59 protein-coding genes (2 of these 59 running past the window's edge) are annotated in these 54,125 nt (G+C 71.9%); 32 read left to right on the plus strand and 27 right to left on the minus strand.

Going from position 1 to position 54,125, the window contains the following annotated elements; all coding sequences use genetic code 11:
* Window positions 1–194, plus strand: partial view of a hypothetical protein gene (locus tag CG740_RS18620; protein ID WP_234376348.1) — the 3' portion only. Its footprint begins 475 nt before the window's first position; only the last 194 of its 669 coding nucleotides appear in the window; the start codon falls outside the window, past its left edge; its stop codon occupies window positions 192–194.
* A 38-nt stretch (window positions 195–232) separates the two neighbouring features.
* On the opposite strand, the gene xylA is transcribed toward CG740_RS18620, so the two are convergent.
* Complete coding sequence (xylA, locus tag CG740_RS18625) at window positions 233–1,402, minus strand: xylose isomerase (RefSeq protein WP_100576283.1); 1,170 nt, start codon at window positions 1,400–1,402, stop codon at window positions 233–235.
* Between the two features lie 227 nt (window positions 1,403–1,629).
* Between xylA and xylB the strand changes: the two genes are divergently transcribed.
* The gene (gene xylB / locus CG740_RS18630; RefSeq protein ID WP_100576284.1) at window positions 1,630–3,096 is read left to right on the plus strand and encodes a xylulokinase; all 1,467 of its coding nucleotides are present in this window, start codon (window positions 1,630–1,632) and stop codon (window positions 3,094–3,096) included.
* A 288-nt stretch (window positions 3,097–3,384) separates the two neighbouring features.
* Window positions 3,385–3,762: an STAS domain-containing protein gene (locus CG740_RS18635; RefSeq protein ID WP_159030328.1), complete on the plus strand. Its 378-nt coding sequence runs from the start codon at window positions 3,385–3,387 to the stop codon at window positions 3,760–3,762.
* Between the two features lie 17 nt (window positions 3,763–3,779).
* On the opposite strand, the gene CG740_RS18640 is transcribed toward CG740_RS18635, so the two are convergent.
* Window positions 3,780–4,880 carry a M20 family metallopeptidase gene (locus CG740_RS18640; RefSeq protein ID WP_100576286.1) on the minus strand — a complete coding sequence of 367 codons (1,101 nt, stop codon included), beginning with the start codon at window positions 4,878–4,880 and terminating at the stop codon, window positions 3,780–3,782.
* A gap of 275 nt (window positions 4,881–5,155) precedes the next feature.
* Here CG740_RS18640 and CG740_RS18645 point away from each other — a divergent pair, with 275 nt between their 5' ends.
* The gene (locus tag CG740_RS18645) at window positions 5,156–5,533 is read left to right on the plus strand and encodes a hypothetical protein (RefSeq protein WP_234376349.1); all 378 of its coding nucleotides are present in this window, start codon (window positions 5,156–5,158) and stop codon (window positions 5,531–5,533) included.
* Window positions 5,534–5,593: 60 nt separating this feature from the next.
* On the opposite strand, the gene CG740_RS18650 is transcribed toward CG740_RS18645, so the two are convergent.
* Window positions 5,594–6,721 (minus strand): AI-2E family transporter, encoded by a 1,128-nt coding sequence (locus tag CG740_RS18650; RefSeq protein ID WP_199846500.1) that lies wholly within the window; start codon window positions 6,719–6,721, stop codon window positions 5,594–5,596.
* A gap of 435 nt (window positions 6,722–7,156) precedes the next feature.
* Between CG740_RS18650 and CG740_RS40385 the strand changes: the two genes are divergently transcribed.
* From CG740_RS40385 to CG740_RS18675, 6 genes are read left to right on the plus strand one after another with little or no spacing between them, the layout of a single operon-like run.
* The gene (locus tag CG740_RS40385; RefSeq protein ID WP_199846501.1) at window positions 7,157–7,333 is read left to right on the plus strand and encodes a hypothetical protein; all 177 of its coding nucleotides are present in this window, start codon (window positions 7,157–7,159) and stop codon (window positions 7,331–7,333) included.
* The gene (locus tag CG740_RS18655) at window positions 7,330–7,791 is read left to right on the plus strand and encodes a monovalent cation/H+ antiporter complex subunit F (RefSeq protein WP_100576287.1); all 462 of its coding nucleotides are present in this window, start codon (window positions 7,330–7,332) and stop codon (window positions 7,789–7,791) included. Before CG740_RS40385 ends, CG740_RS18655 begins: the two co-directional genes overlap by 4 nt.
* Window positions 7,784–8,044 (plus strand): hydrogenase subunit MbhD domain-containing protein, encoded by a 261-nt coding sequence (locus CG740_RS18660; protein ID WP_100576288.1) that lies wholly within the window; start codon window positions 7,784–7,786, stop codon window positions 8,042–8,044. Before CG740_RS18655 ends, CG740_RS18660 begins: the two co-directional genes overlap by 8 nt.
* Window positions 8,041–8,796, plus strand: coding sequence for an MnhB domain-containing protein (locus CG740_RS18665; protein WP_100576289.1), 756 nt, complete (start codon window positions 8,041–8,043; stop codon window positions 8,794–8,796). The genes CG740_RS18660 and CG740_RS18665 overlap by 4 nt, the downstream gene beginning before the upstream one ends.
* A gap of 19 nt (window positions 8,797–8,815) precedes the next feature.
* A complete protein-coding gene (locus CG740_RS18670; RefSeq protein WP_100576290.1) occupies window positions 8,816–9,166 on the plus strand; it encodes a sodium:proton antiporter in 351 nt (116 codons plus the stop codon).
* Window positions 9,163–10,911: a complex I subunit 5 family protein gene (locus tag CG740_RS18675; RefSeq protein ID WP_100576291.1), complete on the plus strand. Its 1,749-nt coding sequence runs from the start codon at window positions 9,163–9,165 to the stop codon at window positions 10,909–10,911. The genes CG740_RS18670 and CG740_RS18675 overlap by 4 nt, the downstream gene beginning before the upstream one ends.
* 117 nt (window positions 10,912–11,028) lie before the next feature.
* Here CG740_RS18675 and CG740_RS18680 read toward each other — a convergent pair whose 3' ends face one another.
* Entirely contained in the window at window positions 11,029–11,211 is a 183-nt protein-coding gene (locus CG740_RS18680) for a DUF6381 family protein (RefSeq protein WP_100576292.1), read from the minus strand.
* Between the two features lie 182 nt (window positions 11,212–11,393).
* Here CG740_RS18680 and CG740_RS18685 point away from each other — a divergent pair, with 182 nt between their 5' ends.
* Entirely contained in the window at window positions 11,394–11,624 is a 231-nt protein-coding gene (locus CG740_RS18685) for a DUF6479 family protein (RefSeq protein WP_234376350.1), read from the plus strand.
* Here CG740_RS18685 and CG740_RS39695 read toward each other — a convergent pair.
* Complete coding sequence (locus CG740_RS39695) at window positions 11,621–11,797, minus strand: hypothetical protein (protein WP_159030329.1); 177 nt, start codon at window positions 11,795–11,797, stop codon at window positions 11,621–11,623. The two genes, CG740_RS18685 and CG740_RS39695, sit on opposite strands and share 4 nt — an antisense overlap.
* Here CG740_RS39695 and CG740_RS18690 point away from each other — a divergent pair.
* The gene (locus CG740_RS18690; RefSeq protein WP_100576293.1) at window positions 11,796–12,122 is read left to right on the plus strand and encodes a plasmid stabilization protein; all 327 of its coding nucleotides are present in this window, start codon (window positions 11,796–11,798) and stop codon (window positions 12,120–12,122) included. The genes CG740_RS39695 and CG740_RS18690 overlap by 2 nt on opposite strands.
* A 7-nt stretch (window positions 12,123–12,129) precedes the next feature.
* On the opposite strand, the gene CG740_RS18695 is transcribed toward CG740_RS18690, so the two are convergent.
* On the minus strand, window positions 12,130–13,002 hold the full coding sequence (locus CG740_RS18695; protein WP_100576294.1) for a class II glutamine amidotransferase: 873 nt from the start codon (window positions 13,000–13,002) through the stop codon (window positions 12,130–12,132).
* A gap of 134 nt (window positions 13,003–13,136) precedes the next feature.
* The gene (locus CG740_RS18700; protein ID WP_100576295.1) at window positions 13,137–13,940 is read right to left on the minus strand and encodes a VOC family protein; all 804 of its coding nucleotides are present in this window, start codon (window positions 13,938–13,940) and stop codon (window positions 13,137–13,139) included.
* Between the two features lie 287 nt (window positions 13,941–14,227).
* Here CG740_RS18700 and CG740_RS18705 point away from each other — a divergent pair, with 287 nt between their 5' ends.
* Both CG740_RS18705 and CG740_RS18710 read left to right on the plus strand, forming a co-directional pair.
* Window positions 14,228–14,773 (plus strand): ATP-binding protein, encoded by a 546-nt coding sequence (locus CG740_RS18705; protein ID WP_234376351.1) that lies wholly within the window; start codon window positions 14,228–14,230, stop codon window positions 14,771–14,773.
* A gap of 118 nt (window positions 14,774–14,891) precedes the next feature.
* Window positions 14,892–15,986, plus strand: coding sequence for a carboxylate-amine ligase (locus CG740_RS18710; RefSeq protein WP_100576296.1), 1,095 nt, complete (start codon window positions 14,892–14,894; stop codon window positions 15,984–15,986).
* A gap of 172 nt (window positions 15,987–16,158) precedes the next feature.
* On the opposite strand, the gene CG740_RS18715 is transcribed toward CG740_RS18710, so the two are convergent.
* From CG740_RS18715 to CG740_RS18725, 3 genes are all read right to left on the minus strand, one after another.
* A complete protein-coding gene (locus CG740_RS18715) occupies window positions 16,159–16,692 on the minus strand; it encodes a type 1 glutamine amidotransferase domain-containing protein (protein ID WP_100576297.1) in 534 nt (177 codons plus the stop codon).
* Window positions 16,693–16,828: 136 nt separating this feature from the next.
* Window positions 16,829–17,503 (minus strand): HAD family hydrolase, encoded by a 675-nt coding sequence (locus CG740_RS18720; RefSeq protein ID WP_100576298.1) that lies wholly within the window; start codon window positions 17,501–17,503, stop codon window positions 16,829–16,831.
* 120 nt (window positions 17,504–17,623) lie between these two features.
* On the minus strand, window positions 17,624–17,845 hold the full coding sequence (locus tag CG740_RS18725) for a hypothetical protein (RefSeq protein WP_100576299.1): 222 nt from the start codon (window positions 17,843–17,845) through the stop codon (window positions 17,624–17,626).
* A 224-nt stretch (window positions 17,846–18,069) separates the two neighbouring features.
* Between CG740_RS18725 and CG740_RS18730 the strand changes: the two genes are divergently transcribed.
* From CG740_RS18730 to CG740_RS40390, 4 genes are all read left to right on the plus strand, one after another.
* Complete coding sequence (locus CG740_RS18730; protein ID WP_100576300.1) at window positions 18,070–19,035, plus strand: LLM class F420-dependent oxidoreductase; 966 nt, start codon at window positions 18,070–18,072, stop codon at window positions 19,033–19,035.
* A 5-nt stretch (window positions 19,036–19,040) separates the two neighbouring features.
* Window positions 19,041–19,199, plus strand: a complete 159-nt coding sequence (locus CG740_RS39700; RefSeq protein ID WP_159030330.1) for a hypothetical protein — start codon at window positions 19,041–19,043, stop codon at window positions 19,197–19,199.
* Window positions 19,200–19,283: 84 nt separating this feature from the next.
* On the plus strand, window positions 19,284–19,679 hold the full coding sequence (locus tag CG740_RS18735; protein WP_234376352.1) for a hypothetical protein: 396 nt from the start codon (window positions 19,284–19,286) through the stop codon (window positions 19,677–19,679).
* Window positions 19,680–19,827: 148 nt separating this feature from the next.
* Window positions 19,828–19,983, plus strand: coding sequence for a DUF6131 family protein (locus tag CG740_RS40390; protein WP_199846502.1), 156 nt, complete (start codon window positions 19,828–19,830; stop codon window positions 19,981–19,983).
* A gap of 147 nt (window positions 19,984–20,130) precedes the next feature.
* Here CG740_RS40390 and CG740_RS18740 read toward each other — a convergent pair whose 3' ends face one another.
* The 3 genes from CG740_RS18740 to CG740_RS18750 form a co-directional block, all read right to left on the minus strand.
* Window positions 20,131–21,372, minus strand: coding sequence for a PP2C family protein-serine/threonine phosphatase (locus CG740_RS18740; RefSeq protein ID WP_234376353.1), 1,242 nt, complete (start codon window positions 21,370–21,372; stop codon window positions 20,131–20,133).
* A 153-nt stretch (window positions 21,373–21,525) separates the two neighbouring features.
* Complete coding sequence (locus CG740_RS18745) at window positions 21,526–22,971, minus strand: glyceraldehyde-3-phosphate dehydrogenase (RefSeq protein WP_100576302.1); 1,446 nt, start codon at window positions 22,969–22,971, stop codon at window positions 21,526–21,528.
* A gap of 99 nt (window positions 22,972–23,070) precedes the next feature.
* Window positions 23,071–25,278, minus strand: coding sequence for an RICIN domain-containing protein (locus CG740_RS18750; protein WP_234376354.1), 2,208 nt, complete (start codon window positions 25,276–25,278; stop codon window positions 23,071–23,073).
* A gap of 403 nt (window positions 25,279–25,681) precedes the next feature.
* Here CG740_RS18750 and CG740_RS18755 point away from each other — a divergent pair, with 403 nt between their 5' ends.
* The 3 genes from CG740_RS18755 (at window position 25,682) to CG740_RS18765 (ending at window position 28,809) form a co-directional block, all read left to right on the plus strand.
* Window positions 25,682–26,692 carry a hypothetical protein gene (locus CG740_RS18755; protein ID WP_384496461.1) on the plus strand — a complete coding sequence of 337 codons (1,011 nt, stop codon included), beginning with the start codon at window positions 25,682–25,684 and terminating at the stop codon, window positions 26,690–26,692.
* 158 nt (window positions 26,693–26,850) lie between these two features.
* Window positions 26,851–28,302 carry an amino acid permease gene (locus tag CG740_RS18760; RefSeq protein ID WP_100576420.1) on the plus strand — a complete coding sequence of 484 codons (1,452 nt, stop codon included), beginning with the start codon at window positions 26,851–26,853 and terminating at the stop codon, window positions 28,300–28,302.
* Window positions 28,303–28,512: 210 nt separating this feature from the next.
* Entirely contained in the window at window positions 28,513–28,809 is a 297-nt protein-coding gene (locus CG740_RS18765) for a DUF779 domain-containing protein (protein WP_234376367.1), read from the plus strand.
* 19 nt (window positions 28,810–28,828) lie between these two features.
* Here CG740_RS18765 and CG740_RS18770 read toward each other — a convergent pair whose 3' ends face one another.
* From CG740_RS18770 to CG740_RS18820, 12 genes are all read right to left on the minus strand, one after another.
* A complete protein-coding gene (locus CG740_RS18770) occupies window positions 28,829–30,400 on the minus strand; it encodes a hypothetical protein (protein WP_100576305.1) in 1,572 nt (523 codons plus the stop codon).
* A 149-nt stretch (window positions 30,401–30,549) separates the two neighbouring features.
* Entirely contained in the window at window positions 30,550–31,725 is a 1,176-nt protein-coding gene (locus CG740_RS18775; RefSeq protein ID WP_100576306.1) for a winged helix DNA-binding domain-containing protein, read from the minus strand.
* Window positions 31,722–31,916, minus strand: a complete 195-nt coding sequence (locus tag CG740_RS18780) for a hypothetical protein (protein WP_100576307.1) — start codon at window positions 31,914–31,916, stop codon at window positions 31,722–31,724. Before CG740_RS18780 ends, CG740_RS18775 begins: the two co-directional genes overlap by 4 nt.
* A gap of 202 nt (window positions 31,917–32,118) precedes the next feature.
* Window positions 32,119–32,778 carry an ABC transporter ATP-binding protein gene (locus tag CG740_RS18785; protein WP_100576308.1) on the minus strand — a complete coding sequence of 220 codons (660 nt, stop codon included), beginning with the start codon at window positions 32,776–32,778 and terminating at the stop codon, window positions 32,119–32,121.
* Window positions 32,771–33,706, minus strand: a complete 936-nt coding sequence (locus tag CG740_RS18790; RefSeq protein ID WP_100576309.1) for an ABC transporter ATP-binding protein — start codon at window positions 33,704–33,706, stop codon at window positions 32,771–32,773. The genes CG740_RS18785 and CG740_RS18790 overlap by 8 nt, the downstream gene beginning before the upstream one ends.
* Before the next feature lie 56 nt (window positions 33,707–33,762).
* On the minus strand, window positions 33,763–34,629 hold the full coding sequence (locus CG740_RS18795) for an ABC transporter permease (protein WP_100576310.1): 867 nt from the start codon (window positions 34,627–34,629) through the stop codon (window positions 33,763–33,765).
* A complete protein-coding gene (locus CG740_RS18800) occupies window positions 34,622–35,587 on the minus strand; it encodes an ABC transporter permease (RefSeq protein WP_199846508.1) in 966 nt (321 codons plus the stop codon). Before CG740_RS18800 ends, CG740_RS18795 begins: the two co-directional genes overlap by 8 nt.
* A 23-nt stretch (window positions 35,588–35,610) precedes the next feature.
* Complete coding sequence (locus CG740_RS18805; protein WP_100576311.1) at window positions 35,611–37,206, minus strand: ABC transporter substrate-binding protein; 1,596 nt, start codon at window positions 37,204–37,206, stop codon at window positions 35,611–35,613.
* A 59-nt stretch (window positions 37,207–37,265) separates the two neighbouring features.
* A complete protein-coding gene (locus CG740_RS39705) occupies window positions 37,266–37,445 on the minus strand; it encodes a hypothetical protein (protein WP_159030331.1) in 180 nt (59 codons plus the stop codon).
* 74 nt (window positions 37,446–37,519) lie between these two features.
* The gene (locus CG740_RS18810) at window positions 37,520–38,620 is read right to left on the minus strand and encodes an acyl-CoA dehydrogenase family protein (protein ID WP_100576312.1); all 1,101 of its coding nucleotides are present in this window, start codon (window positions 38,618–38,620) and stop codon (window positions 37,520–37,522) included.
* Window positions 38,617–39,798, minus strand: coding sequence for an acyl-CoA dehydrogenase family protein (locus CG740_RS18815; RefSeq protein WP_100576313.1), 1,182 nt, complete (start codon window positions 39,796–39,798; stop codon window positions 38,617–38,619). Before CG740_RS18815 ends, CG740_RS18810 begins: the two co-directional genes overlap by 4 nt.
* Window positions 39,795–40,763, minus strand: a complete 969-nt coding sequence (locus CG740_RS18820) for an NADPH:quinone oxidoreductase family protein (protein ID WP_100576314.1) — start codon at window positions 40,761–40,763, stop codon at window positions 39,795–39,797. The genes CG740_RS18815 and CG740_RS18820 overlap by 4 nt, the downstream gene beginning before the upstream one ends.
* 206 nt (window positions 40,764–40,969) lie before the next feature.
* Between CG740_RS18820 and CG740_RS18825 the strand changes: the two genes are divergently transcribed.
* On the plus strand, window positions 40,970–41,884 hold the full coding sequence (locus tag CG740_RS18825; RefSeq protein WP_100576315.1) for an SDR family oxidoreductase: 915 nt from the start codon (window positions 40,970–40,972) through the stop codon (window positions 41,882–41,884).
* A gap of 12 nt (window positions 41,885–41,896) precedes the next feature.
* On the opposite strand, the gene CG740_RS18830 is transcribed toward CG740_RS18825, so the two are convergent.
* Complete coding sequence (locus CG740_RS18830) at window positions 41,897–42,733, minus strand: enoyl-CoA hydratase/isomerase family protein (RefSeq protein WP_100576316.1); 837 nt, start codon at window positions 42,731–42,733, stop codon at window positions 41,897–41,899.
* A gap of 176 nt (window positions 42,734–42,909) precedes the next feature.
* On the opposite strand from CG740_RS18830, the gene CG740_RS18835 reads away from it, so the two are divergent.
* Both CG740_RS18835 and CG740_RS18840 read left to right on the plus strand, forming a co-directional pair.
* On the plus strand, window positions 42,910–43,395 hold the full coding sequence (locus CG740_RS18835; RefSeq protein ID WP_234376355.1) for an SRPBCC family protein: 486 nt from the start codon (window positions 42,910–42,912) through the stop codon (window positions 43,393–43,395).
* Between the two features lie 200 nt (window positions 43,396–43,595).
* Window positions 43,596–45,023: an alkaline phosphatase family protein gene (locus tag CG740_RS18840; RefSeq protein WP_100576317.1), complete on the plus strand. Its 1,428-nt coding sequence runs from the start codon at window positions 43,596–43,598 to the stop codon at window positions 45,021–45,023.
* Between the two features lie 195 nt (window positions 45,024–45,218).
* Here CG740_RS18840 and CG740_RS18845 read toward each other — a convergent pair whose 3' ends face one another.
* A complete protein-coding gene (locus tag CG740_RS18845; RefSeq protein ID WP_100576318.1) occupies window positions 45,219–45,824 on the minus strand; it encodes a hypothetical protein in 606 nt (201 codons plus the stop codon).
* 277 nt (window positions 45,825–46,101) lie between these two features.
* On the opposite strand from CG740_RS18845, the gene CG740_RS18850 reads away from it, so the two are divergent.
* The 8 genes from CG740_RS18850 to CG740_RS18885 all read left to right on the plus strand — a co-directional run.
* On the plus strand, window positions 46,102–47,472 hold the full coding sequence (locus tag CG740_RS18850; protein ID WP_100576319.1) for an efflux RND transporter periplasmic adaptor subunit: 1,371 nt from the start codon (window positions 46,102–46,104) through the stop codon (window positions 47,470–47,472).
* The gene (locus CG740_RS18855) at window positions 47,469–48,320 is read left to right on the plus strand and encodes an ABC transporter ATP-binding protein (RefSeq protein WP_100576320.1); all 852 of its coding nucleotides are present in this window, start codon (window positions 47,469–47,471) and stop codon (window positions 48,318–48,320) included. The genes CG740_RS18850 and CG740_RS18855 overlap by 4 nt, the downstream gene beginning before the upstream one ends.
* Entirely contained in the window at window positions 48,317–49,528 is a 1,212-nt protein-coding gene (locus CG740_RS18860) for an ABC transporter permease (protein WP_100576321.1), read from the plus strand. Before CG740_RS18855 ends, CG740_RS18860 begins: the two co-directional genes overlap by 4 nt.
* Before the next feature lie 26 nt (window positions 49,529–49,554).
* Complete coding sequence (locus tag CG740_RS18865; protein WP_159030332.1) at window positions 49,555–50,175, plus strand: DUF5666 domain-containing protein; 621 nt, start codon at window positions 49,555–49,557, stop codon at window positions 50,173–50,175.
* 40 nt (window positions 50,176–50,215) lie between these two features.
* The gene (locus CG740_RS18870) at window positions 50,216–50,950 is read left to right on the plus strand and encodes a response regulator transcription factor (RefSeq protein ID WP_100576323.1); all 735 of its coding nucleotides are present in this window, start codon (window positions 50,216–50,218) and stop codon (window positions 50,948–50,950) included.
* Between the two features lie 12 nt (window positions 50,951–50,962).
* Complete coding sequence (locus CG740_RS18875) at window positions 50,963–52,459, plus strand: sensor histidine kinase (protein WP_100576324.1); 1,497 nt, start codon at window positions 50,963–50,965, stop codon at window positions 52,457–52,459.
* Between the two features lie 98 nt (window positions 52,460–52,557).
* Window positions 52,558–53,718 carry a betaine/proline/choline family ABC transporter ATP-binding protein gene (locus CG740_RS18880; RefSeq protein ID WP_100576325.1) on the plus strand — a complete coding sequence of 387 codons (1,161 nt, stop codon included), beginning with the start codon at window positions 52,558–52,560 and terminating at the stop codon, window positions 53,716–53,718.
* A gap of 145 nt (window positions 53,719–53,863) precedes the next feature.
* Window positions 53,864–54,125, plus strand: partial view of an esterase/lipase family protein gene (locus tag CG740_RS18885; protein ID WP_100576326.1) — the 5' end (the start) only. The gene runs 431 nt beyond the window's last position; the window shows 262 of its 693 coding nt (coding positions 1–262); it begins with the start codon at window positions 53,864–53,866; the stop codon falls past the right edge of the window.

Here is a 54,125-nt window from a genome sequence, read left to right on the forward strand (position 1 = left end):
TGGTGCATGACAGATCGGACCGGAACGGCAGATTCACCTTCTCCGTCGCCACCGAGGGCAAGCCGTACATCCTCAAGATCTTCTACGAGGGCTCCGACCACGAGACCACCACCTCGTTCAGCGGCTTCGACGAACCCCTGACCATGGAGCCCCCGGCCCCGTCCGATGTGGTGGACGGCTCCACTCCGATCTGAGCGGCCGCCTCACCGGGCCGCCCCTCCCGGCGACTGCCTCACCGGGCCCCGAGCAGGTGGTCCATCGCCAACTGGTCGAGCTGCTCGAAGGCCATGCCCCGCTCCCCCGCCGCCTGGGCGTCGAAGTCCTCGAAGGAGGCCCGGTCCGCGAGCAGTGCGGCCAGGCCGTCCTCGGCCGTGGGGCGGGCGAGCTCGTGCAGACGGGCCGCGCGCAGTGCCTCGCGCACCGCGGGGTCGGCCCGGAAGGCGGCCGAACGCTCCTTCAGGATCAGGTAGTTGCGCATGTTTCCGGCCGCCGACGCCCACACTCCGGCCATGTCCTCGGTACGCGGCGGCTTGAAGTCGAAGTGCCGGGGACCCGTGTAGTCGGAGGTTTCGAGCAGGTCCACGAGCCAGAAGGCGTCGCGCAGATTGCCGGACCCGAAGCGCAGATCCTGGTCGTACTTGATGCCGGACTGGCCGTTCAGGTCGATGTGGAAGAGCTTGCCCGCCCACAGGGCCTGGGCGATGCCGTGGGTGAAGTTGAGTCCGGCCATCTGCTCGTGCCCGGTCTCGGGGTTCACACCGACCAGTTCGGGGCGCTCCAGGCGCTCGATGAAGGCGAGGGCGTGGCCCACGGTGGGCAGCAGGATGTCGCCGCGCGGCTCGTTGGGCTTGGGCTCGACGGCGAAGCGCAGGTCGTAGCCCTGCTCGGTGACGTACTGACCCAACAGGTCGAACGCCTCCTTCATCCGGTCCAGAGCGACCCGGACGTCCTTGGCCGCGCCGGACTCCGCCCCCTCCCGCCCACCCCAGGCGACATAGGTGCGGGCGCCCAGCTCGACGGCCAGGTCGATGTTGCGCAGGGTCTTGCGCAGGGCGTACCGCCGGATGTCGCGGTCGTTGGCCGTGAACGCGCCGTCCTTGAAGACTGGGTGGGTGAAGAGGTTGGTGGTGGCCATGGGAACGACGAGGCCGGTGGCGTCGAGCGCCTGCCTGAACCGCTTGATGCCCGAGTCCCGCTCGGTGTCCGAGGCGCCGAAGGGGATCAGGTCGTCGTCGTGGAAGGTCACGCCGTACGCACCCAGATCGGCGAGCCGCCGGACCGACTCGACGGGGTCGAGCGCGGCCCGGGTCGCGTCCCCGAACGGGTCGCGCCCCTGCCACCCCACGGTCCACAGCCCGAAGGAGAACTTGTCCTCGGGGGTCGGGGTGAAGCGTTCCGTCATTCTCGTCGCCACCTTCTCGCGGACCGCCCGGCGCCTCGCCGGGCCTATTTGTTTTCTTCCTTACCAAATACTGCACGACGGTCGACGCTTCCGTAACCCCGGCTGTTCGTCTAATTTGGCAGCCCAGTACCCATGGAATCGTTGACAGTTTTGTTCCCGCCACCGGCAAATGACCCCACCCCCGGCCGGCCCCACGGGAACCGCCGGCCCGCAAGAAAGGTGCCCGGATGCCGCACAGCCCGGTCGTCATCGGCGTGGACAGTTCCACCCAGTCCACCAAGGCGCTGTTCGCCGACGCCGTCACCGGCCGGACGCTCGCCGTCGGGCGCTCCCCGCACCGCGTCGACGGGACGGACGGAGCCCGCGAGAGCGACCCGGAGCAGTGGTGGGGGGCCCTGCGGGAGGCCGTCGCGGCCGGGCTCAAGGAGTCGGGGGCGCCCGCTTCCGCGGTTCGCGGCATCGCGGTCGCCGGACAGCAGCACGGACTGGTGGTCCTGGGCCGGGACCGGCGCCCCCTGCGGCCCGCCCTGCTGTGGAACGACACCCGCTCGGCCGCGCAGGCCGCCGCGCTCACCGCGGAGCTGGGCGGTCCGGAGGTCTGGACCGCCCGGACCGGGTCCGTTCCGGTCGCCGCGATGACGGCAGCCAAGTGGCGGTGGCTGCGGGAGAACGACCCGTCGGCCGCCGAGCGGTGTGCGGCGGTCCGGCTGCCCCACGACTTCCTCACCGAGCGGCTGACCGGCGCCGCCGTCACCGACCCGGGAGATGCCTCCGGCACCGGCTGGTACTCCACGGCCACCGGCGCGTACGACCCGGAGATCCTTCAACTCATCGGCCTGGATGCCGAGTTGCTGCCCGCCGTGGCTCCGACCGGCGGCGCCCGCGCGGGCACGCTCAGCTCGCAGGCCGCGACGGCGCTCGGACTGCCCGCCACGGTCGCCGTGGCCGCCGGCACCGGTGACAACATGAGCGCGGCCGTGGGTCTGGGGCTCGGCGGCGCCGGACTTGCGGACCACCCCGTACTGAGCCTCGGCACCTCCGGCACGGTGTTCGCGGCGACCCGCACCCGGCCGGAGAACCCGGTGCTCAACGGCTTCGCCTCGGCCGACGGACACTACCTGCCGCTGGCCTGCACGCTGAACTGCACGCTCGCCGTCGACCGGATCGCCGGCCTGCTCGGCCTCGGCCGCGACGACGCGGAACCCGGCGGCGAAGCCGTCCTCCTGCCCTATCTGGACGGCGAGCGCACGCCCGATCTCCCGTCCGCCTCCGGGCTGCTCACCGGCCTGCGCCACGCCACCACGCCGCGGCAACTCCTGGGCGCCGCCTACGAAGGCGCCGTCTTCACCGTGCTACGGGCCCTGGACGAGGTGCTGAGCGCATGCGGTCTCGACCCCGGCTCCCCCACTACCGCCGCCAGACCGCTGCGGCTCATCGGGGGCGGCGCCCAGGGACGCACCTGGGTGGAGACCGTACGGCGCCTCTCCGGACGCCCGCTCGTCCTTCCGACGGGCACCGAACTGGTCGCCGTCGGCGCGGCAGCCCTCGCCGCGTCGGCCGTCACCGGCGACGACCCCGTGACGCTCGCCCGGCGCTGGGGGGCGGGCCTCGGCAGGGAACTGCCGCCGGTCGAGCGCGACTTGGGGGCTTGGGAGCGCATCGGCTCGGTGCTCGACCGGGCCTTCCCGGGCTGACGGTGGCGCGTGAGGACGGTCCCGGGCCGGCCGGTCCCGGGAGCATCGCGGCCCCCCAGGGAACCAAGTCGGCCTGCCCGCACGGAGGTTCGACATGTTGTCCGAAACTCGTTCCATTACAGAACGTCACAGAGGTGAGTTTCCCAGATCGTTGGGGCATGAGGATTACCAGGGGGTTTGCGGTCAGTCCCCGCTTCGCGGCCCATCAAGTGGTCACGGAGAGTGAGAAGTTACGGATGTCGGGGGCGGCATCCAGGCATCGGGAAACAAGAGACAGGCAGGCGCGACGTGAGCGCTGACGAACTGGCCTTCTGGCTGCGGACCCGCACCGTTGGCGGCACCACCGTCATCGAGCTGCACGGCGAGCTGGACATGCTGGCCCACCGCGAACTCGGGCCCCGCGTCCATGCGTTGGTCCGGGTGGCCGACGCCGATGTGGTGCTCGACCTGCGCGCGGTGACCTTCTTGGACGCCGGGGGCATCCGACTGCTGCTCGCGGTACGCGAGCACGTGGCGTACCGGGGCGGCACGCTGAGACTGATCCGGGGGACCCCCCGGATCCTCCACATCCTGCGGATCGTCCGTCTGGACGGTTCGTTCACCATCCTCGACGCACTCCCCCGTGTGCTGACGGACGGCGTCGAGCAGCCGCACCGCACCGCGTGATTCCGGGGCCGGTCGCGCTATCGGCCGCGCAGGGCGGTCACCAGACCGGTGACCAGGTTCGCGCGTTCGGCCATGGTGTCGACCAGCAGGTACTCGTGGTCGGCATGGGCGCCGCCGCCGACGGCTCCGAGACCGTCGAGCGTCGGCACGCCGAGCGCCGCCGTGAAGTTCCCGTCACTGCCGCCACCGACCGCCACGCCCTCGATTCCGGGCGCCAACTGCCGTGCCAGAGCGAAGAGTTCGGCCGAGGCCGCCTCGGGCATGGGCGGGCGGCCGATCGCCCCTTCGACCGTGATCCGCGCTTCGGCGAGATGCGGGCCCAGCGCCGCGAAGGCGGCCTCGACGCGGGCCTTCTCCTCGGCGGACTCGACACGTACGTCCACGACGACGGTCGCGTGCGCGGGCACGACGTTGTCGAGGGTGCCGGCGGTGGCGACGGTCGGGGTGACCGTCGTGCCGATCTCCGGACGGCCGAGTGCCGCGATGTCCAGGACCTGGTGGGCGGCTTCGAGCAGGGCGTTGACCCCGGCCGCGGGTTCGAGCCCGGCGTGCGAGGCGCGGCCGGTGATGGAGACGCGGAACGTGCCGCAGCCCTTGCGGCCGGTCTTCAGGCCGCCCCCGTCGGCCGCCCCCTCGAAGACCAGCACCGCGCCGCAGGCCAGGGCACGTTCCTCGATCAGGGCCCGTGAGGCGTGGGATCCCACCTCTTCGTCGGCGGTCACCAGGATCTCCACACCCGACCGGTCCTCCAGGGCCGCGATGCCGTGCACGGCCTGCACGAGACCGCCGAGCATGTCGAAGACCCCGGGGCCGGTGGCACGCCCGTCCTCGACCTTGAACGGGCGCCGCGCGAGCGTGCCGAGCGGGAACACCGTGTCGTGGTGACCGAGGATCAGCACCTTCGGATCGCCACCACCGGACCACTGGACGTGCGGTCCGGCCGCGCTCTCGACGAGGACGGCCCGGCCGGCAAGCCGGCTCTCGATGACGGCGGCGACGGTTTTGGCCGATGCGGCGAGAGCCTCGCGGTCGCGTGACGGCGACTCGACCTCGACGAGTGTCCTGAGGTCCTCGATCATCGCGTCCACGCCCACCGGGACGGCCTTGTGCGTCGTCATGCGGTCAGATTAATGGGTACCCGCGGGCCGCCTCCGCGGCAGGGCTCCGGGGTCGCCTGTGCCACAGGCGTGCTGCCGGGCCCCGCCAGTGGCCCATCTGGCCGAGCTGTACGCCCCGACGGGAGCCGGCGCGTACAGCATGGTGGTCGGGCGGAGACATCGGCGGCCGGAAAGCCGTGCGGAGCATGCCGACGGAGCCGCTCCCTGGGTACTCGCCCCAGTGGACCCCCACAACGGCGACGCCCCGCAGGCGAACACGAGCGAAGGTGAGTGAAGTGACCGCACCCGAGGACGGAACCACACCCGAGAACCGGGCCGAGCCGGCCGGCGGGACGACGCTGATCGGCGTCCGGTCCCCCAGTGACGTCGATCTGGCCCTCAAGTACCTCACCAACCGGTCGGACGCGCCGGCCCAGTTCGCGCTCGGCGTGGCCGCCGCCTACCGCTGGGCCATGGGCCGCGCGGACCAGGCACCCGTCACGGGGACGTCCGCCCGCCGGCCGCCGCCGGACCTGCGGCTGCTCACCGCCGAGGTGGACGCGGCCGTCGTCCAGCTGGACGACCCGACCACACAGGGGGGCGCCCGGGACTTCACCCGCGGTGTGCACGACGCCCTGACCTGGGTGTGCGGCTACAGCGAGACCAGGGTCTGAGGCCGCGTTCCGCGCCTCGCCGGCGCCGGCCCGGGACTCGGCCGCTCGGGGTCCGGCCGCTCAGGACGTGTCGGTCCGCGCGAAGACGTGCTCGTCCAGGATCAGACCGATCGCGACGGCGACCGGGATGGCGACCAGTGCCCCCACGATGCCGAGCAGTGCGCCGCCGAGCAGCACGCCCACCACGGTGACCAGGGGGTGGACGTCCACGGCGAACTTCATCACGCGCGGCACGATCAGGTAGTCCTCCGCGACCCGGAAGGCGACGTAGAACCCCGCCGTCGCCAGGGCCACCGGGAAGGACACCGACAGGGCAACCAGGCTCACGACCAGGCCGCCGATCGTGGTGCCCACGATGGGGATCAGGTCCATCAGCGCGATGAACACCCCGAGCGCGGCGGGATAGGGCACGCCGGTGACCACGCACCAGATGAAGGTGGCGAGCCCCGCGATCACCGAGGTGAGTACGTTGCCGAGCATGTAGCGGCCCACCCGGATCAGGATCTCGTCGGTGACGTCTCGCGCGTGCGGACGTTTGCGGGCGGCGACGAACCGCAGGAAGAACCGCTTCAGGGACGGCAGGAACGCCATCACGTAGACCGTCACGACGATGACGACCGCGGCCGAGGTCACCGCCCCGACGACCACCCGCCCCGCACCCAGCAGACCCCCCGCGAGGCCCGCGGCCCCGCCGTTGGAGAACTGGTCCTTGGCCTTCTGCAGGACGTGGAAGCGGTCCTCGAACCTGCCGAGCACCGAATCGTGGTTCCGCAGCTGCTTCAGCCAGTCGGGCACCGCCTTGATCAGTGCGTTGACCTCGTCCGCGACCGGCGGCACGACCAGTGCGAGGAAACCCGCGAAGAGCGCGAGCAGCACGAGGAGGACCACGAGGACGGCCCAGCCGCGCCGCAGGCGGTGCCGGGTGAGCCAGGCGACGACCGGTTCGAGTGCGAGCGCGATGAACACGGCGAGGAGCAGCAGGGTCAGGAGGCTGCCGACCTCCAGGACGGTCTGCACGGTCAGCCACGCGAGGGTCGCGCCGAGGCCGAGGCCGAAGCCGCTGGAGATCCATGACCTGCCGAACGCGATCCGTGTTCCGCGAGGCCGCCCGCCGGGGTCCGCGGGTCCCCCCGAGGTCACGTCGGCCGGCTCGTGGTCGCCGTCGCGCTCAGGCGGCGGCGATGTCATCACGGCCTCCGGTCCCGGCCGGGGCGGGTGAGGCGCAGACGTACGACGGGTGCATCTGCCAGTACCTCTCTTCGAGGCCGGGACGGGGTCTTCGTACGCCGCCACCCCGGGTGGTGACCGCCCCGCGCGGCACTGCGCCGACGGGCGCCGGAACCGGGCTTTCCAGCTCCGACCCTAGCCAGGTATCCCGTCCCCGGCCTTGTATGCCGGTCCTGCGGGCCGCCATCCGGATGACGGGCACATGACGGGGCGGGCGATTGGCAGGGGGGATGCCGGGTACAGGTTCGCCGCCGACGGGTCGGTCACCAGGGGTGCTCGCCGGAGACGTCGACAGCGCGCCGTCGAGGGCGGGCCGGTCGGCGGTGCTTACATGAACGGGCCCGTCGGGACGGGCTGAACAGCCGATTGCGGCTCGGGCGTGGAGGGGATGCGGGGATGGGTCGAACCGTGGCCGCCACCGGCGAAATCCTCGCGTGGTGGGTGCTCCTGACGGGCGGATGGCTCGTGCTGATCGGCACGGTCGATCCGCTGGAATGCTTCGTCGGGGCCGGGTCGGCCCTCCTGGCGGCGGTAGCCGCGCGGGCGGCGCGCCGGGCGATGGGCGAGCGGTGACCGGCTGGCTCGTGGCGGCCTCGGTACTCCTTGCCGCCGGGTTCGGACCGACGGTGTGGGGCGTGGCCACCGGTCCCCTCGAACGCCGGGTGGTCGCCCAGAACTTCGGCACCTCGGTGGTCTGTCTGGTGATGCTGCTGCTCGCGCAGGCGTACGCCCGCCCGTCCTACGTGGATCTCGCGCTGGTGCTCGCCGTGCTCGGCCCGGCCGGCACGCTGGTCTACGCACGGCTGCTCGCCGAGGACCTCACGGACGATCCGCCGCACGCCCGGGTGCTCACGGCGGTGGCCGCTTCGGCGGCCGTGGTGGTCGTGGCGGCGATGTGCCTGGCCACCGGCGCGGGCCGGGCTACGGTGAAGCTCCTGCTGATCGGCGGGCTGCTCGTGGCAGGGAACGTGATCGCCTCCCGGGCGCTGGCGGGCGGCTTTCCCAAGGGAGCGGCGGCGAGCCGTGACTGATGTCCTGACCCTGATCTCGCTGCTGCTCGTCGCCGCCTCGGCGACCGCCGCCGTCGCGGCGCGCGACCCGTCCCGCCAGGCCCTGGTGCTCGCGGTGCTCGGCCTTGCCCTCGCGGTGCTCTTCACCGTCCTCCAGGCCCCCGACGTCGGCCTCTCCCAGCTCGCGGTGGGCTCGGCCCTCACGCCGCTGCTCATCCTGCTGTCCGTCCGCAAAGTACGGCGCCGGGGGCGGCGCGAGGACGGTGGGCGATGAGCCGGCGGCTGCGCATGTGGGTCCTGGCCACGGGCGGATTCGGGGTGGCCGTGCTGCTCGTCGCCGCCTATGTGCGGCTGCCGCGCTTCGGCGGGGGCCCGCATCCCTACGGCGAGCGTGCCGTGGCGGCCGCGCTCTCGCGCCACACCGCCAACGTCATCTCGTCCGTCAACTTCGATCTGCGGGCCTTCGACACGCTGGGCGAGGAGAGCATCCTGTTCGGCGCGGTGCTCGGCACGGTGGTCCTGCTGCGCCAGACCCGCGACGAGCGCGAGGTGCCGCCCGCCCCGGCCCGGATCGCCCCCGCGGTACGCCGTTACGCGCGGATCATGCTGCCCCTCGCCCTGCTCTGCGGCCTGTATGTGATCGCGCACGGGCAGCTCAGCCCCGGCGGCGGGTTCCAGGGCGGGGTGGTCGTGGCGACCGCGCTGCACCTGCTGTACATCGGGGCGGACTACCGCGCCCTGGAACACATCCGGCCGGTCGGCCGGTACGAGGTCGGGGACGCGGTGGGCGAGGCGGCCTATGTCGTGGTCGGCGTCGCCGGACTGCTCGGCGGCTCCGCCTTCCTCGCCAACGTCCTGCCGCTCGGCACCTTCAACACGCTCGCCTCGGGCGGGACGGTGCCGCTGCTCAACGCGGCGGTCGGCATGGAGGTCGCCTGCGCGGTGGTCGTGCTGCTCGCCCGCTTCCTCGACCAGGCCGTCGAGATCGAGCAGGGGCCGACACGCAAGGAAGGGAAGCAGTCATGAACGGGGGCGTGGACCGACCATGATGAACGCGGTTCCGTATCTGGTCGCCGGATACATCTTCCTCATCGGCTGCTACGGCCTGGCGACGAGCCGTCATCTGGTGCACGCCGTCGGTTGCCTGACGGTCTGTCAGTCGTCCACCTACGTTCTGCTGCTCGCGGTGGGATACCGGGACGGTGGCACCGCGCCGGTCTTCTCCGATGTGAAGCCGGGCGCACGGCCGTTGGTGGACCCGGTCGTCCAGGCTCTGGCGCTCACCGACGTCGTGGTCGGCGCCACGGTCACCGCGCTGCTGCTCGCCCTGGTGATACAGGTCGCCAAGCGGCACGGCACGGTCAACCCCGACGAGCTCTCCGAGCTGCGCGGATGAACCAACTGCTTCCCCTGATCGTGGCCCTGCCCCTGCTCGGTGCCGCCGCCCTCGTGGCGGCCGGGCGGCGGCTGCCCCGCATCGTGGCCGAATCGGTGGGCTGCGCGATCGCGGCGGCCACGGCCGTGCTCACGATCGCGCTGCTGCTGAATTCCTCTCCGGACGCCGTCGAGTGGGTCGGCGGTTGGCACCCCGTGGGCGGCGAGGGCGTGGGCATCGAACTGGTCGGGGACGGACCCGGCACGGGGCTTGCCGCGCTGGTGTCCGTCCTGGTCGTCGCCGTCCTGGTCTACTCTTGGCGCTACTTCGACGAGCCGCCGCGCCGGCACGCGGGCTCCTTCCCCGCGCTCGTGCTGCTCTTCCAGGCCGGCATGTGCGGCTTCGCGCTCACCGGCGACCTCTTCAACGCCTTCGTGTTCTTCGAGTTGATGAGCGTGGTGGCGTACGCCCTGACCGGCTACCGCGTGGAGGAGAAGAAGGCGGTCCAGGGCGCCCTCACCTTCGGCGTGCTCAACTCCCTCGGCGCGTACGCCACATTGACCGGCATCGTGCTCCTCTACGCGCGCACCGGCGAGCTCAACATGCACCGGATCGGGCAGCGGCTCGACGCGCAGGGCGGGCCCGATGCGCTGGTCCTCGCCGCCTTCGCCCTCGTTCTGACCGGCCTCCTGGTCAAGGCGGCGGCCCTGCCCTTCCACTTCTGGCTGCCGGACGCCCACGCGGTCGCCCCGACCCCGGTGTGCATGCTGCTCTCCGGAGTCATGGTCGAACTCGGCCTGTACGGGGCGTGGCGGGTGTACACCACGGTGTTCGCCGGGCCGGGCGGGGTGCCCGCCCCCGACGCCGGACGCGCCTTCGTGGTGCTCGGCACCCTGGGCGCCCTGGTCGGCGCGCTGATGTGCTGGCAGCAGCGCCACATCAAACGCCTCCTTGCGTACTCGACGGTCGCGCACACCGGTCTCTTCCTGGTCGGCGTCGGCCTGATGAAGCCCGGGGCGACCGGCGGGGTGGCGCTCTACGTCCTCGGCCACGCGGGCGCGAAGGCCGCCCTGTTCGCCTGCACCGGCATTCTGCTCGACCGGTACGGCAGCGTGGACGAACACGAACTGCATGGCCGGGCACGGGAGTTGCGGGTCGTGGGCACGCTGTTCCTGGTGGGTGCCCTGGCTCTGGCGGGGCTGCCGCCCTTCGCGACGGGGCTCGGCAAGTCGGCCACCGAGGAGGCGGGCGGCCCCGGCTTCACCGTCGTGTTCGTGGCCGTCTCGGCGGTCACCGCGGGCGCGGTGCTGCGGGTCGCCGCCCGGGTGTTCCTCGGGCTCGGGCCGCGGCCGGCCGACGGCCCGGGAGCGGAGACGGGTGGCGGGGGCGAGGAGCCCGAGACCCGGGGCCCGCTCGGCCGGGTCCCGGTCACGATGATCGCGGTCCCGGCGGCGCTGCTCGCCGGATCGCTCTGCGCGGGCCTGGTGCCGGGACTGGCGCGTGCGGTGGGCCTGGGCTTCGGCGCGCAAGCACAGCAGGTCCCGCACTGGACGCTCACCGGCCTGCTTCTGGGCGTGGCCTCGGCCGCCCTCGGCGCGGGGCTCGCCGGGGCGGCGATCCGGAGCCCATCGGGCCAGGAGCCGCACGCCTGGATGCAGCCACTGCGCCGACTGCACTCCGGGCACATCGGCGACTACGTCGCCTGGCTCCTGGTGGGCACGGCCCTCCTGGGCGGCCTCGCCCTGCCGGGCATCCTGACCGTGTGACGGGCACTCAACTGGCCTACCCGGTCGGGCGATCGACGGACGGCAGCGGCCCGGCGCACGCAGCGCGGCGGCTCCCTCGGGTCCGAGGAGCCGCCGCGATACCGCCCGGCTTCGCCTTCACATGGGGTCGATGCCGGTGCTGTCGCCCTGCATCCTGCTCTGCTCCTGGAGCCTGCGGGCCTTGTCCTTCAGGCGCTGGCGCTCCGCCGGGTCGGAGGCACGCTCGGCCGCCTGCTCCAGTTGGTCCGCCTTCTCGCGCATCTGCTGGGCACGGGCGCGGAACTCGTCTGCGACGCTCATGATCACTCCTGGACATGGGTGGGTTACGGATACCCCCAGGGAAACAGCGACCCGGGACCCCCGCATCCCGAACGGTCACACACAGTCAGCGAACGTTCGACGTGCTCGATGTACGGGGCCGGATGCCGGAAGTCGTCGGGATCTCGGTGTCAGGCCGGCCACCGAGGGGGTAGGCGCTTCACATGACCAGTTTCGCTGCTTCGCAGACACTCGCCTCGTCCTCCAGTACCTGGCTGTTCACCGGCGTGGGCGTCGTCATCGTCGCCGTGCTGATCGGGGCTTTCTGGTTCGGGAGCCGACGTACGGCCCGTAAGCCGATGCCTCCCCAGGCGCCGCAGCCGGGCGCTGATTCCTGGCAGCCGCCCGAGGCCTCGCAGGGCCAGGAGCCCACGGATCCGGAGCATCGCGCCTAGGGTCTCGGGGTCACCCACCCAGGCGTATTGAGGTCGCGTTCCGTGACGCTGCGCAGTGGACTGGCACCGGTCACGGCCCGCTCCCCAGCGGTGCCGCCCGCGTCCGACCAGTTGCCGTGCATCCCGGGCAGGCCGGGGTCGCGAAGGTCCGAGAAGGTGAGGAGAGACGTCATGCCGGCAGGTTCGAGCCCCAAGCGGGAGCGGCAGTACGAGCACATCAAGGAGAGCGCGCAGGAGCGCGGCGCCTCGGCCGAGCGCGCCAAGGAGATCGCCGCGCGGACCGTGAACAAGGAACGCGCACGCTCGGGCGAGTCCAGGACGGCGAGCAGGACGTCGACGCAGGACAAGAAGTCGGCGTACCAGCGCGGCGGCGAGCGCTCGCACAGCGCTGCTCAGGGGCCGACGAAGGACCAGCTCTACGAAGAGGCGAAGAAGCGCAACATCGAGGGCCGCTCGTCGATGAACAAGCAGCAGTTGCGCAAGGCCCTCGGCCGCTGATCCGCGCTCAGCCGCCCGCCTTCTGCGAGTGGGCGGCCCGGCCGGTCAGGTCGGCGAGCCGGAGCGGGCGGGCCGGCGGGTCGGGCAGCACGAGATGCCGGTCGGCGCGGCCGGCGGGGGTGACGTGGAGCAGCTCGCCGGGTTCCATCAGCCGCCAGTCGGGATGTTCGTCCATGCGCTCGCTGGCGACGACGGTCGCCGGCAGGTCGGCGAGGTCCCCCGAGTGGACGCGCAGCCGGCCGTCCCTGCCGCTGTGGTCCAGGTGCCGCGTCCCGTGCGGTCCACCCGCCTCGCGCTCCAGTACGTACAGCTCATGCGTGTCGGGGTACCGCAGGGCCCACAGTTCGTCCGGGGTGGTGAGGATGAAGTTCAGCGCGTAGAGCGGGAGTTGGGCGGCGATCCAGCGCACGGCGCGCTCGATACCGGCCCCGATGTCTCCGCCGGCGTCCCTGATCTCCCGGGTGATCAGCGCGAAGACCCGCTCGGAGTCCGTCTCCCCCCGCACCAGTGCCATGTCCGGCCCCAAGTGGGCTTCCAGGGAGGCCAGTTCCTCGACGACCCCGTTGTGCGCGAACAGCCGTCCCGCCTGTTCGAAGGGGTGGGTGTTGGAGGCGGTGAGGCCGCCGGTCGAGGCGAGGCGGATATGGGCGAGGAAGGTGGCCGAGCAGATCCGGCGGGCCTGACGGGCGAAGTCCCGGTCCTGGTAGGCGGCGTCCGGTGCCTTGCGCACCTCGGGCGTGCCGTCGGGGTCGAAGTAGCCCAGGCCCGTGCCGTCGGGATCGCGATGGCTCTGCGCCGCGAGGCTGTCGGGTGCTTCGAGCAGCCAGAAGGTGGCGCGGCTGCGGCGCGGGGCGCTGCTCAGCCCGAACAGTCGGCACATCGCACGCCACCTCCAGGATCGGTTCCGGATCTGCCCCGCCCGGGGCATCGTGCCGCGCCGGGGGTGGGAGTGCAACGCGCGGGCGGTGGAAGCGCAACGCGCGGGCGGGGCCGTGCCCCCGCCCCTCCTCTCCCCTAGCCCTTGCCGTTGAGGGTGAAGGCGGCGCCGTCGGGGTCACTGATGCGGGCCCAGGGGCCGGCGGGCGAGGTGCCTTCGGCCAGGACGGTGCCGCCCTGCGCGCGTGCCCTTTCGGCGTGCGCGTGCGGGTCGTCGACGGCGAAGTGCGTGTGCCAGTGCGGCCTGAGGTTGGGATCGGGGGCGGCCTCCATGGCACCGGAGGTGAGCCGGGCGACGACCCGGCCGCCGTGCCGCAGCACGACCTCTTCGTGTTCGTACTGGACGTCGCAGCAGCCCGGCCGGCCGGAGGCCCAGTCGAGGACCTCGCCGTAGAAGATCGCCGCGTCGAACGCGTCCCGGGTGTGCAGCCGGGTCCAGGCCGGAGCGGAGTCGCGCCAGCTCTCCCAGTTGGAGACGAGCGGCCCCTGCCAGATCCCGAAGACCGCCCCGTCCCGGTCGGCGGCCAGCGCTCCCCGGCCCGTATACACCGCGACCGGGCCGACCGCGACCGTGGCACCGCGCTCGCGGATGCGGGCGACGGTGACATCGGCGTCCTCGACCGCGAAGTACGGGGTCCAGGCCACGGCGACCTGGAACGCCGACGCCAGCGCGGAGATGCCGGCGACCGGCGTCCCGTCCGCGAGCGCGACCCGGAATTCGTCGCCGAGTTTGACGGGCCCGAAGGTCCAGCCCATCACCTCGCCGTAGAAGTCGAGCGCCGCGTCCAGGTCGCGGGCCATCAGGCTCACCCAGCACGGGGCGCCGAACACCGGCGCACCGGAGCCGAGTCGGGTGGTGGAATCAGTTGATGGGGGCGTCACGAAAGCCCTCGCTTCCAGAAGTTCCGGTGGGCCGGTCACAGGGCCGAGGCACCGGTCACAGACTCTTCCACTATCGCGCGGCGCGCGCGACGATGCCCGCCGACCGCGGCACCACCGGCGTTTCGGGCCGCTCCCGCCGGGCCGCGGCGCCTCGTGTTGCGGATGCGGCCGTACGGGTCATGCTGGAGGAATCCGCGCTGTGCCCGACCGGCTACTTTTAGTAGCCCTCGCATGGCTGCGGACGTGGGAGTGGCCGGCGAGCCGCTCCCGCCGACAAGGGAGTCGCAGTGTTCACCATCGACAGTCCCCGCCAGTACACCCTCGGCCTCGACGCGACGCCGGCCCGCATACCCCAGGTCCGCCGCATCGTCGCCGCGCATCTTCGGCACTGGCGGTTGGAGAGCGTCATCCAGCCCGTGAGCCTCGGCGTGACCGAGTTGCTCAGCAACGTCCACCGCCATACCCAGGGCGACCACGACTGCGTCCTGGAACTGCGCTGGGCCCGCGGACAGCTCACCGCGTCCGTCGCCGACGGCGATCCCCGGCTGCCCCGGCTGCACGGCCCCCGGCCGTTCGCCGAGCGCGGCCGCGGCCTGGCCCTGGTCGCCCACCTCAGCGACAGCTGGGGCACCCAGAACACACCCGGCGGCAAGGTCGTGTGGTTCACGCTGTCCGCCCAGCCGCAGGAGCTGCGCCCGCTGCGCGCACTGCCCCCGAGTCCCGTGCTCACCGCGGCGGCGAGCGTCCCCGCCCTGCCTCGGTTCGACACCCGGCCGCACGCCCGGGCCGAGCGGGCCGAGCCCGCCGACGTGCGGTGCCTCAGCGACGCCTGAGGCACCGCCCCTGCTGGGACCGGCCTGCCGGAACGCGGTCTGCCGGAGCCCGATCCCGACGGCCCGTGAGCGTGTCGGGCACCGGGTACGAGTGGCCCGGAGCGGGTACTCACACCTCGTGATCACCATTGGGGTCGAGGAAGAGTATCTGCTGGTGGACCCGGACTCGGGTCTCCCCGTGCCGCTGTCCGACGAGGTGCGTACGGCCGCCGGACTCGAACCCATGGTGCAGGAGCGCGAAGTACAGCCCGAGCTGCTCCTGGCCCAGGTCGAGGTCGCCACGCCGGTCTGCACATCACTCGACGAGGTGGGCGGTCACCTGTTGCGCCTGCGGCACGCCGTGGGCTCCGCGGCGGAGCGGTACGGCTGCCGCCTCGCGACGACCGCGGCGGCCCCGCTGACCGGTTCCGCGCCCACCGAGGTGACCCATGAGCCGCGCTATCAGGATCTGCGGGCCCGCGCCCCGCAGTTGGTGGACGAGCAGTTCATCAACGGGATGCACGTCCATGTCGGCATGCCGGACCGGGAGGTTGCCGTGTCCGTCCTGAACCGGATCCGGCTCTGGCTGCCGACGCTGCTCGCCATGTCGGCCAACTCCCCCTTCTGGCAGGGCCGGGACACCGGTTTCGCGAGCTGGCGCACCCCGGTCTTCAGCCGCTGGCCGGTCTGCGGTCCGCCGCCCCGGTTCGACGGCTTGGAGGACTATGAGCGGCGCACCCGGGCCCTGGTCGAGTCCAAGGTCATCGCGGACACCGGCCAGCTCTACTGGCAGGCGCGGCTCTCCGAGCGCTACCCCACCCTCGAACTGCGGTGTCTGGACGTGCAGTTGAGGGCGGACGACGCCGTGATGTTCGCAGGAATCGTCCGGGCTCTCGCCGCCACCGCCGTACGCGAGCACAAGGCGGGCGAGCCCGAACCGCAGTGCGCGCCGGAGCTCTTGCAGGCCGCCGTCTGGCATGCCGCCCGGCACGGCCTCGGCGGCACCCTGATCGACTCGGCGGGCCGCCCGCGCCCGGCCGGCGACACGCTGTGCCAGCTCACCCAGCACATCGCGCGGGACCTGGCGGAATCCGGCGACGAGCGCGAGGTCGGTTCGCTCATCCACCGGCTGCTGCGCCAGGGCAACGGCGCCGATCGCCAGCGCGAGGCGCTCGCCGAGGGCGGCTTCCCGTCCGTGATCGACCTCATCACGTCCGAGGCCACCGCCCCCTGAGCGCAGGGCCCGCACTAGGGCGGCGCCGGCGGCTGATGGTCCCAACCCGTCCGGCGCCTTCGTTCCTTCGTACGCAAGGAACGCACTTCCGACTACCACGGGCGGCGGCCGGGAAACATCGGGTCACACCTGCGGCAGGCAGCCCGTCGGCTGCGGGTGCCTGCCGGAACCGTCACTTGCCGAACGCGTCGAGGAAGGCCGCACAGAACGCCTTCAGGTCGTCCGGCTTGCGGCTGGTGATCAGCGTGTTGGGGCCGCCGGTGCACACCTTGACCTGCTCGTCGACCCAGGTGCCGCCCGCGTTGGTGATGTCGGTGCGCAGGCTCGGCCAGGACGTGAGGGTGCGGCCGCGCAGCACGTCGGCCTCCACGAGCGTCCAGGGTGCGTGGCAGATGGCGGCCACCGGCTTGCCCTGCTCGAAGAAGCCCTTCGCGAACGCGACCGCGTCCTCGTCCAGGCGCAGCGCGTCCGGGTTCGCCACGCCGCCGGGCAGCACCAGAGCGTCGTAGTCGGCGGGGCCGGTGTCGCCGACCGTCCGGTCCACCGGGAAGGTGTCGCCCTTGTCCAGGTGGTTGTAGGCCTGTACGCGCCCCGACTCGGTGGAGACCAGTTCGGCGGTGTGACCTGCGTCGGTCACGGCCTTCCAGGGTTCGGTCAGCTCGACCTGCTCGATGCCTTCGGTCGCCACGAGGAATGCCACCTTCATGATGTCGCTCCCTTCTCAGTGCACCGCGCTGATCACGGTGCGGATCGATGAAATTCGTGCCATATCGGGTCGCTCCGCCCGTACCCCTGACCAGAGCAGCCACACTCCCCTGCGGCTGCCAACGCCGCGCCTCGGGTCAGTCCGTGCGTTCCAGCTGTGCGAAGACGCTGGTGTCCAGGTGCGAGAGCAGTTCGGCGGGGTCGCCGTACACGGCCTGGGCCCCGGCCTCTTCGAGGTCCGCGCGGGCGATTCCGCCGGCGAGCAGGGCGATGGCGCGTACGTCCGCCGAGCGGGCCGCCTTCATGTCCCAGACGGTGTCCCCCACGAACACCGCCTCCGAGGGATCGGCCCCGGCCAGTTCGAGGGCCCGGTGCACCGGGTCGGGTGCGGGCTTGCCCTCGCTCACATCATCGGCACTGGCCACGCCTTCGATGACGTCGTCGGCGTCGATGGCTCGACGCAGCGCCTTCAGCTCCGGCCCGCCCGCCGAGGTGGCCAGCACGATGCGCCAGCCCCTCGATGCCAGCACGCGCAGCAGCTCGCGGGCACCGTCCAGCGGGGGCAGCCGCTCGAAATAGGTGCCGTACAGGGCGGTGTGCGCCGCGGTCAGTTTCTCGTCCGCGTCCCGGTCGCGGTCCTCGCCGAGCAGCCGCCCGATGAGGTCGTCCGAGCCGAGGCCGATGGCCCGGTGGATGTCGTGCGTTCTCACCTCGTGCCCGGACTGCCGGAACGCCTCCCACCAGGTGACGACGTGCAGGTGGTTGGTGTCGACGAGGGTGCCGTCGACGTCGAACAGAGCCGCACGTGCCATGCGCTCACGCCTTTCGTTCCGCCACTGCCTGAAGTGCTGGTGCCTGAGGTGTGCCTGTGGTGCCCGTGTCGATCATGCCGCCGATCCCGGCCCCCGACATCTCGTGGCGGGACCGGCTGGTCACGCCGCGTGTCGGCGGCGTACGGCCGCACGTTCGTACGGCGCCTGAGCCTCCCCGTGCGCCGCGTGCTCCGTGGACGGCAGGTCCGGTACGGCGACCAGATGCCGCCTGGGTGGCTCCGTGCCGGATTCGCCCCCGCCGAGCAGGTACTCCTCGTACCGCCCGAGGGCGAGTACGGCGGCCAGCATGAAATGGGGCAGCAGAACGGCTACGAGGACCACGACGACTCCTTGCGGGGATGACCGTGTCTGCCTGGTCGGGTTGCCCCGCCGGCACAGCCGAAACCTGCGGCCCGCAGATGCCCCGCCCGCGGGCCGGCCCTGCGCCCTTGCCTCCCTTGTCTCCCTTCCGACCCGCGTGGGCGCCACCGCCCCGGGTACCCGGGATGCCGACGGCCGGGTGAAGGCGGAGGTTTCGGTTGGAGCGGTTCGGCAAAGGGTGACATATGGTGCAAATCGGCTACACGATGATGACCGAGCAGGCGAATCCCCGCGCCCTGGTGGAGGGCGTGGTCGCGGCCGAGCGGGCCGGCTTCGACTTCTCCGTGACGTCCGACCACTACTTCCCGTGGCTGGAGTCCCAGGGGCACGCCCCCTACGCCTGGAGCGTGCTCGGCGCGGCGGCGCAGGCGACCAGCCGCATCCCGCTGATGACGTATGTGACGTGCCCGACGATCCGCTATCACCCGGCCGTCGTGGCGCAGAAGGCCGCGACGATGCAGTCGCTGTCCCAGGGGCGCTTCCGGCTCGGCCTCGGCTCCGGCGAGAACCTCAACGAGCATGTGACGGGCGGGGGTTGGCCCACCGCCACGGTGCGCCTCGACATGCTCGAAGAGGCCGTCGAGATCATCCGTGCGCTCTTCTCGGGCGAGACGGTCAACCACCAGGGCGCCTACTTCGACATCGCCGACGCCAGGCTGTGGGACCTGCCGGACGAGCTGCCGCCGATCGGCGTCGCGGTCTCGGGCGAGCGGTCCTGCTCCCTGGCGGGCCGGCTCGCGGATCTCGTCATCGCCACCGAGCCCAAGAAGGAACTGATCGACTCCTTCGACCGGCACGGCGGCCAAGGCAAGCCCCGCGTAGGGCAGTTGCCCATCTGCTACGACCCTGACCGGGACGCGGCGATCGCCCGGGCGCACGACCAGTTCCGCTGGGCGTTCGCGGGCTGGCCGGTGAACTCGGAACTGCCGGGCCCCTCCGGCTTCGAGGGCGCCACCAGCTTCGTCACCCCGCAGGACGTGGCGGAAGGCATCCCGTGCGGCGACGACGTCGACCACTTCGTCGAGGCCGTACGCCCCTACGCCGAAGCGGGGTTCACGGAGATCGCCCTCATCCAGGTCGGCGGCGAGCACCAACTCCCCTTCATCGACTGGGCCGAGAAGAAGCTGCTGCCGGCCCTGCGTGAACTCTGAACGAGGTGTCGGACATCGACGCGGCCGAGCAGCAGGTGCCCGCCCTCGGCGCCACCGCGCTCGACCCCGACGACCGCGGCGGCGAACGCGGCTTCCGGGTCCGCGCGGACCCGGCGGGCCGCCCTTCCGCCCCTTTCCGCCCCTTCCACCTCTGCCGGGCCTGACCCGGTAGGCGTTCGCGGCCCGGAGCCGCCGGCCCGGCCGCCAGCGCCCCATCCCCCCACCGAGCGACAACCACGGAGAACAGCGTGAACGACTCAGCTTCCTCGACCTCCCCCGCGGCCGACGCGGCCGACTCCCCCGACCTGGTGCACGTCATGCTCGGCGAATGCTCCGCGGCCGACGCGGACGCGGTCTTCGGCGTCCTCGCCGGCCATTTCGACTCCGACCGCGACAACGACGTGCCCGGCCGCCGCGAGGGGCCCCGGCCCGCCACCTGGACCGGCAGCTTCCGTGCCGATCACGCTCCGGCCGAAATCGCCGGGGTCGTCCTCGCCGGGCCCGTCACCGCGGACCTCCAGGGCGGGCCCGTGGCAGTGGAACGGCTCCGCCACACCCTCGCCGCCGCCTTCTCGGCGGAGACGGTGGGCAGCGCGGCGGGCGACCAGGAGGTCGACCTCCAGCTCCGGCTGTCCAACGGATAGCGGGCCGCGGCAGCCGCGTTGTGCCACGGACACCGGGCGGGCGGACAGTCGGGACAGATTGGCCGTACGCGACCGGTCCCTTGTGGCGGGCTCGGAACTATTCTGGACAGCAGGAGCTGAAACCCCTTCTGCCAGATCGGAGGACATCATGATCGTCCTCGGAATCATCCTGCTCGTCGTCGGCTTCGTGGCCGGCATCTCCATCCTGTGGACCATCGGCATCATTCTGCTGGTCGTCGGAGCCATCCTGTGGCTCCTCGGATCCGTCGGCCACGCGGTCGGCGGGCGGCGACACTACTGGTAGACGGCGGCCGAGACGGGCGCACTCCGCGGACTGCGCCCGTTCCGGTCTGTCGTACGCGCGCGCTTCCCGGGCCGTGCCCCTGACGGGTACGACGCGGGGAGTGCGGCTCCGACAGTTGTCGGGCCGGATCTCACGCGGCCGTCGGTCTCAGAGAGCGACGACGATCAGAGCCGTGTCATCGGTGGCTCCCCCGGTCGGGACGAGGTCCCCGAGGACCGCGTCCGCCAGGGCTTCGGGGTCGGCTCCGTGGTGGCGGGCGAGCGAGCCCGCGAGTCGGCGCAGTCCGGTGTCGATGTCCTCGTGTCTGCGCTCGACCAGCCCGTCGGTATAGAGGACGAGCGCCGAGCCTTCGGTGAAGGCCGTCGTCGCCTCCGGACGCGCGACGTGCTCGGGGCGGGCGCCAAGGGGCGGATCGGTCGCGCCGTCCAGGAATTCCACACGGCCGTCCTCGTGCACGAGCGCCGCGGGCAGATGGCCGGCGCTGCTGTAGCCGAGGGTGTTCCCGTTCCAGTCGACGACGGCGAGGAACGCGGTGGCGGACTCCGCGCCCGCCACCGACCGGGCGTACAGGCCGAGGACCTCCAGCGCCTGGCCGGGCCCGTCGGCGACCCGGGACGCCGCGCTCAGGGCGCTGCGCAGCTGCCCCATCACGCCGGCCGCGGCGAGGCCGTGTCCCACGACGTCACCGACGGCGACCGCGAGCCGGCCTCCGGGCAGCTCGGCCAGGTCGTACCAGTCACCGCACACGTTCAGTGCTCCGACGGCGGGCAGATAGCGTACGGCGGCACGACGTTCCCCGAGCGGCCCGGGCGCGGGCAGCATCGCGGCCTGGAGGGAGAGCGCCACCTCGTGTTCGCGGGCGTGCGCTCGGCGCAGTTGCTCATTGAGCTCTTGCAGCTCCCTGGCCCGGCTGTACAGCTCGGCCTCCAGAACCCTGGCCCGGTCCTCGTCGGGCGCGCCCGCTCGGCCCCGCGCGCGGGCGCGGATGAGTTCGGTGACCTCCTCGACCCGGTGCAGGAGCAGGACCACGTTGCCGTCCCGGTCGAACACGGGCGTGTTCACCGGGCTCCAGTAGCGCTCCTCCCACACTCCGGGGCGGGCCGGGTCCTCGACGTCGTAGCGCTGAAGGGCCATGGCATCGCGTTCCCCGGTGGCCGCCACCCGGCGCAGTGACGCCTCCAGGTTGCGCATGCCGTTGGCGTCGGGGTCACCGGGGTTGTCGGGGAAGGCGTCGAAGAGGTAGCGGCCGACGAGATCCTCGCGACGGCGCCGGGTCGTGCTCAGGAACACGTCGTTGAGGTCGGCGTACACGAGGTCGGTCGTGAGCAGCGCCACCGGGGCGGGCAGCGCTCGGAAGACCGCCTCGAAGTCGATGCCGGACCCGTTCACAGATTGCACCTGCCCACGTGACGCCTCTTCGGTCTCGCGCTCTTCACGATAGGCGGCATCGCCGGGACGGGCCCGCCGGGCGGCGCCGTATGCCGGAGGGCGGCCGGATGCGCTCGGCATCCGGCCGCCCTCGGAGTCAGCGGGCGGGCGCGGTCAGAGGACCGGCACCGGATAGGTCGGGTACTCGACCCCCGAGACGTGCTGGACGACCCGGATGACCTGGCAGGAGTAGCCGAACTCGTTGTCGTACCAGAGGTAGAGGATCGCGTTGTCGCCGTCGACCTTGGTCGGGCCCGCGTCGATGATCGAGGCGTGCCGCGAGCCGATGAAGTCGCTGGAGACCGCGTCGGGCGCCGTGGTGAAGTCGATCTGGCGCCGCAGCGGCGAGGTGAGGGAGACGTTGCGGAGGTGGTCGAGGACCTCCTCGCGGGTGGTCTCGCGTCCGAGCCGCAGGCTGAGGATGGCGATCGAGACGTCCGGCACCGGGACCCGGATCGAGCTGCCGGTGATCGGGGCCTTCAGGTCCGGCAGCGCCTTGGCGACGGCGGAGGCGGCGCCGGTCTCGGTGATGACCATGTTCAGCGGCGCGGAGCGGCCGCGGCGGTCGGAGCTGTGGTAGTTGTCCAGCAGGTTCTGGTCGTTGGTGAACGAGTGGACGGTCTCCACGTGGCCGCGCAGGACGCCGTACTCGTCGGCCATCGCCTTGAGCGGCGGCACGATCGCGTTGGTGGTGCAGGACGCGCAGGACAGGATCTGCTCGTCCGGCTTGATGGTGTCGTGGTTGACGCCGTGCACGATGTTGGGCACGTCGCCCTTGCCGGGCGCGGTCAGGACCACCTTGTCGACACCGGGGCGCAGGTGCTTGGAGAGGCCCTCGCGGTCCCGCCACTTGCCGGTGTTGTCGATCAGGATGGCGTTCTTGATCCCGTACGCCGTGTAGTCGACCTCGGACGGGTCGCCCGCGTAGATCACCTTGATCTCGTTGCCGTTGGCGATGATCGTGCTGTTCGCCTCGTCGACGGTGATCGTGCCCTGGAACTGGCCGTGGATGGAGTCACGGCGCAGCAGCGACGCGCGCTTGACGATGTCCTGCTCGCCGCCCTGGCGGACCACGATGGCCCGCAGGCGCAGCCCGTTGCCCGAGCCCGCCTTCTCGATGAGCAGCCGCGCGACGAGCCGCCCGATGCGGCCGAAGCCGTAGAGGACGACGTCGCGCGGCTCACGGCGCTCGATCTTGTTCTCACCGGTGGCGCCGATGACGGCGCCCGCGGTGAACTCCGCGACCGACAGACCGCGGTCGTCCGCCTTGTACATCGCGGCGAGCATGCCGATGTCGATCTGCGAGGGGCCGAGATCGAGGGTGGTCAGAGCCTGGAGGAAGGGGAGCGTCTCGGTGACCGAGAGCTCCTCCCCGGCTATCTGGCGGGCGAATCGGTGGGTCTTCAGAAGACTGACCACCGACTTGTTCACCAAGGAGCGGCTGTGCAGCAGGACCGTGACGTCCCGCTCGCGGTGCAGCTTCCCGATGATGGGGATCATCGACTCCGCGATCTCCTCGCGGTTCTTCCAGTTGGTGAACGAGTCGTCATTGACAGTCACAGGTTCATCTTTCGAGCTAGGCGGCGCTCATATGCTAACCCCCTCCGATTTTGATCGTTCAAGTGGTGCCCGCCGCCTGCCCGCCGCCTGAACGCCGCCTCAGCCGATGGACCAGCGCTGCAAGGCCGATCCGGTGTCCGGCTGCTGGGTGACGAGTGCCCCGTCGGACGCGGACGCGGTGGTGAGCAGCAGTCCGCTGGACTGGGACCGCACGGTGTATCCGCCGCCGGTCGCCGCGGTGACGGCCCAGCGCTGGTTGGCGCCGCCGGTGCACGTCCACTGGATCACCTTGGCGCCGGCCGCCGTGGAGCTGCCGGTCACGTCGACGCACAGCTTCGACTCACCGTTCGCGATCTGGTAGCTGCCGTCGGACTGCCGGGTGAGCGTCCAGCTCTGGTTGGGGCCGCCGTTGGGGCTCCAGGTGATGAGCTGGGTGCCCGGGGTCGTCGAGTGGTCGGGGTCGTCGAGGGACTTGCCCGAGGCCGCCAGGGTGTGGGGGCCGTCGAGCGGGCCGCCCGGCGCGGAGCCGGCCGGGGTCAGGGTGAGCGTCTGCTCGGCCGCGCTGCGGGCGCCGCCGACCGCGCTGCCCGTGGTGTCCGTCCAACTGCGGGTCGGGGTGGTCTCGGCGGAGCGGCCGGACGCCGAGGACATCCCGAGCACCAGGCCGCTGTAGCGGTTGACCAGACGGTAGGAGCCGGTGGAGGTCACGGGAACGACGAACCACTGCTGCCCGACCGCGGACCCGCCCGTCCCGGCGGCGGCGACCGTCGGCTTGGCGCCCCAGGCACGCCCCGCCTTGGAGGTGGACGGCACGCCGAGGAACTGTCCGGTGGAGGCGTTGGCGATGCGGTACGAGCCGTCGCCGTTCGCGGTGAACACCCAGGATTCCAGGGCCGATCCGGTGGACGCGGCAGCTGAGGTGGTGGCCGTGCTCCCGGCGGTCTGGGCGAGGACACGGCCGTCGCCGTTGGCGATCCGGTAGGACTTGCTCCCGTCGACCGGTGGTACGGCGGGCGTCGACGAACCGATCGTGACGTCCACGTACTCGCCGTCGGCGCCGCCCTGGCAGTCGATGGAGCAGTAGGAGCGGAAGGTCTTGCCGACGATGGTGGAGTTGGTGCGGTTCGCGCCGTCCAGGAACCAGCGGTACCAGGAGTTGTTGGTGTAGCCGCCGGTGTCACCGATCAGGTGCCACTTCTGGCTCGCCAGGTCGTCGGTGGCGTAGAAGCGCTGCGGCGCCGTCCCGTTGACGGCCTCGGGCTCGCCGATGTAGAGGCCGAGGTAGGCGTTGTACGTGATGTTCATGACGAACAGCGGTGATTTGGTGGGGAGTTGGCCCGCAGCGATCTGCTGGCTCACGGTGCCCGCGTTGGCGGGGCTGTAGTCTCCGGCAACTGGCGTGTATCCACTGGCACTTGAGCCGTCGACGGGGACCATGTTGCTCTCCAGCCCGCCGACGCCCGGCTGCGACCAGTGGCCGTCGTACCACTTCTGCCAGGAGCCACGCGCCATCTTCGAGGAGATCGGCGCCCGTGCCACATGGGCGAGGCTGTCCTCCCAGTTGCCGCCCTTCGCGACGATCCGCGAGCCGTAGTACATGTAGAAGTAGCCGGAGGCGGTGTCGACGAACAGCCGCTGGTCGCCGTCGCCGTAGGAGTAGGTCTCGTGCGGGAACTGCGTCGTGTCACCGCGCTTGGTGCTGTACGGCGAGGTGATGGCGTGGTCCTTGATGGTCCAGGTGCGGCCCTGGTCCCTGGAGACCGCGTAGTCGATCGCGTCGAAGTGGATGCCGTCGCCGAAGGGCGCCGGGGTGAACTCGTTGTGCACCAGGCCGTACCAGTCGCCGGTGTCGGGGTCGACCCACATCCCGGACAGATCGCAGTAGTTCTTCTGCGAGTAGCCCGCGTTGCCGACGGCGTAGCTGGCCTCGACGCCGGTCGGGCTGTTGTTGCAGCGCCATGTGGTGTCGTTGTTCTTGTCGTTGGCGTTGGCCGGGTTCACCGCGTCACTGATGGCGCTCGACCGCGTGGCGCTGTCCATGTCGGTACCGGTGAAGAAGTCCCAGTACCGGGGGTCCTTCGCGCCGTACAGGGCGGCCGACTGCTGGAAGTAGAAGGTGCCGTCCTTGTCGACGTACGTCGAGGCGGGGGTGTCCGTCGGGTGCGTGTACGGCACCGGCGTGCCGACGCCGATCGTATAGGTGGCGGCGGGCGTCGCGGCCGCGGCGGAGGGCGCTACGGCGGCGGCGACTGCCAGAGCCGCGGCGCCCACGGCCGCGGCGACTGCTCTGAGGGTGGGGGAGGACACGGGCACTCCTTCGGGTGGAGCCCACGGACGTGGGGTGCGCGGCGCTCGCCGGCACGACGGCCGACCGCGTGGTGGGCAGTCTGTGCACCCCGTGCGGCACCGTCCACGGACATCCGTCGGCCGGGCTTGGACTTTTGTGCCGGCCCGGGGACGGCCAGGCGCACGGTGAGGACCGCCCCGATCTCTTGCGCATATGCCAGATGCATACCCGCACCAAGGGGGCGGGAATGCGCCATCGAAAACTGACTCGGAGCCAATGAATAAGCGCGCGGCCGGGCCCTTCCCCAATGGGCACGGAAGCAGATATTCCGGGCGGTGAGTTTCGATGTGCCTAAAGGATGAGTAAGGTGTGGGTCGCTGTCGGTGAACCTGCGTAAGCGCTCAGGCTCCGGCGGAATTCCGCATGGCTGGAATTCGTAGGGCGCAGGGTGTGGTCTGCGGGGACGGGGAGAGGATCGTGGCTGCCGGCTCGTTCGAGGGACACTACGTGTGGCATCCGGCGGCCGACGATCGCGAACTGGCCCGGGCCTGCACGGATGTGCGCGCCGGCCGGTATCTGGGCGCCCACAACGTGCTCCAGGAGGCGCGTGGGGACTGGGAGTTGAGGGCCCACCGCTCCCTGGTCCTGGCGTCCGAGGCGGCCGATTCCGACCTCGCCGAACGCTGGATGGCGGAGGAACCCGGCCCGGAGGCGGCCCTGTTGGGGGCGCGCGTGGCGATGATCCGCGCGCTGCGCATGGCCGACGCGGGCGACTCGCGGGCCGACACCCTGCTGCGTATAGCACAGGCGGCGTGCGTGCGGGCGGCGCGACTGCTGCCCCAGGATCCCACCCCCTGGGTCGCCCAACTCGCCCTGGCCCGTATCGATGGACCGCGCGATCCCGCCCCCCGGGGACTGCTGACGGCGCCCGCGGGCCCCTGGCAGATGTTCTCGCACGTGCTGCGGCTCGATCCCTGGCACCGCGAGGCCCACCACCGGTTCCTCGCCTGCTTCTTCACCCGCTACGGCGGCTCGGCGAGCGCGCGGTGGGACGTCGCCTCGTTCCTCAGCCACCGGGCGCCCGCCACCTCCGCGCTGCGCCTGCTCCCGCTGGTCGCGCTCGTGGAGGACTACGACCCGAAGGCCCTGCTCGCGGATCACACCTGGCAGCAGCCGCAATGGGCCACGACCACCCTGGGCATTTACCACAACTGGTTTCCCCACGCGGCGAGTTACCGGTTCACGCCGGTTCTCGATCTTGCCTATCTGGCGCACGCCCTGTTCATGGCGAAGCGCGAATTCGAAGCACGGGAAGTCCTCACGGCCATGGGCCCCTACGCCTCGCGCATGCCCTGGAGCGTGTTCGGCGATCCCGGGGAACAGCTGACGAGGGCCAGGCGCTCCTGCGGCCTGCCGACCCCCGCGCCGGCCTGACCACCACCGGGCGACCACGGCCCGACCGCGAGACCCACGCGTCTTTTCACCCCCGAGGAAAGGTTGCCACTGTGTCCGAGCAGAAGTCCCGTACCCGCCCACCCGGCCAAGGCCGCGAATCATCCGTGGCATTGGACGACGATGCCACGCTGCATGCCATGGGATATCCCAGGAAACTCACCCGGAGATTCCACGCCTTCGACAATTTCGCCATATCCTTCACCATCATCAACATAATCTCGGGAATTTTCTCCGCCTTCGGTTTCGGAATGGGTGCCGGCGGTCCCCGGATTCTTGTCTTCGGCTGGATCGGCGTCTCCGTCATGGTGCTGTTCGTGGGCGCCGCGATGGGTGAAATCGCCTCCGCCTACCCGACCAGCGGCGCCCTGTACTTCTCCGCCGGCAAGCTCGCCAAGCGGCACCGCGGCGCCTGGTCCTGGTACACGGGATGGCTGAACTTCGTCGGTCAGGTCGGCGGAACGGCCGCGACCAACTACGCCGCGGCCACCTTCATCCAGGCGTTCATCACGATGCAGTGGCCGTCCTACGAGGGCACCCCCCAGGAGACCGTCGGCATCGCCACGGCGATCCTGCTGCTCCAGGCGCTCGCCAACACCTACACCGTGCAGCTGGTCGCCGTGGTCAACCGGATCTCCGTGTGGTGGCTCCTGATCGGCATGGTGGTGATCGTCGTGGCGCTCACCGTGAAGCCCTCCTCGCACCAGCCCGTCTCGTTCGCGACCCACTTCGTCAACAGCACCGGCTTCGACAACGGCCTGTACGCCGCGATGCTCGGCCTGCTGGTCACGAGCTGGACCTTCACCGGCTTCGACGGCAGCTTCCACATGTCCGAGGAGACGGTCCAGGCCACCGTCAACACACCCAAGGGCATCATGCGCGCGATCATCTACTCGGCCCTCGCCGGGCTCGTCCTGATGCTCGCCCTGGTGTACGCGATCCGGGACTACGCGGCCGAGATCGGCGCGGCGGCCCCGCCCGTGCAGATCCTCGTCGACGCGCTCGGCATGGGCACCGCCAAGCTGCTCCTGCTGATCGTCATCGGCGCCATGCTCTTCTGCGGACTGGCCAACATGACCAGCAACACCCGGCAGATCTTCGCCTTCTCGCGCGACGGGGCGATGCCCGGCTCGCGCTGGTGGCACTCGGTTTCGCTGCGTACCCGCACCCCCGTGAAGGCCGTGTGGCTCGCCGCGGCCTGTGCGCTCGTGCTGATCATTCCGGGCTGGTGGTCGCACACCGCCTTCACCGCCATCGTCAGCGTCAACGTGGTGGGCCTGTACCTGGCGTACGGCGTGCCCATCTTCCTGCGGCTGCGCCTGAACGACTTCCAGCCCGGCCCGTGGAACCTGGGCCGCTGGGGCAGGCCCGTCGCGGCGATCGCCGTCATCTGGATCGTGCTCAGCAGCGTGCTGTTCATGCTGCCGCAGGTCTCCCCCATCACCGTCGACTCGTTCAACTACGCGCCGATCGCGCTGGGCGTGGTGCTGCTCATCGCCACGGTCTGGTGGTTCGCCACGGCCCGTCGGCGCTTCCAGGGGCCGGTCAGCTACGGCAGCCCCGACGAGGTGGCCGCGATGGACCTCATCTGATGCCTTGCAACCCGCCCGCAACCCCGGGCATGGTGAGCTGAGGCCGCCGGACCGCGCGGCACGGCCCGTCGGGGGCCGCCGCGCGGTCCGCGGGAGCGAGGAGTCATGACGCCCGCAGACCGCCCGGACCGGGCCGGACCCAGTAAGGCCGGGACCGACGAGCCCGCGAGTACCGTTGAACTGACGCCTGCCGCAGCCGAGTTGATACGCATGCTGCGCTTGGCGCACGGTCCCCTGATGTTCCACCAGTCGGGCGGCTGCTGCGACGGCAGCGCCCCCATGTGCTATCCGGCGGGCGAGTTCCGCACCGGTGGCTCCGACGTCCTGCTCGCCTCCCTCGCGGTGGCCGGCGTCGAGGAGAGCGTGCCGTTCTGGATGTCGACGAGCCAGTACGAGCTGTGGCGGCACACCCGGCTGATCGTCGACGTGGTGGAGGGCCGCGGCAGCGGGTTCTCCCTCGAAGCGCCGGAAGGGGTGCGGTTCCTCATCCGGTCGCGACTGGTCTGAGCCCGCCGCCGCTCGCTCCTCAGCCCCGGTCGTGCACGGCCACGATGCCGTTGAACACGCCGATGTAGGCGGTGCCGTCCGGGCCGATGGTGATCGGCGCCCAGTTGTTGTCGTAGCCGGGGCCGGTGCCGGTGAGCTTCTTCCAGCGGGTGGCTCCCGTCCGGAAGTCGACGGCGGTCAGGTACCAGGCGTCGATGCCGAGCGCGTTGGGCTCCTTCTCGTAGAAGTACACGAGCCCGTTGGCGGTGGACAGCTTCGGCACGACGGAGGGCGAGCGCACCGCGCTCTGCCACACCGTGTCGCAGCCGCTGCCGTCGGCGCGCACGTCGATCCGGGTGGCGCCGCCGACCACACTGCGGCCGAAGGTCAGCGACGTCAGGTTCTGATAGCCGTAGTTGTTCTCGACGACGAGGCTGTTGCCCCAGCTGATCAGGGAGTTGTCGGTGGTCGACTGCCCCGGGCCGAAGACGGGGATCCGGCACACCTCACGCCGCCCGTCGGGCACGTCGTCGCCGCGCCGGTAGACGACGACGTTCATCCGGTCGTCCGCATTGTCGGTGATCGCCACATAGCCGTCGCCGAACAGATCGGGCGTGGTACCCGAACCCTGGTTAACGGAACCGGGCTTGGTGCCGGTACCCCGGTCATAGGTCTGGCGCCACCGCACGACCGGGGTACCGTCCGCGGCGGCCCGGAAGCTGTAGAGGGCGTGGTCGGAGACGATGGAGACACCGTCCTCGGCCACCGAGAAGGAGTTCTGGATCTCCTCGCCGGCCAGTTGGACCGAGCGGATCGCCCCGGTCGCCGGGTCGACGGTGCCGACGCGGCCGAGCCGGGTGACCCACCAGATGCGGCCCTGCCAGTCCGGCATCACCGAGGTCACCGGGTCGCAGGTGCCGCTGGGGTAGAGGTTGGTCCAGCTGACGCAGTCGTGCGGAACCACCCCGCTCAGGTCCCAGTCGTCGTCGACGGCGAAGGACCAACTGCCGTCCGCCGCCTGGTGGTGCGCGATCCGCAGAATGTGGTGGCGGGAATCGGCGAGGACCACCCGGTCCTGGTTGTCGAGATAGAAGTAGGCCCCGCCCGAGGTGTCCTTGAAGATCTTCTCGAAGTCGAGCCGGGTGATCGCCTCCACGGTGGAGGAACGCTGCGGCAGCTGGTACTCGGCGAGGGTGGCCAGGCTGTGCGGATCGAGCAGCTTCAGCTTGAAGCCCTGGAAGGTGCCGCACACGGTGAGGAGCCGGCCCGCCGCGTCGAAGGTGGCGGTGGCGCACTCGCCGCCCAGCGGCGCTATCTGCTCGCTGGTGACCTGCGGGTCACGGCCGAGCGGCCCGGAGTACGGGTGGGTGCCGCTCCCCCAGGAGTCGCCGTGCATCCCGTTGCGGCCGTTGGCCGCCATGAACGGGTTCTGGGCGGGGGCCTGCGCGGGGACCGGCTGGGCGGTCGCCGGGGCACCCTCGTACTGGCTGACCAGACGGTGGCCGGGGGCCTTGGGTATCTCGGCGGCCCGGACGCCGGCCGGGCCCACGAGGGTGCTCGCGGTGACGGCGAGCGTCAGGGCGAGTGCGCGGGCGAGCGCTCTGCGGGACATGCGGCTCCTTGGTGTGCGTACGTACGACAGTCGTCGCGCCGCCACCGGACGTTAGGGGTCACCGCTTGAAGTGTCCATGGAAGGTGAGGCTGTTTCATGTTCGCTTCATGCGGACGCAACACAGGCTCGCCGCAGCCCCGTTGGGCCCGTCACCCCGCGAGTCGGCGCTCCAGCGGGGTACGGAAGCTCGGTTTGATGCGCACCTCGGCGAAGAAGGCGGCGATCCGGGCCGCCTCGCCGTCGATGGCGGCGCGCGCCTCGCGTCCCACCCCGTCAGCCGTCAGGAGTTCCGTGACGATCTCGCCGTCGCTCCGCTGGGCCCACCCGCCCACGATGCGCCCGTCGCACCACACACTGGGCCCGATGTTGCCGTTGGTGTCGAACAGTTCGGCCTTGTGGCCGACGTCGAAGTACCAGTCGCGGTCGCGCCAGCCCATCGGCGTGGGGTCGAGCGCGGGGAGCAGCGCCACCCAGGGTTCGGACTCGGCGGGGGCTTCGAGGTGGGCGGGCAGCGCATGGCCGGGGCCGTGGTCGAGGTCGACCTCCACCGCTTCGGTGCGGGCCAGCGCCTTGCGGGTGTCGGTGAGCGTCCAACCCGTCCACCACTTGACATCCTCGGTGGTGGACGGGCCGAAGGCCGCCAGGTATCGCGCCGCAAGATGCGCCTTGGCCTCCTCCAGCGGCAGCTCGGGGTGCGGTTCGGCGGGAATCCAGCGGTACTGGCTGGAGGCCCAGCTGCCCAGCGGGCGGCCGCGCCGGATGCGGCCCTCGGCGGCCATCACCCCGAGGAAGCGGCTGGTGATGCGCGGCCGGGCCTCGTACGGCTTGCCCTCGGCCTGGACGATCTTCGACTTCAAGTCCGGTACGGCATCGGCCAGTTGGGCCGCCGTCGCCTCCCCGTGCTCGTCCAGCGCGGCCAGGACCGCCGTCTCGGTCTCGGCGAACCAGCCCTCGTCGAAGCCGAGCTGCTGCTGGATGTCCCTGGCCAGGTTCCGGCGCTCGCGCGCGGCCACGGCACGGGCCGTCGAGGCGTCCACGACGGGGGCCAGCTCGCGCGGCACCACGAACATCGTGCGCCGCATGCAGAGCATCCGCACCAGCGTGCGGTCCTCGTACAGCGCGCGTTCCAGGTCCGCCACGGACGGATCCTTGAGGCGGGCCGCGACGGAGAGGTACACGGACGCGGGGTCGGTGGCGTGCAGCGCGAGCACCGCCTCGGCGACGGCCTCCGAGGTGCTCGCGCGGGCGGCCGGGGAGAGCAGGTGGCGGGCGCCGAGGCGGGCACGCCGCTGCGCGTCGGTGATCTTCGGGCGGGCCTGAGTCATGGTTTGAGGCTACCGACCACGCCCGCGGTCGCGTTGAGCCCGTCCTGAATGGTGGCCGCCATGCTCGTTCCGGCCAGGAAGAAGCCGAGCAGGGCACAGACGACGGCGTGCGAGAGCTTGAGCCCGCCGCTCCTGAGGAAGATCACCGCGAGGACCACGAGCAACAGGACCACCGAGATGGAAACAGCCATGACGAGCCTCCTCCGCCGCGCCGGATTCGCGGCATTCGGGCGACAGTGTGGCGGAGGGGGCGCCGCCGACCGGCTCAAGACATGTCCGCCGTACGGGTGTTGACTGCGCGTGACCCCGTTACCCGGTGTGAGCACTCCGGTGCAGGCCCACGCCCCTGCGCACGCGCCCCTCGCGCCCGGCACCGCCGACGACTGGAGCCGCTCAAGCCGCCGAGGGGGCCGCCCAGCTCACCGTGCGGTCGCACCAGCGGTCGAGGAGCACCTGGTCGTGGCCGACGGCCAGCAGGGACGCCTTGGTCTCGCGGCGGTATGCCTCGACCGCCGCCACCAGCGCGGCCGTGGTCGAAGCGTCCAGCATGGCGGTCATCTCGTCACAGATCAGCAGTCGGGGGCGGAGTACCAACGCCCGCGCCAGACAGGCGCGTTGGAGCTGTCCGTCGCTGACCTCATGGGCGCCCCGGGTCAACAGGTCACCGCCGAGGCCCACCGCGTGGGCGAGTTCGTCGACCCGTTCACGGATCTCGATGCGGCGCCCGGTCGCCTTGAGCGGCTCGGCGATCAGGTCGCGCAGCCTGAGCCTCGGGTCGGCGGAGAGGCGGGGCGACTGGAAGACGACGCCCACGGTGGTGCGCAGGGCGCGCGGCGCGCGGTGGCGGTAGTCGTGGACGGTGGTGCCGTCGAGGACGACGGTTCCGGCGTCGGGCCGGTGCAGCAGGGCGGCGACCCGGGCGAGGGTGGACTTGCCGCAGCCGCTGGGACCGAGCAGGCCGACCGCCTCGCCGCGGGCCACGGCCAGGCTCACGTCCTGCACGACGGGCCTGCCCCGCTCGTAGCCGGCGGTGATGTTGCTGAGCTCAAGCACGGCTGGGGTCCTCCGCAGGGGCGTGGTGGCAGGCGGTCCGGCCGTCGAACCGCGGCCGGGTGCCGCAGAGCGCGTCGGCCCGCTCGCAGCGAGGTGCGAAAGCACACCCCGCCGGGAGCTTCCCCAACTCCGGTGGCATACCCGGAATCGGCCTGAAGGAACGTTCCGGCAGGGCATCGAGCAGACCACGAGCGTACGGGTGCCGGGGACCCGGCTCACCGAAGAACCTGGTGGCGTCGGCGATTTCGACGATACGGCCGGCGTACATCACGGCGACCCGGTCCGCGATCCGGGCGGCCGCCGCCAGGTCGTGCGTGATCATCAGCAGCGCCCGTCCCTCGTCGACGGTGCGGCGCAGTTCGTCGGCCGTGCGCTCGACCAGGGCCCGGTCCAGGCCGGTCGTCGGTTCGTCGGCGAGCAGCAGGGGCGCGTCGCCCACCAGGGCGAGCGCGGTCGCGGCGCGCTGCGCGAGGCCGCCGGACAGCTCGTGCGGATAGCGGTCGAGGTGGTCGGCGGGAAAGGCCGCCCGCTCGGCCGCGGCTCGCGTCGCGAGCCTGAGGCCCTTGCGCGGGACGGCCGCCAACTCCCTGACGGTTTCCGCCAGTTGACTGTGGACCGTGCGCACGGGAGTGAGGTGTGCGGCCGGGCTCTGGGGTACGAGCCCGATGCGCCGGCCCCGTATCGCGCGGGCCAGCGACCGCTCGTCGGCGGTGAGCAGGTCCGTGCCGTCGTCGAGGAGCGCGGCCCCCTCCACGTCCGCGTTGGCGGGCAGCAGTCCGAGCAGTGCGGAGGCGAGGACCGACTTTCCGCAGCCGCTTTCGCCGACGAGGGCGAGGCACTCGCCCGCCGCCAGGTCGAAGGTGGTGTCGGCGACGGCGGCGACGTGCCCGCCGTCCCGCATCCGGAAGCGTACGGAGAGGTTCCGCATGGACAGCGCGGGTGAGGCCGCTCCGGGGTTGGCCCGGTCCGACCTGGCTCGGGCGGTCACAGCGCCAGCTCCGATCGTCGGCGGGGGCTGAGCCGTTCGCGCCAGGCTCCGGCCAGGCCCGCGATGGCGAGAGTGGGAGCGATCAGGAGGAGGCCGGGGAACAGGGTGGGCCACCAGTCCCCCGCGAGCAGCGAGCCGCGCGCGCTCTGCACGAGGTTGCCGAGGCTCGCCTGGTGGGCGGGCAGACCGAGGCCGAGGAAGGACAGGGCGGACTCGTGCCACATGGCGTGCGGCACCATGAGAACCGCGGCCAGGGCGGCTTGCGGCACCACACCGGGCAGCAGATGGCGCACCGCCACCCGCCACCGCGAGGCTCCGCCCGAGATCGCCGCGTCGATGAAGGGCCGGGAGCGCAGCGACAGGATCTCGGAGCGGACGATTCGGGCGGTGGACAGCCAGTGGGTCAGCGCGACCGACACCACGACCGGCCAGACGCCGGGGCGGAACATCGCCACCACGAAGATTCCGAGCAGCAGATGCGGCACCGACGAGAAGGTGTCCACGAGCCGCATGAGGACCCGGTCGGTCCAGCCGCCGAACGCCCCGGCGAGCGCGCCCACGGCGGTGCCGATCAGCGTGGCGGCGAGGGCCGCGACGACCCCGACCATCAGCGAGACCCGCAGCCCGTACACACAGCGGAGCAGCAGATCGCGCCCCACGTCGTCGGTGCCGAACGGGTGTGACCAGGAAGGGGGTTGGAGCCTGCGGGCCAGGTCCACGGCCTGCTCGTCGAGCTGGACGAGCGGCGGCACCAGGACGACCGCGAGGACCACGGCCGCCAGGACGGCGGCCGAAGTGCCCACCCGCACGGTTCGGGTCGACCGGCCCGGGCGGATCGCACGATCGGGGCGAATGTCAGCCATCGAATCCCACCCTGGGGTCGGCGAGTCCGTACAGGAGGTCGGAGACCAGGTTGCCGAGGAGCACGGCGGCGGTCGCGAGCACCGTGAGGGCGGCGAGCAGCGGGAAGTCGACGGAGGTCGCGGCCTGCACGGTGGCGGCGGCGATGCCGGGCCAGCTGAACACCGTCTCGACGAGCAGCGCACCGGTGATCAGCTCGGGCACCCGGGAGCCGATCAGGGTCAGCACGGGGAGCATCCCGGAGCGCAGGGCGTGCCCGGTCAGAACGGTGTGCTCGGCGAGTCCGCGCGCCCGCGCCCCGCGCACCGGGTCCTCCGCGAGTGCGTCGCCGACGCCTTGGCGTACGTACAGGAAGAACCAGGGCAGTTGGGAGAGGCCGAGCACGGCGGCCGGCAGCACGAGGTGGCTCAGGACCTGGCCGGCGGTGACCGTGTCGCTCGCGGTGTCGGTGAGGCCGCCGGAGGGCAGCACGTCCAGCTTGAGGGCGAAGAGCCAGATGGCGAGCAGCCCGAGCCAGAAGGCGGGGGCGGCTTCTAGGCTGTAGGCGGCGGAGCTGACGGAGCGGTCGAGCAGGCCGCCGCGACGGCGTGCGGCGAGCACGCCGAGGGCGGTGCCGAGCAGGATCGCGAGGACGAACGCCGTCGCGGCGAGCAGCGCCGACCAGCCGACGCGCTCGGCGATCACGTCGGCGACCGGCTGGCGCAGCACGCCGGAGTCGCCGAGGTCGCCGGTGAGGGCCGAGGTCATCCAGTCCCACCAGCGGTGCACAAGGGGCTGGTCCACGCCGAGGTTGGCGCGCAGCTGGTCCAGGTCCGCCTGGGACGCGGTGAGTCCGGCGGTACCGGCGTACGCCTTGACGGGGTCGAAGGGGGAGGCGGCGGCAACCGCGAAGACGCCGAAGGTGACGGCGAGCAGGACGGGGACGGCGGACAGGATCCGCCGTCCCGTCATGCGGGCCATCGCCCCCCACGGGAGGCGGCGGCTCACTTCTTCGGCGCCCACTTCTCGACGTTCCACCAGGGACCGGAGGCGAGTCCGTGATCGTGCGGTTCGACCTGGGTGGACAGACCCTCCCAGGTGTCGTTGACGACGTAGAGGTGGTCGACGTGGGTGAGGAAGGTGTAGCCGGGGTTCTTCGCGAGTTCGCGCTGGACGGTGTCGTACGCGGCCTTGCGGACGGTCCGGTCGCCGCTGCGCCGGCCCTCGTCGAGGGCCTGGTCGACGGTGGGGTTGGCGTAGGAGGCCATGTTGTTGAAGCCGTCGCCCGCGAGCGAGGACTTGAGCAGGTTGTACTGGTCGAAGTCGGGGTCGCCCGGGGAGCCGCCGCCGGCGAGGACCGCGTCCTGCTTCATCCGGGGCTCGATGACCTCCCAGGTGCCGGACTGGGTGGTGACGGCGATGCCCGCCTTCTTGGCGTCGGAGGCGAACGCCAGGGCGTGGTCCTGGCGGAGCTTGTCGCCCGAGAGGTACCAGAGCGGGAAGGCGGCCCTGACGCCGTCCTTCTCGCGGATCCCGTCGGCGCCCGGCTTCCAGCCCGCGCCGTCCAGCAGCCGCTTGGCCCGGTCGAGGTCGTGGGCGCGCTCGGTGCCGGCCGCGAACCACTCGCTGCCGGTCGGCACGGGTCCGTAGGCGGGCTTGCCCGCGCCTTCCAGGATGCGGTCGACCATGGCCCCGCGGTCCACCGCGAGGTCGAGCGCCTGGCGCACGGCCTTGTCGCCGGCGACCTTGTTGCCGGTGGGCAGGGTGACGTTGCGGTAGTCGTACGTCTTGGCCGTGTACGTCTTCTTGCCCTTGTCGCCCTTGAAGGTCTTGGCGAGGTTCGGCGGCAGGATCGCGCCGTCGAGGTCGCCGGCGCGCAGCCGGGTGGCGCGGATGTCGTCGTCCTTGATGACGGCCATGGTGAACTTCTTCACCGCGGGGGCGCCGCCCCAGTACGTGGGGTTCGCCGTGAAGGTGATCTTCTCGCCCTTCGACCACTTGGCGAGGGTGTACGGCCCGGTGCCGACGGGGGCGCCGGAGAAGGCCCCCGAGTTGACGTCCTGCGGCGCCGCCACGTGTTCGGGGACCACGGGCAGCACGGTCCGCTCGGCGAACGGGGCGTAGGGGTACTTGAGGGTGAAGACCACCGTGTCGTCGCCCTTGGCCGCGACGGACTTCACCGCGTCGAGCTCGCCCTTCGACGGGTTGTTGGTCTTCGGGTCGAGGATCTTGGTGTAGGTGAAGACGACGTCCTTGGCCGAGAACGGCTTGCCGTCGCTGAACTTCACACCCTGGCGCAGCTTGTACGTGTACGTCAGCCGGTCGGCACTCACGTCCGGCAGCGCGGTGGCGAGCGCGGGCTTCAGCTTCATGTCGGCGTCGAAGGCGAGGAGGCCGTCGAACAGCTTGGAGTTGCCGTCCTTGCCGTAGCCGAGCAGCGGGCTGAGCGTCTCGGGCTCGTGGGCGATGCCGACGACGGCGGAGTCCTTCTTCCCGCTCCCGCCCGATCCGCCACCCGGATTCGAGCAGGCACCGGCGCCCACGGCCAGCGCTCCGGCCAGCACGGCGGCGGCCGTGGCACGTATGGAACGGGCGGTCATGCGGCCCACACCCCTTGCTGAAGATCAACTGCTATTGCGAACAAATCGCAATTAAACCTCTACGTAAAGGGCTGGTCAAAAGCGGATGGCCCCGGTCCGCGCGAGGTGCGGACCGGGGCCGGAGGGAACGGAGATGATGCAGGCTGTTCGCCGGTCGCGCCGTCGAGCGCCTCGCGGAGCAGATCGGCGCCGAGCAGGGCGAGGCCCGGGGTCGGCGCGGTGCGCCGGTGCTCGCTCATCGGTCGATCCTGTCCGGCACACCGCGGGGTCCGGCGTTCCCGCCCGCGGGGTGGACAGGAACGCCGGCTCGCGGTCAGGGGGCCGGCAGCTCGACCAGCTCGGCGATGGCGGCCCGGTGTTCACCGGCCGAACCGAGTGCGATCTGGGCCGACTTGGCCCGCTTCAGATAGAGATGGGCCGGGTGCTCCCACGTCATCCCGATGCCACCGTGCAGCTGCACGCACTCCTCGGCGGCGTGCACCGCGACCCGGGCGCAGTACGCCTGGGCGACCGCTGCCGCGAGCGGCGTCTCGGGGCTGCCGGTCGCGAGCGCGTCGGCGGCGTTGCGGGCCGCGGCCCGCGCCGAGACGACTTCCAGCCAGAGCTGCGCCATTCGGTGCTTGAGCGCCTGGAAGGAGCCGACCGGCCGGTTGAACTGCTTGCGCTCACGGGTGTACGCCACCGTCTCGGTCAGACACCACTCGGCGACCCCGAGCTGCTCGGAGGCCAGCAGCCCGGCCCCGGCGAGCAGCCCCCGGCGCACCGCGGCGAGCGTGGCGTCCGGCCCGGCGAGCAGGGCGCCGGGCAGGCCGTCGAGGGTGACGGCGGCGAGCGGGCGGGTCAGGTCGAGCGGGGTGAGGGGGACGATCGCGGCCTCGGCCGCGTCGACGGCGTACAGCCCCGCGCCCGTCGGTACGAGCAGCACATCGGCGGTGGCCGCGTCCGCGACCGCGGAGACGGTCCCGGTCAGCGTCCCGGGCAGCCGTACCCCGTGCGGGCCCGCCGAGAACGGCACGACGAGGGCGGCGGTCCGGTGCCCGGACGCCAACTCCCGCACCAGGGACGTTACTTCACCCTTCCCGTCACCCAGCGCGAGGAGGGTCTCGGTGGCGATGACGGCGCTGGTGAGGAACGGGACCGGGGCCACCGAGCGGCCGATCTCCTCCAGGACCACGGCGGCCTCGCGGTGCGAGGCGCCCTGCCCGCCGAGTTTCTCGGGCACGAGCAGCCCGGCGAGCTCCATGCCCGCGCCGAGCGCACGCCACAACTCCGGGTCGCAGGGCGTGTCCGACTCGGCACGCGCCAGGGCTGCCGGGGTGTCGGTGCGGTCGGTGAGCAGGGAGCGCACGGCCGCCCTGAGGTCGTCCTCGGCCTCGGAGTACAGCAGGTCCGGGGTGGCTTGTTCGGCGGTCATCGGGCCAGGTCCTTCCAGGCGACGTCCTTGTCGTTGCGCGGCTCGGCGGGCAGGCCCAGGACGCGTTCGGCGACGATGTTGAGGAGCACTTCGCTCGTGCCGCCCTCGATGGAGTTGCCCTTCGAGCGCAGGTAGCGGTACCCGGCGTCACGGCCGGTGAAGTCGACGAGTTCGGGCCGACGCATGGTCCAGTCCGAGTACAACAGGCCTTCCTGGCCCAGGAGTTCGACCTCCAGACCGCTGATCTCCTGGTTGAGCCGGGCGAAGGCCAGCTTCATGCCGGACCCCTCGGGCCCGGGCTGGCCCGCGACGAGCTGCTGGCGCAGACGTTCGCCGGTGAGCCGGGCGACCTCGGCCTCCACCCACAGGGCGAGCAGCCGCTGGTGCAGATCGTGGGTGCGCAGTTCGGGCCGCTCCCGCCAGGCGCGGGCGACCGGGCCGATCATGCCGCCCTCGCGCGGGATGCGCATGCCGCCGATGGAGACCCGCTCATTCATCAGGGTGGTCTGGGCGACCTTCCAGCCCGCGCCGACCTCGCCGAGCCGGTGGGCGTCGGGGATGCGCACCCCGGTGAGGAACACCTCGTTGAACTCGGCCTCACCGGTGATCTGCCGCAGCGGCCTGACCTCGACGCCGGGGTCGGTCATGTCGCAGATGAAGTAGCTGATGCCCTGGTGCTTGGGCAGGGCGGGGTCGGTGCGGGCGATGAGGATGGCCCAGCGGGCGAGATGGGCGCTGGAGGTCCACACCTTCTGCCCGTCGACCACCCAGTCGTCCCCGTCGCGCACCGCGCGGGTGCCGAGCGCGGCGAGGTCGGAGCCCGCGCCGGGCTCGCTGAACAGCTGGCACCAGACCTCCTCGCCCACCCACAGGGGCCGCAGGAAACGCCGCTTCTGCTCCTCGGTGCCGTACTTGAGGACGGTCGGTGCGGCCATGCCGAGGCCGATGCCGATCCGGCGGGGGTCGTTGTCGGGCGCCCCGGCGGCGGCGAGTTCGGCGTCCACGACGGCCTGGAGCGAGCGCGGCACATCGAGGCCGCCGAGGCCCGCCGGATAGTGCACCCAGGCGAGCCCGGCGTCGAAGCGGGCCTTGAGGAAGTCAAGGGGTTCCGTCGTGGCGGGCGGGTACTCGGCGAGCAACTCCCGTGTACGCGTGCGCAGTTCGGCGGCGTCGGTCATCGGGTGGCTCCGTCCGGGAGGACGACCACACGGCCGGTGGTCGTGCCGTCGGCGACGCGCTGCACGGCGGCCGCGGCGTCCTTGAGCGGGACCCGCTCGCTGATGAGCGGCTTGATCGCGCCCTCGGCGGCGAGCCGGGTGAGCTGCTCGTGGCAGCGCGCGATCGAGGCCGGGTCCTTCTGCGCGTACAGGCCCCAGTGCAGTCCGACGATCGAGTAGTTCTTCACCAGGGCGTGGTTGAGCGCGGGCGCCGGAACGGATCCGCTCGCGAAGCCGACGATCACGATCCGCCCCTCGAAGGCGACGCACTTCGCGGACTTGGCGTAGGCGTCACCGCCGACCGGGTCGTAGATGACATCGGCGCCCCGCCCGCCGGTGGCCTCCTTCACGGCGGCCACGATGTCGTCGGTGCGCCGGTCGATGACCAGGTCGCAGCCCAACTCTCTTGCCACCGCGGCCTTTTGCTGTCCACCGACGACACCGATGACGCGGGCACCGGCGGCCTTGCCGAGCTGGACCGCCGCGCTGCCCACTCCCCCGGCGGCGGCGTGCACCAGCAGTGTCTCGCCTTCCTGGAGGTGCGCCCTGCGGTGCAGTCCGAAGAAACCGGTCTGATAGCCGATGTGCAGGGCTGCGGCCTCGGCGTCGTCGAGCGCCTCGGGCGCGGGCAGCAGGGCCGCCTCGTCGGCGACGACGTACTCGGCCAGGCCGCCGTGCGGCAGCGCGGGGTTGGCGATCACCCGGCGGCCGTCCTCGGTCTCGCCGCAGATCTCCACGCCGGGAGTGAACGGCAGCGGCGGCCTGATCTGGTACTGGCCCCGGCAGAGCAGCGCGTCCGGGAAGTTGATGTTGGCGGCCCGCACCCTCAGCAGCAGCCGGCCCGGGCCCGGCTCGGGCCGGTCGACCTCGTCGAGCCGCATCACCTCGCCCGGCTCGCCGTTCTCGTGCACTCGCCATGCCTGCATTCGGGGCCTCCACACGCCGGGCGCGATACGGCTGCGTACCGCTGAGTACGTTCGCACCGCTGAGTACGTTCCACTGCTCTCGGCATACTAAGCGGTCGCTTGCCGCCGACGAAAGGGCTCGCCCGATCCGGCCCGGCCCGGGCGCGACACCGAATCCCTCGGACGCGGCCATGGTGGTTTGCGATGGCAGCCGGTACAGATACGCCATGGATGCCGCCGCACCACCGCCACGGCCCCCGCACCCCGGGCTCCCCGCGCCTCCCCCGCTCGGCGCGTGCGCGCTGCCGCCCGGTACCTACGACGGCAGTGTCGTCCTGGTCACCGGGGGCGGGTCGGGGCTCGGCAAGGCGCTGGCCGCCGAGTTCGCGCGGCTCGGCGCCGACCTCGTCATCGTGAGCCGCTCGGCGGACCGGCTGAAGGCCGCGCAGGAAGAGCTGGCCGGGCTCGGCGGGCAGGTCGTGACCGCGGTGTGCGACATCAGGGAGCCGGAGCGGATCGCCGAGGTCTTCGACGCGGCCGAGTCCGCGCTGGGGCCGCCGTCCGTCCTGGTCAACAACGCGGCCGCCAACTTCCCTTCGCCCGCGGAGGACTTGTCGCCGAACGCCTGGCGCGCGGTCCTCGACATCACGCTGAGCGGCACGTGGTTCATGACCCGCGAGTTCGGCCGTCGGCATCTGGCGGCCGGTACGCCCGGCTCGGTGATCAACATCGGCGCCTCCTACGCCTGGACCGGCGGACCCGGCCATGCGCACTCCGCGGCGGCCAAGGCCGGCGTGCGCAACCTCGTCGAGACCCTGGCCGTGGAGTGGGGCCCGTACGGCATCCAGGTCAACGGTCTGGTGCCCGGCCTGATGCCGCACCCGGATCTGCCCGAGTCGATCCGACGGGGTCTCGACCGGGCCGCCGACGAGGGCGAACTGGCCCTGCGGCAGCCAGCGTTGAGGGTCGGGCTGCCACGCGAACTCGGCTGGGCGGCCACCTTCCTCGCCTCCCCCTACGCCCGTTTCATCAGCGGTCACACCCTGGTGGTGGACGGGGCGAACTGGCAGCGGCGCGCCCTGGTGACGCCGCCGGTGCTCAGCGTCCGCGAGCAGCTCGGCCGCGGGCCGTTCGGGGAGTGACCCGGCCGCCGCTCACTTCCCCTCGAAGGCCGCAGGCCGCCGCCCGGCCTTGGCGGAGTAGCCCTCGCGGGCGTCCTCGGAGGTGAGCGTGAGGGCCGCCGCCAGCGCCGTACGGTCCAGAGCCTCGGCCAGGCCCGCGTCGGCGAAGGCGTCGATGCTCCGCTTGACGGCGCGGACCGCGAGGGGTGCGTTGCCCGCGATCTCCCCCGCGATCTCCATGGCGGTCGCCTCCAACTCACCTCCGTTCAACACCTGTTGGACTATTCCGATGCGTTCGGCGGTGGAGGCGTCGATGCGACGGCCGGTCAGCGCGAGGAGTTTGGCCCAGCCGGCGCCCGCGTCGCGGGCGATGCGCAGATCGCCGCCCGCGTCGACGGCCACCCCGATGCCGGTCTCCGGAAGGGCGAACACGGCGTCGTCGGCGGCGATCCGGATGTCGGCCATCAGAGCCAGCTCGAAGCCGAAGCCGAGGCAGTAGCCCTGGACCGCGGCGACGACGGGCTGGGGAAGGCGTGCGAAGGCCGCGAAGCGCTCATGGACCCAGCGGATGCCCTCGTAGTAGCGATGGGTGCGTTCGGCCGGCGAGCGTCCGGTGATCGCTCCGCCCGGGGCGGTGACGTCGATCCCGGCGCAGAAGGCGCGGCCCTCGGCACGGAGCAGCACGACCCTGATCGACTCGTCGAAGCGGATCCGGTCGGCGAGCAGCCCCAGTTGCCGACTGGCCTCCCAGCTCCATCCGTTCAGCTTGTCGGGCCGGCACAGGGTGAGGACGCCGATCCCCGTATCCGTGACATCGAGCCGGATCCGCTCCTCGCCCTCGGCGACCCGCCGGTCCAGGGTGTCGATCAACGCTCTGCCCCTTCCCTATGCTGACCAGCCGTCAGGTCCGTCGAGACTAGACGCTGTCCGCCGGATCGACCAGATACGGTCCGACCGCCTTCAACCCAGCGCCGACGGGGGCCCCTTGCGGTGATCGACGATCCCGGCCGCCGTACGGCCTCCGTGCAGAATGGAGCACCGCCGCCGTGAACAGCGCCCCCTCCCGCGTCCCCGATCTGTCGGACCGCCCGTACCGCCTCGTCGTCGAGCGCGAGATGCGGGCGGATCCGCACGCCATCTACCGTGCGTGGACGGAGCGGTTCGACCTCTGGTTCGCGGCTCCCGGATCGGTCGCGATGACGCCCCGCGTCAACATGCCGTTCTTCTTCGAGACTGAATACGCGCCGGAGCCCGGCATGCCCACGATTCGCGCCCCGCACTACGGCCGGTTCCTGCGCCTGGAATCCGACCGGCTGGTCGAACTCACCTGGGTAACCGGCCGCGGAGGCACGGCGGGGGCGGAGACGGTGGTCACCGTCGAGCTCACACCGCGCGCCGCGGGGACGCTCCTGAGGCTCACTCAGGCGGGGTTCTACGACGAGACCGCCCGCGCGGCCACCGAAGCGGCCTGGAGAGACCTGGTACTACCGCATCAGGACGAGATCCTCGCCGGCCCGGCGGACACCGACTGAGGGACCTTTATGTGCCACACGCCCCTGACGCGGTGCCGTCCGGCGGGACGGGTGAGGCTCGGGCCCGGGTTTGGGCAAGCCCTTGCTCTTCGTTGGGCGCGTGTTCACCGGTTGACTCCACCGCCCCACACCGAACGAGGCCAGACTGACTGGCAGGTCCACGTCACTGGTCTCAACCGACAGCTCTGGAAGGGGCGTTCATGGCCGAGTTGACACGACGCAGACTGCTTGGATCGGCGGCCGGGGCGATCGGTGGTGCGGCGGCCCTCAGTCTGCTGCCGCCCAGCGTCCAGAAGGCCGTCGCCGCGGGGCCGCCCCGCGGCGGCTCACTGCGGGACATCAAGCACGTCGTCATGCTGATGCAGGAGAACCGTTCGTTCGACCACTACTTCGGCACGCTCTCGGGTGTGCGGGGGTTCAGCGATCCCCATGCCCTCAAACTGCCCAACGGGCGTTCGGTGTTCTACCAGCCCGACTCGGTGAACCCGCGCGGCTATCTGCTGCCGTTCCACCTGGACACGCGCAGCACGAGCGCGCAGGCCATCCCGTCCACGAGCCACGCCTGGTCGGTCCAGCACCAGGCCTGGAACGGCGGCAAGATGGACCAGTGGCTGCCCGCCCACCGCAAGGCGGACGGCGCCAACGGGCCCTATGTCATGGGCTATTACACCCGTGAGGACATCCCGTTCCAGTTCGCGCTCGCGGAGACCTTCACGATCTGCGACAACTACTACAGCTCGGTCTTCGGCCCCACCTGGCCCAACCGGCTGTACTGGATGACGGGCAGCATCGACCCCGGCGGCACCAAGGGCGGCCCGGTGCTCAACAACACCGCGCCCAAGCCGTACCGCTGGACGACGTACGCCGAGCGGCTCCAGGCCGCCGGGATCAGCTGGAAGGTCTACCAGCAGGACGACGACTACGGCTGCAACCTCCTTGAGCAGTTCCAGAGCTTCCGCGACGCCAAGCCGGGGTCCGCCCTGTACGAGCGCGGGGTGCGCCCGCAGCCCGTGGGCACCTTCGAGGACGATGCCGCTGCCGACCGGCTTCCGGCGGTCTCCTGGATCATGCCGACGAGCTACCAGTCGGAGCACCCGGACTATCTGCCGGCCGCCGGGGCCGACTTCGTGGCCCAGAAGATCGAGGCGATCGCGTCCAACCCGAAGGTGTGGGCGAAGACCGCGTTCATCCTCAACTACGACGAGAACGACGGCCTGTTCGACCATGTGGCCCCGCCGACTCCGAAGGCGGGCACCGCGGACGAGTTCGTCGGCGGGCTGCCCATCGGCGGCGGATTCCGGGTCCCGGCGATCATCGTGTCGCCGTGGACCGTGGGCGGCTGGGTGGCGAGCGAGGCCTTCGACCACACGTCCGCGCTGCGGTTCCTCGAACACTTCACCGGCGTCAAGGAGCCCAACATCAGCCAGTGGCGGCGCCGCACCTTCGGCGACCTGACGTCGGCGTTCCGGTTCAACAGCGGGCAGCCCAGGCCTCCTAGGCTGCCGGACGACACGGCGGAGCAACTGGCCGAGGCCAAGCGTGAGGTGGCGACGCTGCCGAAGCCGAAGCTGCCCGGTGCCGACCAGTCCTTCCCCAAGCAGGAACGCGGCCACCGGCCGCACGTGTAGCTCTCTCTGCGGGCGGAACCTCCAGCGCCTCCTGGGGGCTCCGCCCCCAGACCCCCGTGCGCGCCTGAAGGGCGCTCGTCCTCAAACGCCGGACGGGCTGAAACACCCGATGCGGGCCGACGCCAGTGCCGCCCAGGGGCGCGGGGAACTGTGCGAGAAGCGACCACCGTCCGCGGGTGGGAGCAGAGTCCGCACTCAGGACGTCGGGCTCGGCGACGGGGTCGGGGATCCCGAACGGCGTTGCGGGAGAAGAGCCTTGCAGACCTGGAGGGCCGACGCCGACTTGGGGTCCGCCGTGTTGAGGCCGCGCAGGCCGCCACCTCCCGCACCCGGCGACGCCGAGGGCAGAACGACCCCGTGATCCTTGAGGCAACTGGTGAACGCCTTCATCGCGGTGCTGTTCGCGCCGCTCCCGCCCCGCCCGTTGAACTGCGGCCGCTCGCTCGCACAGGCCTGTACGGCCTGGCGCTGGGCCGGGTCCGCCGAGGCCCCGCCGCCGAAGCCGCCGAACCCGCCGCCGCCCCCGCCAGGGCGCCGGCCCGCCCCCGTGGGCCGCCCGCTGCCGCTCGGGCGCGGCGCCATCGTGACGCCGTGCTGGGCCAGGCACTGGCGGTAGGCATCCATGCCCTTGGCGGTGGCGGACGCGGACGCCGTGGGCTTCGCCTGGGCGCTGCTGCTCGCGCCCGAGGACGAGCAGGCCGCGAGCAGCAGGCCGCACGCCGCGACGGCGGCGGCGGACACCGCGGCCCGTGCCGCGACGGCGGCGCGCGCGGTGGCGGGCCTGCGCTTGGTCCAGGTCATGTCCGGTGTCTCCTCGGTACGTTGGGCGGGCGAAGGCCTCGCTGATGTGTACGCCGTCGGCGACCCATGACTGAACCGCACGAGGGTGGGCGCCTCCGGGGGAAGGGCTGGGAGTTCCCTGGGCGCCGGGGTCCACTTGGGGCCCTCGGGGCGCGCGGGGTGGTGCGATACGTACCGTCACGTCCGCCATGCGAAGTTTCACCCGCATACGCGTTCCCAGGGAACTCCCAGAAAGCTCCCAGGGGTTCCAAAGTGCGGGCGGCCAGGATCCGCCGTCATGAAGGTGCTCCCACGACGGCGCAGAGCCGTCCTGATCAACTCGGTGCTCGGTGTGGCCGTCCTGGCCGGTGCGGGCGGCGCCTACGCCGCGGTGACCAGCCATGACAGCACGCCCGCGCGGACCGGTGAGAAGACCGTCACGGTCACCAAGGGCACGGTCCTCGCCACCGTGTCCGGCTCCGGGGCACTGGCCTCGCCGAGCGACGCGGGGGTGAACTTCACCACCGGCGGCAAGCTCACCGAGGTCGACGTCAAGCCGGGCGACAAGGTCTCCCGGGGCCAGGTCCTCGGCAAGGTCGACGCGACCGCGGCCAGGGAGACTCTGGCTCAGGACGAGGCGACCCTGACGGCCGCGCAGGCCAACCTCACCAAAGCGCAGGAGGGACAGGCCAGTTCGAGCACGACGAGCGGTTCCGCCGGCGGCTCCTCGACGCGCGGCGGCACCAACGCCGCGCCCGCCCCCGCCGCGACCCCGACGGTCGACCCCGCGCAGCTCGCCCAGGCCGAGGCCCAGCTCACCCAGGCGCAGAACGCGGTGGACGCCGCCCAGCGCGCGGTGGACGGCACCACCCTGACCGCCCCGGTCGCCGGGACGGTCGCGTCCGTGTCGGCGAAGACGGGCGACACCGTCAGCGGCACCGGCGGCAACGGCACGAGCGGAGGCAGCGGGGGTTCGGGAGGCGGCTCCAACTCGGCTTCCAGCAGCACGAGTTCGGCCTCCTCCTCAAGTTTGTCCGGGTTCGTGGTGCTCACCAACCCGTCCGGCATGCAGGTCACCGCCAACTTCTCCGAGGCCGACGCGCTCAAGGTGAAGCCCGGGCAGGCGGCGACCGTCACCCTCAACGCCGAGTCCGACAAGGTCCTCAACGCCAAGGTCGTTTCGGTGAGTTCACTGCCCGTGAGCAGCGGCTCGGGGTCGGGCGGAGGCGGGGGCGGCAACAGCGGCTCCGGGAGCGCGGTGCAGTACGCGGCCACCCTCGCCATCACCAGCCCCACCACCGATCTGCGCACCGGCCTGAGCGCGAGCATCCAGGTCGTCACGGGCGAGGCCTCAGGCGCCCTTTCGGTGCCGACCGGCGCGGTGACCGGCACCGGCGCCAACCGGACGGTGACCGTGGTCAAGGCGGACGGCACCACGGAGCGCACCCCGGTCACGGTGGGCCTGGAGGGCGACAGCTCCGACCAGATTCTCAGTGGGCTCAGCGAGGGCGAGAAGGTCCAGTTGGCCAGTGTCTCCGCGACCGGCCAGGGCGGGTTCCCGAGCGGCGCCTTCCCCGGCGGCTTCGGCGGCGGCGCCGCCGGACGCACCCGCGGGGGTGCCACGGGCGGCGGCGCTCGCGTCGGCGGCGGCGGGGGTGGCCGCGGATGACGCCGCTCCGGTGGTCGCGCAGGACCGCCGCACTGCCCGAATCCGCGCCCGAGAAGGGGCCCTGGGCCCCGGCGCCGGTGATCGAGGTGCGCTCGCTGATCAAGACCTACGGCCACGGCGACGCCGCCGTGCACGCGCTCAGCGGGCCCGTGGACCCGGTGAGCGGTGCGGCCCTCGGGGTCGAACTGGTCGTCCAGCAGGGCGACTTCGTGGCCGTGATGGGGAGTTCGGGCTCCGGCAAGTCGACCCTGATGAACATCCTGGGCTGCCTCGACGTGCCGACCTCGGGGCGGTACCTGCTCGACGGCATCCATGTCGGCGGCCTCGACGAACGCCAGCTTTCGCTGGTGCGCAACCGCAAGATCGGCTTCGTGTTCCAGTCGTTCAACCTGGTGCCGCGCACCCCGGCCCTCGCCCAGGTGGAACTGCCGCTGGCGTACGCGGGGGTCAAGCCGGCCGAGCGGCGCCGGCGGGCCGAGGCCGCACTGACCCTGGTGGGCCTCGCCGACCGGATGGACCACCGGCCCAACGAGCTCTCCGGCGGCCAGCAGCAGCGCGTGGCCGTGGCCCGTGCCCTGGTCACCGCGCCCGCGATGCTGCTCGCGGACGAGCCCACCGGAAACCTCGACAGCCACAGCACCGAGGAGGTGCTCGCGGTCGTGGACCGGCTGAACGCGGCGGGCCGCACCGTCGTCCTGATCACCCACGAGGACGAGGTGGCCCGGCACGCCAAGCGGGTGGTCCGCCTGGTCGACGGAAGGATCGTCGACGATGTGCGCCAGGCCCCCGTGGACGGACCGCCGCCCGCGATGCGCGACGACGCGTCCCTGGTCGGAGGCGGCCGGTGAGCCTGTTCCAGACGCTGCGCTTCGCCTTCGGCGGCCTCGCGGCGAACAAGGTGCGCTCGGCCCTCACGATGCTCGGGGTGCTGATCGGCGTGGCCGCGGTCATCGTGCTCCTGGCCGTGGGCAACGGCTCCTCGCAGGCCGTGAAGGACTCGATCGAGAAGCTCGGCACCAACGCGCTCACGGTGTCCTCGGGCGGCGGCTTCGGCGGCTCGCGCTCGGCGACCGCCACCAAGCCGCTGACCGTGGACGACGCCCGCGCGCTCGCCGACCCGGCGTCCGCCCCGCACATCGAGTCGGTCGCCCCGGAGACCACCACCTCGCAGACCGCCCTGTACCAGGGCACCTCGCACACGGTCAGCCAGGTCGTCGGCACCTACCCGGCGTACTTCAAGGCGTCCAACAGCAAGGTCACCAAGGGCGACTACTTCAGCGACGACGACGTACTCGGCGCGCGCAAGGTGGCCGTGATCGGCTCGACCACGGCCACCGATGTGTTCGGCACCGCGGACCCGGTCGGCAGGAAGATGACGCTCGGGGGCACGCCGTTCACGGTGGTCGGGGTGCTCGCCACCAAGGGCGGCACCGGGTTCCAGGACCCGGACGACGTCGTGGTCGCACCGCTGCCGACCGTGCAGAACGCCTTCACCGGGTTCGGTTCGCTCGGCCAGATCCTCGTCGAGGCCAAGTCGGCCGACGCCACCACACAGGCGCAGGACGAGATCACCACGGTGCTGATGGGGCGGCACGGCATCAAGGACCCGACCGCGCTCGACTTCCGGGTCAGCAGTCAGGCCTCCCTGCTCACCACCCAGGCGGACACCAACAAGACGTTCACGGTGCTGCTGGGCGCGGTGGCGGCGATCTCGCTGCTCGTCGGCGGGATCGGCATCACCAACATCATGCTGGTGACGGTGACCGAGCGGACCCGGGAGATCGGCATCCGCAAGGCGATCGGAGCGCCGCGCGGTGTCATCCTCGGGCAGTTCCTCGCCGAGTCGACCCTGCTCTCGCTGATCGGCGGCGGGCTGGGCGTCGCGGCGGGTCTGATCGGCTCGCACTTCACGATCGTCGGCATCAAGCCGGTGATCATCCCCGAATCGGTCGTCGGAGCCTTCGCGATCGCGGTGGCCATCGGGCTGTTCTTCGGCGGCTATCCCGCCAACCGGGCCGCGAGCCTGCGGCCCATCGAAGCGCTGCGGCACGAATGAACCCCATGTACGGACAGGGAGAGGACATGTTCGGCAACGCCGAGATCTTGGAGAACGCCGGCCCCGCGCGCGCCGGCGATCCGGAGGACATCCTCGCCGAGCCACCGGACGCCCGGGACATCTCGGCCGAGCTCAACGCGCCACCGAGGCCTCAACTGCCATGGCTGACAATGCTGTTGTCCGGTGGTCTGGTGGCGGGCCTGGCGTTCACCGGGGGCGCGCTGGTGGAGAAGAACCAGAACCAGGGGTCGTCCTCGGCACAGCGCACCCCGGCCACGGCAGCCCGAGGCGGCACCGCGGGGAGCGCCCAGCGCCAGGGCTTCGGCGCCGGGCAAGGCGGCCAGAGCGGCCAGAGCGGCCAACGCCAGGGTGCCGGTGCGGGCCCGGGCGCGGCGGGTGGACTGACCATCGGTACGGTGAAGCTCGTCGACGGCAGCACCATCTACGTCACCGACACCCAGGGCAACGTCGTCAAGGTCACCACGGCCGGCAGCACCCAGGTCACCGAGGCCAGGAGCGGCAAGGTGTCCGATCTGCAACCGGGCCAGACGGTGACCGTGCGCGGCAGCCAGAACGCCTCCGGGGACGTCGCGGCGACCACCGTCACCCAGGGCGGCGCGAGCGGTTTCGGCGGGGGCCGGGGCTGACCGCACCCCCACCGCCCACGCCGGTACAAGGAGGAACCCGATGGCCCCGACGGACGCGGCCGTGCCCGAGGCGAGCCTGCTCGTCGTCGACGACGAGCCCAACATCCGGGAGCTGCTCTCGGCTTCGCTGCGCTTCGTCGGCTTCAAGGTCGTCTCGGCGGCCACCGGGGCCGACGCGCTGGCGGCCGTCGCCAAGGAACGTCCCGACCTGGTGGTGCTCGATGTGATGCTGCCCGACATGACGGGCTTCGCCGTGGTGCGCAGGCTCCGCGAGGAGCCAGGCGCGGGACCGGGCCCGGACCATCTGCCGGTGCTCTTCCTCACCGCGAAGGACGGCGTCGACGACAAGATCAGCGGACTGACGGCGGGCGGCGACGACTACGTCACCAAGCCGTTCAGCCTGGAGGAGCTGATCGCCCGCATCCGTGCGATCCTGCGCCGCACCGGCGGCCCGAGCGGCGAGGGCCGTCTGGTGGCGGGCGACCTGGAACTCGACCCGGTGGGCCACCAGGTGCTGCGTGGCGGGCGGCCGGTCTCGCTCTCCCCCACCGAGTTCAAGCTGCTCGCCTATCTGATGGCCAACGCCGACCGGGTCGTGTCCAAGCCGCAGATCCTCGACCACGTGTGGGCGTACGACTTCGGCGGGGACCTCAGCATCGTCGAGTCGTACATCTCGTACGTGCGCCGCAAGGTGGACTCGGGTGCGGACGGGGCGCCCAAGCTCATCCACACCGTGCGCGGCATCGGCTATGTGCTGCGCCGGCCGCAGTCCTGAGGTGTCCGGCCGATGCTGAGGTACCTCCGGGCGCGGCTGGGCCGGCTGCCGCGCCGCTTCGCCGCGCTGTCGCTGCGCTCGCGGCTCGTGCTGCTCTCCATGGCCCTGGTGGCGCTCGGGCTCACGGTCAGCGACACCGTCGTGCTCAGCTCCGTGCGCGGCCAGTTGGTGCAGCGGGTGGACCAGCAGCTGAACCGGTTCGGGGACTCGGTGGCCCACCGGGTCGGTGTCGAGGGCACCCCCGCGTCAAGGGGCGGCCGGACGGGGGGCGGCCGGGCCTGGCTGCCCAGTCAGTACGTCCTCGCGTTCGCCGCCGACGACGGGAAGGTCACCGAGCAGTTCCGCCAGCCGGTCGCGGCGGCCGACCCGCGACCCACCTGGCCCGTGATGGACGCGGCGGCGCTCCGGGCCCACCTCGGCAAGCCTTTCGAGGTGCCCAGCGATCACGGGGGCGGCAGCTGGCGGATGCTGATCGTGCCGGTGGACAGCGGCGACCCGGCGCTGCCCGCCGGGGTGATCGTGGCGGCGCCGCTTGAGGAGGTCTCCTCCACGGTCGACCATCTGGCCACGGCCTTCCAGCTCATCGGGGTCGTCGTCGCGCTGCTCCTCGGGGTGGCGGGCTGGTTCGCGGTACGGGCCGGCCTCCGTCCGTTGCGCCGCATCGAGGCGACGGCGGCGGAGATCGCGGCCGGCCGGCCGCTCTCGCACCGGATGCCGGACGCCTCTCCGCACACCGAGGCCGGGCGGCTCACCAGCGCGCTCAACGGGATGCTCGCCCAGCTCGAATCGGCGTTCGCGGCGCGCGCCGAGTCGGAGGGGCAGATGCGCCGCTTCGTCGCGGACGCCAGCCACGAGCTGCGCACCCCGCTGGCCGGGATCCGCGGCTTCGCCGAGCTGTACCGGATGGGCGCGCTCCCCGACGAGGCGGATGTGAAGCGCACCATGGCCCGCATCGAGAGCGAGGCGGTACGGCTCGGCGGCCTGGTCGAGGATCTGCTCACCCTGGTCCGCATGGACGAGCAGCGCCCGCTCCAGCTCGCCCCGATGGATCTGCGCACCCTCGCGGTGGACGCCCTGCACGACACCCGGGCCCTGGATCCGACCCGCGAGGTCACCCTGACCGGGCCCGGCGGGGCGGGCGGGCCCGGTCCCGCCCCGGTGCTCGGCGACGAGGCGCGGCTGCGCCAGGTGGTCGCGAACCTCGTCGGCAACGCCGTCGCGCACACGCCGTCGGGAACCGCGGTACGGATCGGAGTGGGCGCGACCGGGGGCCACTGCCTCATCGAGGTCGCCGACACGGGCCCGGGTCTGGCGCCCGAGCAGGCGGCCCGCGTCTTCGAGCGCTTCTACCGTGTGGACGCCTCGCGCAGCCGGCAGACCGGGGGCGGCGCGGGCCTGGGCCTCGCCATCGCCTCGGCCCTGGTGCAGGCCCATCACGGGCAGGTGGAGCTGGTGACCGCGCCCGGCGAGGGCGCGGTGTTCCGGGTAGTGCTGCCCACCGTGGCCTGAACGGGCGGCCGGACGAGGAGGCGGGGGGGACCGGCACCGGCCCACTCCCCCGGACCGGTCCGAGTGCGGGCGGGGCCAAGGACTCCTAGCGTGGGTTCATGATCCGGTTCGAGCAGGTCAGCAAGGTCTACCCGGACGGCACGCGTGCCGTCGACGACCTGTCCTTCGAGGTCGCGGAGGGCGAACTGGTCACCCTGGTCGGACCGTCCGGCTGCGGCAAGACGACCACGATGATGATGGTGAACCGGCTCATCGAGCCCACCTCGGGCCGCATCCTGGTCGACGGGGAGGACATCGCCACGCTGGACCCGGTGAAGCTGCGCCGCCGGATCGGCTACGTCATCCAGCAGGTCGGCCTCTTCCCGCACCGCACGATCCTCGACAACACCGCGACGGTCCCGGCGCTGGTCGGCTGGAAGCGGGCGAAGGCCCGGGCACGGGCGGCCGAGCTGCTCGACCTGGTGGGGCTCGACCCGTCGACGTACGGGACGCGCTACCCCGCCCAGCTCTCGGGCGGCCAGCGCCAACGGGTGGGCGTGGCAAGGGCGTTGGCGGCGGACCCGCCGGTGCTTCTGATGGACGAGCCGTTCGGTGCGGTCGACCCGGTGGTGCGCGAGCGCCTCCAGAACGAGTTCCTGAGCCTTCAGGCGACCGTGCGCAAGACGGTCCTGCTGGTCACCCATGACATCGAGGAGGCCGTCCGGATGGGTGACCGCATGGCGGTGTACGGCTCGGGGCGCATCGAGCAGTTCGACACTCCGGCGTCGGTCCTGGGCGCGCCCGCCACCGCCTATGTGGCCCAATTCGTGGGCGCGGACCGGGGGTTGAAGCGCCTGTCGGTCACGACGGTGGAGCCGGACGACCTGGAGCAGCCGCCGGTCGTGCGGCTCGACGAGCCCGCGGCGGTGGCCGCCGCCCGGCTGCGCGGCGAGGACGCGCGCTGGGCGGTGGTGCTCAACGAGGGCGGCGAACTGCACGGCTGGGTCGCCACCGACGAGCTGTCCCTGGCGGGGGCGGGTTCGGTGGCGGACCTGGCCCGGCGCATGGAGGCGTGGGTGCCGGTCGGGGCGCCGCTCAAGCAGGCGTTCAGCGAGATGCTCCAGTACGACGCGGGCTGGGTCGCCGTGGTGGACGGCGCCCGTTTCCTCGGCGTCCTGACCCCCGCGAAGCTGCACGAGGCGCTGCGCCGCTCGGTGGACGCGGACGCGCTGGGCGTGGAGCGGACCGAGGTCGACTTCGACTCGATCGCGGACGCGTGAGCGCCGTACCACGCCGCCGACGCCAACTCGCCTCAGCATGAGCAAAGTTGGGCCCGCCCGCCCCTTACGTTCCACGGGACGCGTGGTTACCATCCGGTAGCCCTCGTACGGGGCATTCCCGCACCCCACCCCCGCTGGAGCCGCCATGCGCCTCGCACCCGCCGCCGCCGCGCTCGCTCTGCTCGCCGGCACGATCGCCCTCGCCCCCACGGCCACCGCCGCCCAGCCGGCCCCGGCGGCCGCCGCTCCCGTCCCCGTCGTCTTCGTGCACGGCCGCAATGCCGATCCCGGTGTCTGGGGCACCATGAAGGACCGCTTCCAGCAGGCCGGCTACCCCGCGGGCGACCTCTTCGCGTGGGGCTACGACTCCAGCCGCTCGACCAACGAGGTTTTGGCCGGCCAGTTCG

Source organism: Streptomyces sp. CB01201, from assembly GCF_002803085.1.
In the GTDB taxonomy this organism is placed as follows: Bacteria; Actinomycetota; Actinomycetes; order Streptomycetales; family Streptomycetaceae; genus Streptomyces; species Streptomyces hundungensis.

Excerpts from the sequence above, each read along its gene's own strand:
- xylA (WP_100576283.1), bottom strand. The coding sequence starts at position 1,402 with ATGACGGAACGCTTCACCCCGACCCCCGAGGACAAGTTCTCCTTCGGG.
- xylB (WP_100576284.1), top strand. The coding sequence starts at position 1,630 with ATGCCGCACAGCCCGGTCGTCATCGGCGTGGACAGTTCCACCCAGTCC.
- CG740_RS18640 (WP_100576286.1), bottom strand. The coding sequence starts at position 4,880 with ATGACGACGCACAAGGCCGTCCCGGTGGGCGTGGACGCGATGATCGAG.
- CG740_RS18650 (WP_199846500.1), bottom strand. The coding sequence starts at position 6,721 with ATGACATCGCCGCCGCCTGAGCGCGACGGCGACCACGAGCCGGCCGAC.
- CG740_RS40385 (WP_199846501.1), top strand. The coding sequence starts at position 7,157 with ATGGGTCGAACCGTGGCCGCCACCGGCGAAATCCTCGCGTGGTGGGTG.
- CG740_RS18665 (WP_100576289.1), top strand. The coding sequence starts at position 8,041 with ATGAGCCGGCGGCTGCGCATGTGGGTCCTGGCCACGGGCGGATTCGGG.
- CG740_RS18670 (WP_100576290.1), top strand. The coding sequence starts at position 8,816 with ATGATGAACGCGGTTCCGTATCTGGTCGCCGGATACATCTTCCTCATC.
- CG740_RS18675 (WP_100576291.1), top strand. The coding sequence starts at position 9,163 with ATGAACCAACTGCTTCCCCTGATCGTGGCCCTGCCCCTGCTCGGTGCC.
- CG740_RS18680 (WP_100576292.1), bottom strand. The coding sequence starts at position 11,211 with ATGAGCGTCGCAGACGAGTTCCGCGCCCGTGCCCAGCAGATGCGCGAG.
- CG740_RS18685 (WP_234376350.1), top strand. The coding sequence starts at position 11,394 with ATGACCAGTTTCGCTGCTTCGCAGACACTCGCCTCGTCCTCCAGTACC.
- CG740_RS18690 (WP_100576293.1), top strand. The coding sequence starts at position 11,796 with ATGCCGGCAGGTTCGAGCCCCAAGCGGGAGCGGCAGTACGAGCACATC.
- CG740_RS39695 (WP_159030329.1), bottom strand. The coding sequence starts at position 11,797 with ATGACGTCTCTCCTCACCTTCTCGGACCTTCGCGACCCCGGCCTGCCC.
- CG740_RS18695 (WP_100576294.1), bottom strand. The coding sequence starts at position 13,002 with ATGTGCCGACTGTTCGGGCTGAGCAGCGCCCCGCGCCGCAGCCGCGCC.
- CG740_RS18715 (WP_100576297.1), bottom strand. The coding sequence starts at position 16,692 with ATGAAGGTGGCATTCCTCGTGGCGACCGAAGGCATCGAGCAGGTCGAG.
- CG740_RS18720 (WP_100576298.1), bottom strand. The coding sequence starts at position 17,503 with ATGGCACGTGCGGCTCTGTTCGACGTCGACGGCACCCTCGTCGACACC.
- CG740_RS18730 (WP_100576300.1), top strand. The coding sequence starts at position 18,070 with ATGGTGCAAATCGGCTACACGATGATGACCGAGCAGGCGAATCCCCGC.
- CG740_RS40390 (WP_199846502.1), top strand. The coding sequence starts at position 19,828 with ATGATCGTCCTCGGAATCATCCTGCTCGTCGTCGGCTTCGTGGCCGGC.
- CG740_RS18755 (WP_384496461.1), top strand. The coding sequence starts at position 25,682 with ATGGCTGGAATTCGTAGGGCGCAGGGTGTGGTCTGCGGGGACGGGGAG.
- CG740_RS18760 (WP_100576420.1), top strand. The coding sequence starts at position 26,851 with ATGGGATATCCCAGGAAACTCACCCGGAGATTCCACGCCTTCGACAAT.
- CG740_RS18765 (WP_234376367.1), top strand. The coding sequence starts at position 28,513 with ATGCTGCGCTTGGCGCACGGTCCCCTGATGTTCCACCAGTCGGGCGGC.
- CG740_RS18770 (WP_100576305.1), bottom strand. The coding sequence starts at position 30,400 with ATGTCCCGCAGAGCGCTCGCCCGCGCACTCGCCCTGACGCTCGCCGTC.
- CG740_RS18775 (WP_100576306.1), bottom strand. The coding sequence starts at position 31,725 with ATGACTCAGGCCCGCCCGAAGATCACCGACGCGCAGCGGCGTGCCCGC.
- CG740_RS18780 (WP_100576307.1), bottom strand. The coding sequence starts at position 31,916 with ATGGCTGTTTCCATCTCGGTGGTCCTGTTGCTCGTGGTCCTCGCGGTG.
- CG740_RS18790 (WP_100576309.1), bottom strand. The coding sequence starts at position 33,706 with ATGCGGAACCTCTCCGTACGCTTCCGGATGCGGGACGGCGGGCACGTC.
- CG740_RS18795 (WP_100576310.1), bottom strand. The coding sequence starts at position 34,629 with ATGGCTGACATTCGCCCCGATCGTGCGATCCGCCCGGGCCGGTCGACC.
- CG740_RS18800 (WP_199846508.1), bottom strand. The coding sequence starts at position 35,587 with ATGGCCCGCATGACGGGACGGCGGATCCTGTCCGCCGTCCCCGTCCTG.
- CG740_RS18805 (WP_100576311.1), bottom strand. The coding sequence starts at position 37,206 with ATGACCGCCCGTTCCATACGTGCCACGGCCGCCGCCGTGCTGGCCGGA.
- CG740_RS39705 (WP_159030331.1), bottom strand. The coding sequence starts at position 37,445 with ATGAGCGAGCACCGGCGCACCGCGCCGACCCCGGGCCTCGCCCTGCTC.
- CG740_RS18810 (WP_100576312.1), bottom strand. The coding sequence starts at position 38,620 with ATGACCGCCGAACAAGCCACCCCGGACCTGCTGTACTCCGAGGCCGAG.
- CG740_RS18815 (WP_100576313.1), bottom strand. The coding sequence starts at position 39,798 with ATGACCGACGCCGCCGAACTGCGCACGCGTACACGGGAGTTGCTCGCC.
- CG740_RS18820 (WP_100576314.1), bottom strand. The coding sequence starts at position 40,763 with ATGCAGGCATGGCGAGTGCACGAGAACGGCGAGCCGGGCGAGGTGATG.
- CG740_RS18825 (WP_100576315.1), top strand. The coding sequence starts at position 40,970 with ATGGATGCCGCCGCACCACCGCCACGGCCCCCGCACCCCGGGCTCCCC.
- CG740_RS18840 (WP_100576317.1), top strand. The coding sequence starts at position 43,596 with ATGGCCGAGTTGACACGACGCAGACTGCTTGGATCGGCGGCCGGGGCG.
- CG740_RS18845 (WP_100576318.1), bottom strand. The coding sequence starts at position 45,824 with ATGACCTGGACCAAGCGCAGGCCCGCCACCGCGCGCGCCGCCGTCGCG.
- CG740_RS18850 (WP_100576319.1), top strand. The coding sequence starts at position 46,102 with ATGAAGGTGCTCCCACGACGGCGCAGAGCCGTCCTGATCAACTCGGTG.
- CG740_RS18855 (WP_100576320.1), top strand. The coding sequence starts at position 47,469 with ATGACGCCGCTCCGGTGGTCGCGCAGGACCGCCGCACTGCCCGAATCC.
- CG740_RS18865 (WP_159030332.1), top strand. The coding sequence starts at position 49,555 with ATGTTCGGCAACGCCGAGATCTTGGAGAACGCCGGCCCCGCGCGCGCC.
- CG740_RS18870 (WP_100576323.1), top strand. The coding sequence starts at position 50,216 with ATGGCCCCGACGGACGCGGCCGTGCCCGAGGCGAGCCTGCTCGTCGTC.
- CG740_RS18875 (WP_100576324.1), top strand. The coding sequence starts at position 50,963 with ATGCTGAGGTACCTCCGGGCGCGGCTGGGCCGGCTGCCGCGCCGCTTC.
- CG740_RS18880 (WP_100576325.1), top strand. The coding sequence starts at position 52,558 with ATGATCCGGTTCGAGCAGGTCAGCAAGGTCTACCCGGACGGCACGCGT.